This is a genomic window from Rhizobium fabae, from assembly GCF_003985135.1.
GTDB lineage: Bacteria > Pseudomonadota > Alphaproteobacteria > Rhizobiales > Rhizobiaceae > Rhizobium > Rhizobium pisi.
The window spans coordinates 367766-422624 of sequence record NZ_ML133645.1 but is presented as its reverse complement, the minus strand read 5'-3'; the positions used below and the strand labels follow the sequence as shown (position 1 = coordinate 422624).

Here is a 54859-nt window from a genome sequence, read left to right as displayed (position 1 = left end):
TCACAAGGAAGACCCGTTCACGCCGCTGGAGGAGACGCTCTCGGCACTCGACGCCGTCGTGCGCTCCGGCAAGGTGCGTTATATCGGCTTTTCCAACTGGTCGGCCTGGAAGGTGGCGGCAGCGCTCGAAATCCAGAAGGCGAACGGACTGGCGCCCTTCACGCACGGGCAGATGCATTATTCGCTGCTCGGCCGCGACGTCGAGCGCGACGTTCTTCCGATGATGCAGCGCTATGGCCTCGGGCTCACGGTCTGGAGCCCGCTCGCCTCCGGTTTTCTCTCCGGCAAATACACGCGCGAAACGCTCGGCGATCCCGAGAACCGATATTCCGGATTCGATATCCTGCCCTTCGACAAGGAACGGGGTTTTGCGCTGGTCGAGCGCATGCGGGTGATCGCCGCCGCGCACGGGGCGAGCGTCGCCCAGGTGGCAATCGCCTGGCTGCTGGCGAAGAAGACGGTCTCCAGCGTGCTGCTCGGTGCTTCGAAACCGCACCAATTGGCCGACAATCTCGGCGCAGCCGAGTTGGTGCTCGATGAAGGCGAACTTGCAGCGCTCGATGCGGCAACCGAGCCTGCGCCGGTCTATCCGAACTGGTTCATCGACAATCTCGTCGATCAGCAGCAGAAGACGGCTTTCGGCCGCTGAGCGGGGAGCAAAGCAATCTCTCCGTCGTGGCAATTCACGGCGGAGCTGGCCCTTCAGTCGAAAAGGCTGGAGACGGATTCTTCCTGGGCCGTACGGCTGATGGCTTCGCCGATCAGCGGCGCTGTCGTCACGATGCGGATATTGTGCGCCGAGAGCACGGCCGTCGTCGGCTGGATCGAGTCGGTGATGACGAGTTCGCGCAGCTTCGAGGACGTAACGCGGGTGACTGCGCCGCCCGAGAGAACGCCATGGGTGATGTAGGCGGTGACGCTGGAGGCGCCCTTGGCGAGCATCGCGTCGGCAGCGTTGCAGAGCGTGCCGCCGGAATCGACGATATCGTCGATCAGCAGGCAGTCCTTGCCTGCAATGTCGCCGATGATGTTCATGACTTCGGATTCACCTGGCCGATCGCGACGCTTATCGACGATGGCCAGCAGACAGTCCAGCCGTTTGGCAAGCGCGCGGGCGCGCACCACGCCGCCGACGTCAGGCGAGACGACCACGACGTTGCTGAGGTCGTAGTGGCTCTTGATGTCGCGCGTCAGCACCGGCAGGGCGAAGAGGTTGTCTGTGGGTATATCGAAGAAGCCCTGGATCTGACCTGCGTGGAGATCGAGCGTCATGACGCGATCGGCGCCGGCTTCGGTAATGAGGTTTGCGACCAGTTTGGCGGAGATCGGCGTGCGGCCGGAGGCACGGCGGTCCTGACGGGCATAACCGAAATAGGGGAGGACGGCGGTGATGCGGCGGGCTGACGAACGACGCATTGCGTCGATCATGATCAGCAGTTCCATCAGGTGGTCGTTCGCGGGAAAGGCGGTCGGCTGTACGAGGAAAACGTCCTCACCGCGGACATTTTCCTGGATTTCCACGAAGATTTCCTGATCGGCAAACCTTCGGACACTGGCTCTCCCCAAGGGAACATTGAGATAGTTGCAGATCGCTTCGGCGAGTTGCCGGTTCGAATTGCCTGCGAAAACCTTCATTTTGGTCCGCCTGTTATGCGCTGATAGCCGCGCTTATTAGTCAGCTTCCCCGTGAATGCAAGGGCAAAGGCGCCACAGAGGTCCATATTTGCAAAAAGTTTGTGGCTAACCGCCTTGAGTCTGCCGCCAGGACGAGAATTCCGCGATGGTCTTCGAGCCGATCTGCTGCATCACCGAAGCCGGAACGCCTGCCCAGGGATCGGCCGCGGCCGTCGGCACGCTTTCCTGCCCCTGGATGCGGTGCAGGCGGGCGCCGCCATTGTCGAGAATGTCCCAGACATAGACCACGGTGACCTTGCCGTCGTCGCTGAAGGCGGAGAGATAGCCTTTGAGGATGTAGTCGCTGCTCGCATCGTTCGAACTCTTGATGGAGAGGCCGTGCGCGCGCGCCTCGGCGCCGAGCTGGCGCGAGAGCGGCGTCACCGCCTGCACCGGCGCGCCGATGATCGGCAGGAAGCGCACGGTATTGCCGCGGGCGGAGGAGGGGCCGGCATTGAGAGCGGCGGTCTGTTGCGGCTGTTGCACTTCGGCCGGCTGCGCGGCAGCCTCGCCGCCAGCGGCCGGCGGCGGCAGCGACTGTCCCTCGATCGGGGTGGAGGCTGCGGGCGAGGAACCGTTCCTCGACAGGGCGTCGGCTTGTGCCTGCATCGTCGTCGGAGGAGCGCCGGAACCCGGCCGATAGGCCCGTTGCGATTGATCATAGGCCGGGTGGTAGCCGCCCTGCTGCGGGCTTCCGGCGAAGACCTGCTGGCGTGTGCCGGCCAGACGCTCGGCTTCGCTCTGCGTCACCGGGCTCGACGGCCTAGCGTCCGAGGAATCGCCGATATCGACCTGCGGCGTCAGCGCATCGGTGGTATTGCAGGCTGTCAGCAGAGCCGTGACGACCAGGAGCGTGGGCACAATCGCAGCTCGCGTCATCCCTTGTCCGTCCTTCCCACAATCGCGTCAGCCCCGCCCGAATTTATGCGGGCGGGGATGGTCTTCTGTCAATTCCGGATTCTCACCGGTCAATCCCGGCCTTTAGAGGCCGATGAAATCGAGGGAGTGGCGCGAAAGCGTACGCGGCGCATCCGGCGTCGTCAGATAGGTCTGGCCGAGCGTCATCGCGGTGCCCGTATCGGAATCGGCGATGATCATGTGCACGAAGAGCGACATATTAGGCTCGATCGGCTGCGGGTTGCCGACGTGGAACATCTGATGCTCCATCCAGGAGGGAGAGAAGCGGGCGCCGAGCGAATAGCCGCAGGCATTCAGCCGGTGGCGGGCAAGGCCGCGATCGTCCATGATCCGGGCGTGCATGTCGAAGACGTCGCCGAAAGTATGGCCGGGCTTCAGCACGGTCTCGATCGCCTCGATCGTCTCGCGGCAGGCGTTGTAGAGCTCGCGGTGGCGCTGCATCGGTTCGCCGATGACGATCGTGCGCATCATGGCGGCATGATAATGCGCGTAAGTGCCGGCCCATTCGAGCGTCAGCTGGTCGTTGGCGTCGAGCTTGCGGCGGCCGGCCTTGTAGCGGCAGAGCAGGGCGTCGGCGCTGGAGCCGATGATCATTTCGTTGGCGGGATAGTCGCCGCCGCCGGAAAAGATCGCGCCCTGCATGGCGGCGAGGATATCGGCCTCGTCGGCGCCGGGCTTCGTCAGCCGAATCGCGGCATCGAGCGCATCGTCGGCGAGAACGGCGGCGCGCTCGACATAGGCGACCTCCGTCGGGCTCTTGACGAGGCGCAGGCGGCTGACGAGATAGGAGGCGTCGACGATCTGGCCGAAGGTGGCCAGCTGCGCGTCGAGCAGGCGGGCGACGCGGCCCGTCATGCCGTGCGTATCATATTCGACGCCGATGCGGGTGCCGAGCAGATCCATCTCGACCAGGAGGTTCTTCAGGTCGAGGGTCGGATCGGCATTGATCCTGTCGACCCAGACGTTGATGTCCTCGAGGATCGAGGTGTGCTTGGCCTGGCGAAGATCGGCCGAGCGGGTGAGCAGCGCCATGGTGCCGTCGCTCTTGACGATCAGCGTCTGGAAGAAGCAATAGCCGAAGGTGTCGTAGCCTGTCAGCCAGTACATGCTTTCCTGAGCGAAGAGCAGCAGGGCGTCGAGTTTTTCTTCCTTCATCTTTTCGGTGAGGCGCGCAAGCCGGCTTGCGAACTCGGCCTTTTCGAAGTGCAGTGCCATTCTGCTCAATTCTCCCTGATTGATATCGCTGAAATCTGACGGCCGTAGTCCGGCTCCTTCAGATGTGTCGTCCTGCGGTAGGAAAAGAAACGCTCGCTGTCCGGATAGGTGCAGAGACCGAGGCTCTCGGCGCGCACGCCGGCCCGGGTCAGACGGTCGACGGTCAGCGCCGGCAGATCGAACATGGCGTGGCCTGATGTTGAGGAAGGCACGAAGAAACGCTGGTGATCCGGGTTTTCGGTGATGAAACGATCGACAAATTCCGGGCCGACCTCATAGCTTGCTTGGCTGATCGAGGGGCCGAGGCAGGCAATGATGCTGCCGCGGTCAGCACCCAGGGCTTCCATGGCGGCGACCGTGTTTTCGATGACGCCGGTCAGTGCGCCCTTCCAGCCGGCATGGGCAGCGCCGATAACGCGGTTGTCGGGATCGGCAAAAAGGATCGGGCCGCAATCGGCCGCGAGCACGCCGAGCGCAATGCCGGGTACTGCCGTCACCAACGCATCCGCATCCGGGCGGGCGCCGTCGTAATCGGCGCCGACCGTCACGACATCGGGCGAGTGGACCTGATGCACGGTTGCCAGCCGCTCGAGCGGCAGGCCGAACCAGGCGGCGACGCGGCGGCGGTTTTCGATGACGTTTTCACGCTCGTCGCTGGAGCTGAGGCCGACATTGAGGCCGCGATAGATGCCTTTGGAAACGCCCCCGGCGCGGGTGAAATAACCGTGGCGGATGGCGCCGTCCGCCACTTCGTTCAGCAGTGCGCTTTCGATCGGTGCTGGAGAGGCCACGTGCTGCATCTGCGATTCCCGAGTTTTCGAAGGGGTTGTCATGTTCCCAAGGGCATCGCCCGGGCGGCGCGCTTCAAGTTGCCGTTTCGCGCGGGATGTTGGCTCAGGCGCGTGCGCCATGTCAATCCACCGGACGAAAGGGCATGAGATCGACGGGGGGATAAGAGACGGCCATGACCTTGAACAGTTCGCCCATCCGGCCTTCACCGGCGCCGGCGAGCCTGTCGACCGCGGTCTGGATGACCTGCTGGGTCTGCGGCTCGCGGTCACGGCCGAGGGCGGCGGCGCGTTCCAGGATGCCGAGACCGGTCAGGAAGTCGCCCTGATGCAGGGCGCCGTTCAGATGGATGCCGGCCGAGAGCGCGGTTTCGGCGAGCTGCTGGAAATCGACATGGCTCGTCAGGTCGGCTTCGCCGGGATGGGCGAGCGGCGGGTCGAATTCGTGCATGCGCACGGCCTGCAGCGTATCGCCGAAGCCGGTGACGAGATGGCCGTAATCAATGGCGAGCGCCGTGCCGCCGAAGGCGCGCAGCCGATCGCAAATCGCCATCATCACCGCCTGGCGGGCCGGCGAAATCTCAAAGAGCGTGCCAAGTGGCAGGTTCTGCACCGGTTCCGGGAGAAGCGTGGGATCGAGGCCGGCGACGCCGGCGGCGAAGGTCAGCTCGCCATTGGCATCGAGCCCGACCATGCGCTCGCGGAAACCCGTCTGCGTGCGGACGAACTGGCGGATCGGGATCGCGTCGAACAGCTCGTTGGCGGCGATCAGCGTGAAGCCCGATGGCACTTCATCGAAACCGTTGTGCCAGGCGATCTTGTCACCGTAATCCTCGAGCGTATGGTTCTGGACATCGCGCAGGCGTTCGCTGGTTTCGACCAGATGCACGGTCATGGCGTCGAAAAGCGGCGGGGCGATGCGGGCGATGACGCGCAGCATATCACCCATCATCGTTCCGCGGCCGGGGCCGATCTCGACGAGGCGCACGCCCGCGGGCGTGCCGTGGCGCTGCCAGGCATGGACGAAGAAGACGCCGATCATCTCGCCGAAGATCTGGCTGACCTCAGGCGCAGTGACGAAATCGCCGGAGCGGCCGAATGGCTCGCGGGTGCGGTAATAGCCGTGTTCGGGATCGGCGAGGCAGAGCGAGAAATAATCGGTGACGCTGATCGGGCCGTTGGCCTGGATGATCGCCTTGATCTTTTCGCTTAATGCGGTGGTCATGTCGCGCGTCCTGCCGTTTCAGAGCTGCAGCGCAGCCTGACGGCGAGCCCTCAGCATCGCCCACAGGCCGAGCAGGATCATCGGAGAAGAAAGCACCATGCCCATGGTCAGCCAGTTCGTGCCGAGGAGGTAGCCGAGCTGGGCGTCGGGCTCGCGGAAGAATTCGACAAAGATGCGCGACAGCGCATAGCCGCAAACGAAGACGCCGGTGACGAAGCCGGGGCTTTTCAGCGCGCGCATGCCATAGACGAAAGCGGCCAACACCAGGAGCAGGACGATGCCTTCGAGGCCGGCCTCGTAAAGCTGGCTCGGATGGCGGGCGAAGGGGCCGCCGGTCGGAAAGACCACGGCCCAGGCCACGTCGGTCAGCCGGCCCCAGAGCTCGCCATTGATGAAATTGGCGATACGGCCGAAGAACAGGCCGACGGGAACGACTGTCGCGACGATGTCGAACAGGCTCCAGATCGGAATGGCATTGCGGCGGGCAAAGATGATCATGGCGATCGTCGTGCCGGTCAGGCCGCCGTGGAAGGACATGCCGCCGTTCCAGATCTCGATCGCGCGGATGGGGTTGTGCAGGACAGCGGCGAGGTCATAGAAGAAAATATAGCCGAGGCGGCCGCCGAGGACGACGCCGAGGGCCGCCCAGACGATGAAATCATCGAGCTGTGTGCGCGATATCGGCGAGGCATTGCCGGGCCAAAGACTGTCATTGGCGGCGATGCGGCGCGCGTAGGCCCAGCCGAGCAGGATGCCGGCGACATAAGCCAGACCGTACCAGTGAATCGCCAGCGGACCGATCGAAAAGGCGATCGGATCGATATCCGGAAAAGGCATGATGGCAAGGAGATTGGCTGCTGTCGGCAAGGTTTTCCCACCTGTTTTGTTGCGCGGAACATGCCGCCGCGATCCCGGACGGTCAAGTCCATTGTTCGTGATCGCTCTTTGGCGGTCGCCCACACGGCCCTATCCCGCGTAAAGCGCTTGCATCGCGGGTGGCGAAGCCCTACCTCAATTGCCGAGGCCCCAAAGGGCTGAATTCACCTCATGCCAAGGGAGAAAAACGCCATGACGACCGGAACGAACCGTATCATGGACGAATTCGCCAAGCTGATGACCGATGCGGCCGGTGCCGCCCAGGGCGTCCGCAAGGAGATTGAGACCGCCTTCAACGCCCAGGCCGAGCGTTGGCTGAATAGCATGGACATCGTCAAGCGCGAGGAGTTCGAAGCCGTGCGCGAGATGGCGATCAAGGCGCGCGACGAAAACGAGGCGCTTGCCGCCCGCATCGCGGCGCTCGAGGCAAAGCTTGCCGGCGAAAGCCACTAAACACGTCGCGTTCGTCAAGCGGCTGCTGATTTTTGCGGGACATGCCTTGAGTCCCGATACGACGCAAGATGCGGCATGGCCTTATTGCCACATGCCGCATCATTCATAAAAAATTCAGGTGAGTTTTTCCACCTGTGGACACTGCCAAAAAAGCCAATTCGCAGAGTCGCTTATTCTCCCTTCTGAATTGAGTTTCGAAGTGCTTTCCACAGTGGGTGGGCCCTATTTTCCGTTCTGGGGGCTGGCAGGTGGGCAGGGGCATTATACACTGATTTTAAATGATGATTCGAAGCGACTTGGTAAGCTCCGGGCAGGTTATCTGCGTTAAAGTCTGGCAGCGGTTCAACGATCATCCGAGTGGTGGTTCCGGTATTTGCGTGTGTCTTTCTTGTGTTTGTATCCCAAGTTAGGTCGCATTCGTCCGGTCAAGAAGGTGCTGCATGAACCTGATGGAATTGGAATTCGAGCGTCAGTCGAACCCGGTCGATATGATCGAGTACGTTGCCTCCAACAACGACTGGTCGTTCGAACGATCCGGCGAGGACGAGATCGCGATGACGGTCGAGGGCCGCTGGGCGGACTATCACGTCTCCTTCTCCTGGATGGAGGAATTCGAGGCGCTGCATCTTGGCTGCGCCTTCGACATCAAGGTTCCCGACATCAGGGTCAACGAGGTGGTAAGGCTGCTTTCGGCGATCAACGGGCAGGTGCTGATGGGGCATTTCGACCTCTGGCGCCAGGAAAATGTCGTCATCTTCCGCCAGTCGCTGCTGCTTGCCGGCGGCGCTGAGCCCACCAACCGCCAGGTGGAGGTGCTGCTTTCCAGCGCGCTTGACACTTGCGAGGCCTATTTCCAGGCATTCCAGTTCGTCGTCTGGTCCGGCATGGACGCGACGAAGGCGATGGAAGCCGTGCTCTTCGAAACGGTCGGCGAGGCATAAGATGCCGGCAAAGGCTTTCTCTTCGGAACATCCCGTCGTCCTGATCGGCGCCGGAAACATGGGCGGGGCGATGCTCTCCGGCTGGCTGAAAAGCGGCGTTCCGGGTTCGGCCGTCATCGTCGTCGATCCCGGCCCGTCTCCGGCGATGCTGGCGACGATTAGCGAGGCGGGGGCGACCCATCTCACCGTCCTTCCCTCGGATTTGAAGGCGAGCGTGCTGTTCCTTGCGGTCAAGCCGCAGGTGATGGAGACGGTGTTGCCGGCGGTGAAGAGCGCCGTCGGGCCGAAAACCGTCGTCGTCTCCGTCGCAGCCGGCAAGACCCTCGGCTTCCTCGAAAAACATCTCGGCAAAGCCGCCATGGTGCGCGCCATGCCGAATACGCCGGCCATGGTTGGACGCGGCGTCACTGGCGCCTTTGCCAATGCCGGCGTGAACGATCAGCAGCGCGAGCGCGTCCATTCCCTCCTGCGCGTCTCAGGCCCTGTGGAATGGGTGCCTGCAGAGGCCGATATCGATGCCGTGACGGCGCTTTCAGGCAGCGGTCCGGCCTATGTGTTTTATCTCGTCGAATGTATGGCAGAAGCAGGCCGTAAACTCGGTCTGCAGGCGGACCTCGCCATGCGTCTTGCGCGGGAAACCGTCGCGGGGGCTGGTGAACTCTTGCACCAGTCCCCCGACGAAGCTTCGCGGCTGCGACAGAATGTGACCTCTCCCGGCGGCACGACGGCGGCAGCGCTCGCCGTGCTGATGGCCGAGGACGGCATGCAGCCTCTGTTCGACGCGGCACTTGCGGCCGCGCGCAAGCGGGCCGAGGAACTGGCCGGCTAGAGCGCCACGCGTCCATAAAGACGCACTAAGGACGCTCCAACACTTTAAATTTGCGGAGATCTTATGAGCGAAGAGATCACCTACGCCGATTTCGAGCGCGTCGACATTCGTGTCGGCACGATCGTCGAGGCGAGCCCCTTTCCGGAAGCGCGCAAGCCGGCCTTCAAGCTGGTCATCGATTTCGGCCCCGAAATCGGCATGAAGAAATCCTCGGCGCAGATCACCGTGCATTATACGCCGGAAAGCCTGGTGGGCCGGCAAGTGCTCGCCGTCGTCAACTTTCCGCCGCGCCAGATCGGGCCGGTTCGCTCGGAAGTGCTGACGCTGGGATTCGAGGACGAGAACGGCGCGATCGTGCTTGCGGCGGTCGAACAGCCGGTGCCGAACGGCAGGAAGATGATGTGAGCGAAAGCTCACATCGTTTTGTCGGGCGTTTCGTTTGATGCGTCCGTGCCAGATGCTTATCGAGGCTTGATTTCCTGCAGAAACGGATTGCTCCGCCGCTCATCGCCGATCCGGCTGCCGGGGCCGTGGCCGCAGATGAAGCCGACGTCGTCTCCGAGTGGCAGCACCTTGTCACGGATCGAATCGAGCAACTGCTGATGATTGCCGCCGGGCAGGTCGGTGCGGCCGATTGAGCCGTTAAAGAGCACGTCGCCGAGATGAGCGAAATTCTGTGCCCGATTGAAATAGATGACGTGGCCGGGCGCATGGCCGGGCGCGTGATAGACCTCGAATTCGTGGGCGCCGAAGGAGACCTTGTCGCCGTCCTTCAGCCAGCGGTCGGGCAGAACGTTGCGCAATCCCGATATGCCGTATTTCTCGGCTTGGGTCTCGATCCGCTGGAGCAGCGGCAGGTCGTCCTGATGTGGACCGACCACATCGACGCCGAGCGCTTCCTTCAATTCCCTGGCGCCGCCGGCATGGTCGAGATGGCCATGTGTCAGCCAGATTTCCTTGATGGTGAGGCCGCTTTTCTCAATCGCCTGAAGGATGAGCGGCACGTCGCCACCCGGATCGACGACGACACCTTCACTCGTGTCGGGATCGAAGAAGACCGTGCAGTTCTGCTGGAACGGTGTGACCGGAATGATGCCGGCCTGGAGCATGCCCATAAGTGCCTCGCTTGGTATCTCTGATGCTCAGGATATAGTCCGAAACGGCGGCGAGGGCAGCCGGAATCTTCTGCTTCTCAAGCGTGTTTCACGGCAAAAAGACGGGCTGCAACAAGAGTTTATGAAGCCTTCCACCATCGCCACGGGTCGGAAAAATCAGGTTTTATCCAGCTTCTTCAACCATTTGCACAACGCATCCTCAGAGTGCCGTTTCCCCTCGGGCAGCGCAAGGGGAACATCGTGGAACGCCACGCGTTGACAGCCCATCGAAACCAAGGAGACGCTCATATGACCTTGAAGAGAAACATCCTGTTGGCTGGAGCCGTGCTCCTGGCGAGCAGCGGTCTGGCGCAGGCGGAGATGATGGCGACAACCATCAATGATCTCAACGTCCGCTCCGGCCCCGGCCCGCAATATCCAGCCGTCGGTCTTGCCACGCGTGGCTCGACCGCGGTGCTCGACGGCTGTATCGAAGGCAGCCGCTGGTGCCGCGTCGACGTCAACGGCATGCGCGGCTGGGTCTATGCCGATTATCTGCAGGTCGACCGCGGCGGCAGCCCGGTCATCGTCGAGCAGCACCGCGCCGAGATCGGCGTCCCCGTCGTGACCTACGAGACGACCGCAAGCGTCGTTCCGGCCGAGCCTCAACCGGCGCCGGGCGACGAATTGCTCGGCCCCGTCGGGTCGGTCGAAACCATTACGCCACCGGAGACGGTCCGCACCTATATCGAGACCAACCCGGCTGACACGGTGCGGCTCGGCGGCGATGTCGTCGTCGGCGCGGAAGTGCCTGCCGACGTGACCGTCCAGACGATTCCCGACTACGAGTACCGCTACACGAGGATCAACGACCGGCCGGTGCTGGTCGATCCCGGTACGCGCCGGATCGTCTACGTCTATCAATGACGCGATCGGCAGAAACTGAGGGCGAGGCGGACGTCAGGCCGCCTCGTTCCGGGCCACTTCTGCCTGCCTTAATCCCGTATCGGTTGATTTTTCTTAACGCTTTCCTCTGAAATATGATAAAATACTAATATGCCGAAGGTTCGGCATGGATCGGCGATCGGGGAGATCGCCACAGGAGGAAATCATGGAAGCGCTACTTCCGCTCGTCATCCAATTGATTGCAGGCGCCATCGGCGGCAACGCCGCAAGCGCCGCCTTGAAGCAGCAGGCGCTAAATATCGTCGCCCGCACGATCGCAGGCGCGATCGGCGGCATCGGTGGCGGCATGCTGCTCAGCATGGTCGGCGGCGAAGCGGCTATGACCGGCCTGATCGCCGACGGCATCGGCGGCCTCATCGGCGGCGGCATTCTCTCGACGCTCGCCGGCTTGGTCATGGCGCGGGCGCACAGGTAACAGGTCCGACAGGCTTTACCCACAGCGGACCGATTGCGTGAGGGTCCTATCCGGCGGCAACCGCCGCCGGAGAGACTTCCTTCAAGTCGTCGTTGGCGGGTGATGCGGTTCGGGAAGCAATCCGGGATCGGCGTGTGAATGACGCCATCCCTAACGAAGAAGATGTTGGCGCCTGTGGCTTCAGCGACCAGGTCGCGATCATCGAGCATCATCGAGCATCATCGCATCCGCGTAGCCCTTGGCTTCGGCGGTATTCGAGAATGTCGAGCCGGACTTCCGTTGATGCGGTTGGCCTGTGCCAAAACTGAAGCCATCCCCAAACTCCTCCGGCGCCCGCGCGCCATGCCTGTTGATTGTTGTCCCCATTACGTTTTATCCACAGACGCAAGGGGAAATCGCGTATTGCGTCGGAGTTCGGGCGGGCCTTGGTTTCCAGGCATATCTTCGCGAAGCTTTCCCGCAATGCGCGGAAAGAGAAAGGAAATGCCGAGTGCCACGACAGACCGGAGCGAAAGCAGGCAAGCCAGAGCCGCTGGCCACGCCGATGGAAGATACCGACATCATCGATTTCGAGATCATCGAGCTGTTCTTCTTCGCCTATCGCGACTTCGTTTCCGATCCTGACGCCATCCTCGAAAAGAGCGGCTTCGGCCGGGCGCATCACCGCGTCGTGCATTTCGTCAACCGCAATCCTGGCATGACGGTGGCCGATCTTCTCGATACGCTGAAGATCACCAAGCAAAGCCTTGCAAGGGTGCTGAAACAGCTGATCGATTCAGGCTATATTCGCCAGGTGGCCGGCCCCCAGGACCGGCGGCAGCGCAAGCTCTATCCAACGAAATCGGGGCGCGAGCTGGCGCTTGCGCTTGCAGAGCCGCAATCGCGCCGCATTGAACGGGCATTCGATGGTGCTTCTGCGGAGGCGCGAGAGGGCGTAAAGGCTTTCCTCAGGGGCATGCGGGACAGACAGAGGGCGGATTGAATGGCGGTCAAGACAGGTATTTCCGACGATGCGGCGCATCTGCTGGTGGTCGATGACGACTCTCGCATCCGGGCGCTGCTCAATCGTTATCTCGCCGAGAACGGCTTCCGCGTCACCGTCGCCGCCGACGGCGCCGAGGCGCAGCGCAAGCTCACCGGTCTCGATTTCGACCTGATCATCATGGACGTGATGATGCCCGGAGAATCCGGCATCGAAGTCACCCGCGGGCTTCGCGCCATCAAGAACGTGCCGATCATCATGCTGACGGCGCTGGCGGAATCGGGCAACCGCATCGAAGGCCTCGAGGCGGGCGCCGACGATTATCTCTCCAAGCCCTTCGATCCGCGCGAACTGGTGCTGCGCATCAACAACATCCTGCGACGCAATGCCGGCGGCGAGGGGCCGAAGATCGAGCAGGTCATGTTCGGCCCCTACACCTTCTCGCTCACCCGCAAGGAACTGAAGCGGGCGAGCGAGGTGATCCGCCTTACCGACCGCGAGCAGGAGATCATGCTGCTCTTTGCGCGGCGCGCCGGCGACACGATCCCCCGCCACGAACTGATCGGCAACGACACCGAAGTCGGCGAGCGGACGATCGACGTGCAGATCAACCGGCTGAGACGCAAGATCGAGGACGATCCGGCCAACCCCGTCTGGCTGCAGACCGTGCGCGGCATCGGATACAGGCTGAGCATCGACTAGAGCAATTCCGGCAAAGTGGCGGCTTTGCCCGGTATTGCGTGGAACAAAGACGTAGAATCAGGACCGGCGCTGATGGTGACAATGGACAGCTTGCGGCGGGAAGACCGCACTCCTGCGCAGGGCTGGCGCTGGATCGTCCGTTGGCTGCGCCGCCGGCTGCCCACCGGGCTCTATGCACGTTCACTGCTGATCATCATCATTCCGATGGTGCTCCTGCAATCGGTCGTCGCAGCCGTCTTCATGGAGCGCCACTGGCAGATGGTGACGGAGCGGCTGTCGCTTGCCGTCACCCGCGATATCGCCGCGATCATCGAGATCGTCGAGACCTATCCGCAGAATTCGGACTACAACGAGATCACCCGCATCGCGCGCGATCAGCTCAACTTGCAGATCTCGATCGAGCCGGATGGCGATCTGCCGCCGCCGCGCGTCAAACCGTTCTTCTCGATCCTCGACGGCATCCTCAGCGACGAGATCACCAACGAGATCCATCGGCCTTTCTGGATCGACACGGTCGGCAATTCGAACCTTGTCGAAATCCGTATCAAGCTCGAGAACAAGATCCTCAGGGTGCTGGCCAAGCGCAGCCAGACCTACGCTTCGAACACCCATATCTTCATCGTCTGGATGGTCGGCACCTCGCTGGTGCTGATCGGCATCTCCATCCTCTTCCTGCGCGGACAGATCCGGCCGATCCTGACGCTGGCGCGTGCGGCCGAAAGCTTCGGCAAGGGGCAGAAGGCCGACAATTTCTATCCGCGCGGCGCCGACGAGATCAGGCGCGCCGGCCTTGCCTTCATCCAGATGCGCGAGCGAATTGAGCGGCAGATCGAGCAGCGCACGGCCATGCTTTCCGGCGTCAGCCACGATCTGCGCACCATCCTCACACGCTTCAAGCTGCAATTGGCGCTCGCCGGCGACAATCCCGACCTGCACGGGTTGAACGACGACGTCAACGATATGCAGACGATGCTGGAGGCCTACATGGCGTTTGCGCGCGGCGAGGTCGAAGAGGATGTCGGCGAGCTGAAACTCAGCGAGATCTTCCAGAAGCTGGAATCCGATTTCGCCCTGCACGGCAAGACGTTCAACTATTCGATCGAAGGCGACGACGACATATCGGTCCGGCCGAACGCCTTCATGCGTCTCGTCACCAACCTGGCCTCGAATGCGCGGCGTTACGCCGACAGGCTCGACATCGAGGCCAAGCACAATGCCAAATGGCTGACCGTCATCTTCGACGACGACGGGCCGGGCATTCCGGAAAAGAACCGCGAAGACGTGTTCAAGCCGTTCTTCCGGCTGGATTCGGCGCGCAATCTCGATGCGTCTGGCACCGGGCTCGGCCTTGCGATCGCCCGCGACATCGCCCGCAGCCATGGCGGCAACGTCATGCTCGGCGACAGCCCGCTCGGCGGATTGAGGGCAACGATCCGAATTCCGGCCTAAACAGCTGCGACCGTCAGCTTGACGGCTTTACGCGCATCGAAATTCTCCAGGCGTTCGACGATCCAGCGCCAGAGGGCTGCGACCTGCATGAGGAGGTCGCGGCCGAGCGGCGTCAATTCATATTCGACGCGCGGCGGCACCTGCGGGTAGAGCGTGCGGATGACGAGGCCGTCGTTTTCGAGGGTGCGCAACGTCTGCGTCAGCACTTTCTGGCTGATGCCCTCGACGCGTTCCAGCAGGCGCGAGAAGCGCAAAGGGGCGCCGGCGTCAGAGAGCACGTGCAGGATGCGCAGCGGCCACTTCGCCGCCGCCCGCTCGATCAGGGCGCGCGCCCGAGCATCCTGTTCTTCCGTCATGTTGGAGCAGAATTCGAACATTTCGCTGGCCACGTCAGTTACCTCAAGGTGTGTATGGAAGGTCCGGGTACCTTCTTTCGATTGGAAACAATAGAACATACATGAGCCGGGAACCAAAGAAGGAGAGGTTTCCGATGTCCAAGGTCTGGTTGATTACGGGGAGTTCGCGCGGTCTCGGCCGGGCGCTGGCGGAGGCCGTCCTCGCCTCCGGCGACAATCTGGTGGCGACGGCGCGCGATCCTGCCCAGCTTGCCGATCTTTTCGAGCGATATGGCGGCCAGGTGCTGGCGCTGGCGCTCGACGTGACGGACGAGGCGGCGGCGGACGCGGCGGTCGAGGCTGGTGTGAAGAGGTTCGGGCGTATCGATGTGCTCGTCAACAATGCCGGCTACGGCAATGTCGGCTCGATCGAGGATACCAGCCTTGCCGATTTCCGTGCCCAGATCGAAACCAACCTGTTCGGCACTGTTATCATGACCAAGGCGGTCATCGCGCTGATGCGCGGGCAGGGGGCGGGGCACATCATCCAGTTCTCCTCTGTCGGCGGGCGCATCGGGCCTGCCGGACGTGGCGCCTATTCGGCGGCGAAATTCGGCGTCGAAGGTTTTTCCGAGGTGCTGTCGAAAGAGGTAGCACCTTTCGGAATCAAGGTGACGGTGATCGAACCCGGCGGCTTCAGGACGGATTTCGCCGGCGCCTCGACGGTGCTTGCGGAGGGGCGGGCTGAGTATGCGGAGACGGTCGGGGCGACGGTGCGCTTCCAGCGTGAATATGACGGCCGCCAGCCCGGCGATCCCGCCAAAGCGGCTGCGGTCGTCATCCATATTGCCGGTCTCGACGAGCCGCCGTTCCGGCTGCTGCTCGGCAGCGATGCGGTGCGCAATGTCGAGAAAGCCGATGCGGCGCGTATCCAGGCCGATCGGGAATGGCGCGCCGTCAGCGTCTCGACCGATTTCGAGCCGGATGGCGAAGCGGACCGGCTGCACAATTCCTCAAATCGAAGATCGATTTAGGCCGGTTGACGAGGCCAAAACAAAAAGCGCCGCTCGGAAGCGGCGCTTTGTATCAGGGATCGCTGAGCGATCAGCCGGCGGTGCAGAAATGGCTGCGGCCGTCACCGCCGATATAGGTGCCGCTGCGCGGGTCGAAGGAGCGGTAGCGGTAGGAGCAGTAACGCTCCCATTGCGGCGACCAGGGCTCGACCGCCGTGCGGACCGGCGCATAATACCGCGGCTGCTCGACGTATTGCGGCTGCTCGACATACTGCGGCTGCTCGACATAGACGCGGCGCGGCGCGCGGTAGACCGGGGCGGGCTCGTAATATCCGGGCTGATAGGGCGGGTCGATGTAGCGAGGCTCATCGTAGACAGGACCGTTGTTGGCATTGGCGATCGCCGAGCCGACGATCAAGCCCGTGGCGAGGCCGACTGCGCCGCCGACAAGGGCGTCGTTGCGGTCATGATGGCGCCAATGATGGTCGCCGGCCGATGCCTCGCCGATGGCGGAGAGGGTGAGCGCGGCAGCCGTTGCCGTCAGAAGAAGAGTTTTGGCGAGCCTGTTCATAAGCGTAAAGTCCTAATCCCCGGGAACCGAACGCCGGTTCCTTCTCGATGGTGTTAGTACTAAAGATTTATAGCTGAACGAAGGCTGAACGACAAAACCCGGCATTGCTGCCGGGCTTCAACTCGAAATTCGACAGCCTTGTTAAGGGCTCAGCCTGCAATCTGCAGATTGACGGCCTTGGGGCCCTTGCCGCGGCGATCCGGCTCCGTGTCGAAGCTTACCTTCTGATTTTCCGTCAGACCGGCCAGCCCGGAGGCCTGAACGGCAGAAATGTGAACGAAGATATCGGCGCCGCCCCGGTCCGGCTTAATGAAGCCGAAGCCTTTGTCGGTATTGAAGAACTTTACAGTGCCAGTCTCTGCCATGCCTCAGGTCCTTTTCTCTCTGCCCGCCATCCACACGGGCAGCATCATAGCATTGCCTCCTTGCGGGAGGTGTTGGCAGGCAATTCTTGAAATGTGAGAAAAAGGTCCCCTCTACCTCGGCCTGTTCCAGGCAGAACTTTCGCCTGCCTTTTCGGAACTGGCTGACCGGGATATTAGCGTTCCCGGCGCGCAAATACTTAAGGACTTCCCATGCTCGCAAAATGCCCGAACGAGCCGAGAGTGCTGCGTTTAAAGGCTTTTGGCAAGCAAAAGTTTTTTAACGGATCCTTTCGGGCGCACCTCCGCCGATGCCGAATTTTCGCAAAAACGCAAAATTTCCTCCTCGAATAGGGAATGATTAACGTTTTATATCGTCTGCAATGTAAGTTCCGAGCAGATTTTGCCAAAAATGCAACGTAAACGCGCTTTTGAGGTCCGCTAAAATTTTTTTCGAATCCGGCACTCACCCATATTTGGACGCGTGTTCAGCCGGCCGGTAGGCGCCGGCGGGTGAATCCCGGCACGAGCTCGACTACAAGCATAGCGATAAACATTAGCGCACAACCTGTATAGCCGGTGGTCGGCATCGTCTCGCCGAGCAGGAGGGCTGCAAGCGATGCGCCGAAGAGCGCTTCGGACGAGAGGAAGATCGCCGCCTGCGAAGGCGTGGTGTAACGCTGGGCGATCACCTGCAGCACGAAGGCCAGGCCGGAGGAGAAGATGCCGACATAGAGTATCTCAGGTGCCGCGTCCGATATGGCCGAAAGGCTGATCGGTTCGACAGCTGCGGCAATGGCCAGCGCGCAGGCTGCGGTGACGGCGAATTGCACGGCGGAGAGGGCAAGCGGCCTTCCGGTCTCGGAGACCGTGGTGCCGGCAAGGGTAATCTGGATCGCCCAGAAGACGGCGCAGACGACGGTCAGGAGATCGCCTACCGTCAACGCCGAGAGATGGCCGCCGGACAGAAGGTAGATGCCGCCGACAGCCATCAGCGCACCCGGCCAGATGATCCAATGTGGGGCACGGCGCAGGAAGAATACGGCAATGAGCGGCACGAACACGACATAGAGGCCGGTGATGAAGCTGGAATTCGTCACCGATGTCGTCTGCAGGCCCATCTGCTGCGTGGCTGCGCCGCTGAAAAGGGCAAGGCCGGTCAGGATATAGAGTTTTGCATGGCGCGCGCTTGTCTTCACCTTTGCTTTGCGAGCTTCGAAGACAACGAAAGGCAGCACGGCCAATGTGGCGACGGCAAAGCGCAAGGCGATGAACCAGAAGGGACCGATCGCCTTCATTGCCGTCGATTGCGCGACGAAGCCGCCGCCCCAGATGGCGGCTGCAAGCAACAGGAGGAGGTTCGCCTGAACGCGCGTCATGTCGTCCTCGATCGGGAAGGGAGATATGCCCGCGCGGTTAGCAGTTGCGTTTCCTCGAGGCAAGGGCGAAGACTTGACGCCTGACGACGGGGGCGGGGCATGCGACGCGAAGAAGAACGGGCCAACGATAGGACGGCAGGCTATTCCGGTGTGCCGCTCACCAGGAAGCTCGGCCTTGCGCGCGGGCAAGTGGCCGCTCTTCTCGGCATTCCCAAAACGATCGAAGACATCAATGGCTTCGATGGTTTTGCTTCGGTCGTCCACGCGCTTCCCGAAACGCCGCAGCGGGTCTTCGATTATGTGCATCTATTCACAACTGAGCGCGCGGCACTGGAAGCGGCAGCACCTGCGCTCTTCCGTGCCTTGAGGCCGGGCGGCATGGTCTGGATCTCTTGGCCGAAGAAGAGTTCACGCATGCCGACCAACATCACAGAGGACGTGCTCCGGGAAATCCTGCTGCCGACCGGTCTGGTCGACGTCAAAGTCTGCGCCGTCGACGAGGTCTGGTCCGGACTGAAATTCGTCATCCGCAAGGAATTGCGCGGCGCGTTGTGACCGCTCAACCGTTGTTGGCTTCAGCTCTGGAAATCCTGAGCAGCGCGCCGTTATCCTCGTCGGTCACCATCAGCAGCGCGCCGTCGGGCGCGACGATGACGTCGCGGATGCGGCCATACTCGCCCTCGAACAGGCGCTCCTCGGCGACGAAGGCACCGTTTTCGTCGCGCTGCATGCGCGAGAGCAGCTGAAATTTCAGCGCTGCGACGAGGAAATTGCCGTCCCATTCCGGGAACATGGCGCCGCGATAGACAACGAGTGCGCTGGGCGCGATCGAAGGGTCCCAATAATGCAACGGCTGCTCAAGCCCTTCCTTGGCGGTGCCTTCGCCAATCTCGGCGCCTGAATAGTCGCGGCCGTAGGTGATGATCGGCCAGCCGTAATTCTTCCCGGCTTCGGGCTGGTTGATCTCGTCGCCGCCACGCGCGCCGTGTTCGACGGTATAGAGCTTGCCATCCTTGGCATCGAAGGTGATGCCCTGCGGGTTGCGATGGCCTTTCGACCAGATTTCCGGCAGCGCCTTGCCGCCGTCCCTGAACGGATTGTCGGCCGGGATGCTGCCGTCGGCGTTGATGTGGATGATCGAGCCAGCATCGTCCTTCCAGTCCTGCGAGCGGTCGCGGTCGCCGCGATCGCCGACGCTGATGAACAGCGAGCCGTTGGGAGCGATCGCGATGCGCGAGCCGTACTGGATATTGCCCGAGGTGAAGCGCCGCATGATGAAGACGGGCGTGACGGCCTCGAGCCGCTTTTCGTCGGCGGAAAGCTTGGCGCTGAAGGCTTCGGTGCCGGAGCCCTGGCCGCTGGCGATGGCGGCGGTGAAATAGAGCTTACGAGATGTCGCAAAGTCCGGGGCGAGCGCCACGTCCATCAGGCCGCCCTGGCCGCGGGCGCTCACCTTGGGCACGCCGCCGATCGGATCGGAGACCTTGCCGTCGCGGACGATGCGCATGCGGCCGGGCCGCTCGGTGACGAGATAGGCGCCATCGGGCAACACCTCGACCGCCCAGGGATGTTCGAGGCCGTCGGCGAGTTTTTCGACGCGGACGGTTGGACCCTGCGTGTTGACGGTATCGGCCGCATCAGCGGATGTGGCGGCGAACACGATCAGCGCCGCGGCGAAATGGAAGGCAGATGTTCTCTTCATTGGCTTCCCCGTCGTTTCTCCATGCGGAACGTGGAGCGGGCAAGGGAAGGCTTCAACCCTCATTCGGCCTGCAATAACGGCTTTGTGTTTACCGGTTGAACGGAGCCTGTCGCCTGACTATCGACCAGTTCCGCTTCGACGATGTAGCGCAAGGGGCCGCGTTCGGTGGCGTTGAAGGGCCAGCAGGTGGTCAGCACCAGGTGGCGGCCGTCGGAGGCGGGATCGATGCCGCTGGCATCCCATGGGGCGATGCGGCCTTCGCCTGCCTTGAAGGTCAACACCTTGCCGTCGCGGCGCGTGACTTCGATCGCATCGCCCGGCCTTACATATTGCAGCCAGCGGAAATGCGTGTCGCGATGGGCGGCGATGACGGAGGTGCCTTCTTCGCCCGGCTGCGGCGTATTGGCGAGCCAGGCCGGACCGAAGGCAAGAGCTTCGCCGGAGGCGCCGGCGAGCACGATCGCCTCCTTGCCGAGGCGCGGCGCGCGCACCTTGGCTTCCGTGGTGAAATCCGCCCAGGGCCAGGGCTTTGTCTCTTCGCCACGCAGTTCGGCGGCGAAAGCGCGTTTCAGCAGGACCTGCGAGAGCTCCGCCTTCGCCTTCAGCAGGAAGCCGTCGCCGATCAGCGCCAGGCCGTAAAGGGCAAGGCCGGCGATGGCAAAGGCGATCGCCTGTTCGATCGGCGAAAGACGCCAGAGGAAGAAACCTTTCTTCGCCCGCTTCTTCGGCCTGTCGTAAGCCGTGGCGGCAGCCATGGCGAGTTCCAGATAGGTCGGAAGCGGCTCGAATTCGGCCGCTTCCTCATTCTGGCTTTCCGAGAGCCTAGAGACCATTGCGCTTGGCTCCGGCCGTGATCAGCCCCTTGAGGCGGCGGCGCCAGACGGCGAGCCCGCTTGCCGCCGTCAGCGCCAGCAGCAGCATGGTCAGCCCGCGCAGGATCTGCTCGTCGGCGCGCGTCGCCGTCTGCGGCAGGTTTACGGTCGAGCTCTTCTGAGCAACCAGTGTTGCGGCCTTTGCCGTCGGCGCTGCGGCCATCAGGTTTGCGATCTCCGGCGATGCGGCGAGTGCCGGTGTTCCCGCCGGCGTCGCCGAGCTATGGTCTTCTCCGCCGCCAAGAGGGGCAGCGTTTTCGCCGAAAACCTTATCGAAGTCCCAGCCCTCGGGCAGGTTGAGCGGCAGCTTCGCCGAACCAAGCGGCTGATCGGCCGGTCGCGAGGGGGTGACGTCGACAGCGACCAGGCTGGTGACGCGGGAGACGAGATGGTGGGCGAGCGCCACGGTCTCGATATCCTTGTCGAGCGCGGCCGGATCCTGGCGCTCATAGGCGCGGGCTTCGAAATCGTCGATCTTGCGCCGCGCCCAGAGCTTGGAGATGCCGTTGCCGTCGGCGGCATTGGCGATATCCATCTCGACGCGCCAGGGCTGATTGCCTGCCCTGCCGACGATCTGCAGCTTGCCGGCCGGCTTCTCCTGCGGCAGTTCCGCCGTCAGCACGACGGGCTCGCCGCTATAAAGGTCGGGCATCGGGTTCGGCGTGATATCTTCGGCTTCGATGCCTTCGAAGGTCGCGGCGATATCGGTCATGGCGGGGTTCTGCAGCTTGGTGAAGAGCTCGCCCATGCGGCTTGCCACCTGATCGGTCGAGCCGATCTCGGTGAAGGTGCCACGGCCGATCTCGGCAGCCTTGGTCATGAAATAGGTGTTCGGCGCCGAGCCGATGCCGACGGTAAAGACGCGGGCATCGCCGCGGTTTGCCGTGATTTCCTGGAAAAGCTGCTGTTCGTTGCCGATCGCGCCATCCGTCAGGAACACGATCTGGCGCAGCGCTCCGCTTGCGACCGGTCCCTGATTGCGCAACGCATCCTCAAGGGCGGGCAGCATTTCCGTGCCGCCGTCGGCGGTCAGGCCTCTGACATAGGCGATGGCTTTTTCCCGGTTGTCCGGTGTCGCGGCGACGAGGCCCTTGAAATAATCGGTCATCGTGTCGTCGAAACGGATGACGTTGAAGCGGTCGTCGGAGCCGAGCCTGGAAATGGCAAGCGCCAGGCTCTGCCTTGCCTGCTCGATCGACTGACCGGACATGGAGCCGGAATTGTCGATGACGAAGACCACCTCGCGTTTTGCCGGCGGCATGGCCGTATCCGGCGTCGATGGCGGCGTGACGAAGGCAAGCAGATAGGTCTTGCCATCAATCACTTCGCGGAAGAGGCCGGCGCTCGGCATCTTGCCCGGAGCGGCCTTCCAGGTGAGTTCGAAGTCCTTGTCTGCGGGAACGGCCTCGCCCTTCAGGCTGATCGTCCTCGCCTGGTCGCCGTCCTGCCGGATATCGACTTCGTGGAAGGACGATTTGACGTCGCCGAGCGGGAAGCCGGCTTTCAGATCGACGGTCAGGGAGAGCGGGTTGATCCTGGCGTTCTCGCGCGGATCGAGCACCGGGGCTTCGATCTTGTCGCGGTTTTCCACGGGGTCGCGCGGCGTGGCGAAACCGGCGCCGTTGTTGAACTCGACGGTCTGGACGATCGGCGCCGGATTGTAGCGCGGGGCGACGACCATCGGGAAGCGCAGTGAGAATTCGCCGCCCGACTGGCGGACAGTCTGCTGATATTCGATCTGCACGACGATGTCTTCGCCGGGGCCGATATTGGCGACCTGGTTGGTGAAGACGTTCGGCCGCTGCTGTTCGAGAAGCGCCGTCTTCTTGCCCTCGGCCTTGGCCCGTTCGTAGATCTCGCGAGCCTCCTGGCGCGGCTTGATCTGGCCTTCGATGAAGCGTTCGCCGATCTGCATCTTCAGCGCGTCGACGGCGGAATTGTCCGGCAGCGGGAAGACATAGGTGCCTTCGACCCAGCCTTGGCTCGGGTTCCGGAAGCGCTGCGTCACCTTCACCCTGGCGATCGGGCCGGAAACGTCGATTGCGACGTCGGTTTTCAGCCGTGGCGCCTCGACATAGAAGCCCGGCTCCTTCGACGGAAAGAGCAGCGAGCCGCTGTTGACGTCGTTCGGCCTGATGAGGGCCGCGAGCTGGCTGGATGGCTGCTGTGTCTCGGCCCAGGCGACGGAGGCAAGCCCCAGCATCGCGGCGATGCAGGCGACAAGAGCAGTGATGGTGACAAGACATGAAATGGAAATCCGGCGCATGCGCATGCGCCCGATGGCAAACTCATCTTCCAGAAACATTGGCCTACCCTCAATAACCAATTTTGGATGCCGAATGATGCGGCTTCGATCTCGGCGCGCTCGCGACGGAATTGCGGCAGCGCGCGGCATTTGTTGCGGCTTATTCGTGGCGATGGCCGAATCCGGCGATGCCTCTGATTTTAGGGGTAAAATTCCGACGGCTTCGGAAAGGGATTCAAGATCCGCACCTGGTGGTCGTGCCCTGTGGCGCGAGTCTGCCGTAAGGGGCGTGGCGTACCGGCGGGCCGTGCTGCGAACGGATCAATAAGAATCATGTCGCCATGACGCCTTTACGCTTGAAATGCCGTCATACATTGGACATAGAGCTAACCGCAGAACTCCGGTCCCGGCTTTCTGCCCGTTTCAACCATTAGGACCGATATCATGGCCTTCCTTGCCGATGCTCTTTCCCGTGTGAAGCCTTCAGCCACCATCGCCGTTTCCCAGAAAGCGCGCGAGCTGAAAGCAAAAGGACGCGACGTCATCGGCCTCGGCGCGGGTGAGCCGGATTTCGATACGCCCGACAATATCAAGAAGGCCGCCATCGACGCGATCAACCGCGGCGAAACGAAGTACACGCCGGTTTCCGGCATCCCTGAGCTGCGCAAGGCGATCGCCGCCAAGTTCAAGCGCGAGAACGGCCTCGACTATTCCTGGGAACAGACGATCGTCGGCACCGGCGGCAAGCAGATCCTGTTCAACGCCTTCATGGCGACGCTGAACCCCGGCGACGAAGTTGTCATCCCTGCGCCCTACTGGGTTTCCTACCCCGAGATGGTGGCGCTGTGCGGCGGCACGCCGGTTTTCGTTTCGGCCACCCAGGAGCATAACTTCAAGCTCCAGCCGGCCGATCTCGAAAAGGCGATCACGCCGAAGACCAAGTGGTTCGTCTTCAACTCGCCGTCCAACCCGACGGGTGCTGCCTATACGCACGCCGAGCTGAAGGCGCTGACCGACGTGCTGATGAAGCATCCGCATGTCTGGGTGCTGACGGATGATATGTACGAGCACCTGACCTACGGCGACTTCAAGTTCGCCACGCCCGTCGAAGTCGAGCCGCAGCTCTACGACCGCACGCTGACGATGAACGGCGTCTCCAAGGCCTATGCGATGACCGGCTGGCGTATCGGCTATGCGGCAGGCCCGCTCCAGCTCATCAAGGCGATGGACATGATCCAGGGACAGCAGACCTCGGGCGCGACGTCGATCGCCCAGTGGGCGGCTGTCGAAGCGCTGAACGGCACGCAGGACTTCATTCCTGAAAACAAGAAGATCTTCGAAGGTCGCCGCGATCTCGTCGTTTCCATGCTGAACCAGGCCAAGGGCATCGTCTGCCCGGTGCCGGAAGGCGCCTTCTACGTCTATCCGTCCTGCAAGGGCCTGATCGGCAAGACCGCGCCGTCGGGCAAGGTTATCGAGACGGACGAGGACTTCGTTTCCGAATTGCTGGAATCGGAAGGCGTCGCCGTCGTTCACGGCTCGGCCTTCGGCCTCGGCCCGAACTTCCGCATCTCCTATGCGACGTCGGAAGAGCTTCTCGAGGAAGCCTGCCGCCGCATCCAGCGCTTCTGCGGCGCCTGCAAGTAAGCGTGGGGTAACATCAATCGAAGGCCCGCCGGCGACGGCGGGCCTTTTTGTTTGCGCGGCGTTGACGATGTGGCTGCATGTGGCTACATTTGAGGCCATGAAGACCGTTTCGATGCGCGATGCGAAGAACCGCCTGACCGAGCTTGCCCGCGAGGTCGAGGCAGGCGAGACCGTCGTCGTCACGCGGAACGGCCGGCCGGTGTTCGATCTCGTGCCGCATCAGAAGCGTGGCGGTTTGAATCTGGAGGCCGGCGAAGCCTATCTTCGTTCCAAGGGTATAACGAGAACGGAGATGTATATCGCCGACGACTTCGACGATCCTTTGCCGGAAGATTTCCTTCTCAAGCCATTGCCGTGACCATGCGCGTACTGCTCGACACGCATATGGTCATCGCAATCGTTCAGCGAAAGCTGAAGGACCGTTTTCCTGACGTCCAGCGAGTGCTTTTGGACGCGGCGACCGAAGGCTTCGTTAGCGTCGCCAGCCTTTGGGAAATCGCGATCAAGACACGACTCGGCAAATTGCAGCCGGGACTGGCCCTGGAGATCATTCCACCCTACCTGCAGGGGACCGGGCTGACGATCCTTTCCATCGATATCCCGCACGTCATCACCGCCGCCGACCCGGAGCCCGAGACGCGCGATCCTTTCGATCGCCTGCTGTTGGCCCAGTGCAAGATCGAGGGATTGCAGCTTGCGACGGTCGACCGGCTGCTCGTCGATCATCCGCTTGCATTGCGGCTATAAGTTCACATCCCGATTCAACAGGCTGAGCATTCGATTCCGCTTTGCCTCGCAAGTCATTGAAATCCGATTCAAAACGTGACGAGGAGCAGCGGTTCGGCGGGTGATCTGCGGTTGCGGGCGGACGTCAAACCAACTAGATATCCGGCATCAAGTTTAAGTCGCCGCTTCGGGAGGCCGGGTTTTGCAGCAGAGTGCCGTTATCGTATGTTCGGATGTCAACATGTTGCCGGCCGCCTGCTGCACCCTGCTTTCCGTCAAGCGCAACCTCGCAGTCTCTCCCGTGGAGTTCCTGCTTCTCGGCATCGACCTTGAGCCGAAGGAGATCGCCGAGGTCGAAAACTTTGCACGGGTGCACGACATGGCGATCAAGGTGCTGCCTTACAATACGCCGGATGCGGCGCGGCAGACGCGGGGGCGCTGGTCCATGGCGACGCTGGCGCGACTTTATATGGATCTGCATGTGCCCGCTCATGTCGAGCGTCTGCTTTATCTCGACGCCGACGTGCTCGCTGTGGCGCCGCTTGACGAACTCTTCACAAGGGATCTGCAAGGAAAGGCGCTCGCCGCAGTCGACGATTACATCATGGCCTTTCCCGAAAAATCCGGCGCACGGCAGCGCAAGATCGGCATGCGCGAGGGCGGCCGTTACTTCAATGCCGGCGTGCTGCTGTTCGATTGGTCGGCCTGCCGGGCGAGGGAGCTTTTCGCCAGGACGCGGGAGACATTCGAAGAGCGGTCGCATCTTTTCCAGTATAACGACCAGGATGTGCTGAACGTCACTTTCGACGGCGACTGGCTGGTGCTCGATCTGCGCTTCAACACGCAGACGGGGCTCCTGCCTTTCGTCGGCCGCCCGGCAATCCTCCATTTCACCGGAAGACGGAAACCATGGCAGGCGACCGTTCCCTGGGTGCACCGCCGAATGGCCAGGCGTTACGTCGAGGATCTCCGCGATACGCCATGGGCCTCCTTCTGCAAGCAGCCGTCGATGACACGCCGCATCGGTGGTTTCTTCACGTATCTGGGAAAGCGGATCAGCGGGCGGACGCGGTTTGCCCAGACACGCGCCTATTTCGGCAACAGCTAGCGCAGCGGGCAGAGCGCATCATCCTTGGAAAGTGCATGTGAGCCGATATGGAAGCAATCCCCAGCAACACGCAGACCTTCAACTTCCTGACGCCGGATGCGTGGAAGGCGCTGCTGTCGCGCTATTCCCATATCGTGCTGGTGGCAAATAGCGAGGCGGTCGATTTCGAGCGGCTACGCAGCGAATTGCCGGAAACCGCGCTCTACGTCTTCTTCAACAAGGTCTACAAGGTGCTCGACGAACCGTTCGTCGGCAATGCCGTGCTGGTCGCCCGCAGCGGTGTGATGGGCGCCAATATCGTGCACAGGCGCGAAGTGACGGATGTCCTGCGTTTCTTTGGCGGCGACGATTTCCTGGGAATCGTCAACGTTCGCGTCGCCGCGGAGGAAAATTTCAGCGAGGAGAGCCACTTCGAAGGCGCCAAAACGCGTCACCTTGATCTGACGCAAATACTCGGCGATCTCTATCCGGTAGGCAGGATCGCGACGAGCGGCTTTGCGCTGGCATTGTGGCTCGCCGACCTGCAACTGCCGGGCAAGATCGTGCTTGCCGGTTTTTCGGCAAAGAGGAGCGAGAAGTGGAAGGTCTTCGACGTGCACGACTGGACGTTCGAGCAGATCTTCCTGCGTCTCTTTGCCAGGATGGGCACGATCTCGATGATGGGCGGCGTCGATGCCAGCCCTTATTCGGCGCTTGCCAAACGGTTTCCACACGTGCCGCCGGTCGAGATTGCGATGACGGCGGCCGAAGTCTTATCGGAGCGGCTCGACAATGCGAACGGCCAGATCGACAGGCTCATGTCCGTCACCAAATCCATCCGCGCCATCGAGAATTTCTTTCGGCGCTTCAAGCCGAAAACCCGAAAGCAGCGGTTCCTCGAAAAGTCCAAGGAATGACTGTCGCAGGCCCTCGCCGACAGGCGCGGGCTGCCAAGAATGCTGTTTCGAAGATCGGTTCAACTCTTTATAACGCTCACGACCGTGGGCCATCGAGGTAGAAAATGGAACAACAGACCGTCCGGATTTTCGTGGGATTCGATTCCAAGGAAGTCGTCGCCTATCACGTCCTCGCCCAGAGCATCATCGAGAAGTCGTCCATCCCGGTCGAGTTCTCGCCGATCGTGCTTTCCAATCTCGGCGGGCTCTTCACCCGCGAGCGCAATGCGCTGCAATCGACGGAGTTCTCCTTCTCGCGCTTCCTGACGCCCTATCTCAGCGGCTATCAGGGCTGGAGCATCTTCATGGATTGCGACATGCTGATGCGCACTGACATCGCCGAGCTTTGGGCTCTGCGCGACGATCGCTACGCCGCCATGTGCGTCAAGCACGACTACCAGCCGAAGATCGAGACGAAGTTCCTCGGCCAGACGCAGACCAAATATGAAAAGAAGAACTGGTCGAGCTTCATCCTGTTTAACAATGACAAATGCCGGGCGTTGACGCCTGACTTCGTCAATACGGCGACCGGTCTGCAACTGCATCAGTTCAAGTGGCTTGAAAATGACGACCTGATCGGCGAATTGCCGGTGACCTGGAACTATCTCGTTAACGAATACGACTATCGCGAAGACGCCAGGAACGTCCATTTCACCGATGGCGGACCGTATTTCGACGAATACAAGAACGACGACTATGCCGAAGAGTGGTTCGCCGCCCGCGAACGCATGCTCTTCGTCCAGCAGCGCGCCTAAGCAGCCTGCTCTTCCACTCCCTTCCCCGTTGGGAAGGGAAGCCCTCAAAGCCCCAGCGCCATCAGCATGACGAAGGTGGTGAAGAGGATGAAATGCGTCATGCCATCATGATGGCAAGGGCGGCGGCAATCAGCGCGCCGCCGCGCCGCATCTCCATTACCGCGTGTTCAAAGAGATAGGCGATCGTCGCAACGACACGTGCGGCGAGCAGAAGCTTTTCCTCTTTAAAGCGCGACGCGATCCTCAACCCCCAGCTCCGATCCCGATTTATGTCCTTTATCTAAGTCACTGATTTTGCGTGTGGAGCAAGTCACGGTCCGGTCCTATTTGCAGTCTTCGGCGTTTAATGGAATACTGCACGCCATCGGGGCCGGAAAGCAGATCGCGGCGTCCTCGAATTCTTGTAAAGCGGCCGCGATGATCCGGACCCTGTCCGGAAGCGTGCGAATGCGCAACAAGAAGATGAGGAGTCGGATGCATGATCAAGGTGGTCTACGAAGTCGTGCCGCATGACGGCGGCTGGGCCTACAGGCTGGGAGGCGTCTATTCCGAGGCATTCCCGACCCATGCCGAGGCGCTCGAAGCTGCGCGCATCGTTGCGGACGAACAGCAGGTCGGCGGCGATTCCGCCGAGATCAGTTGGCAGGACGAGAACGGCAAATGGCATGAGGAATATGCCGAAGGTGGCGACCGGCCGGAAACCGAAGTGGTGGACGGCCTGTGGCAGAATCGCGGGGCCGGGGCCTCACAAAGCGTCTGACGCCAAAGCGCGGCGCGATCTTTCAGCTTCGCCTGCCACGCTTCTGGTCGTCGGTTTTCCGCATGTCCCCGTGGCAAAACCGCTGCACGCTTTGCTCGATATGCTTTAGCCATTGCCCGCCAATGCTCGCGCGACGATCGCGTCGACGAATTCGCGCTTCTCCGCGGTGTAGCGATCGCCGTCCATCCGGAATTCAACTGCCAGCCTGCGCTTGAGCGCGGCATAATCGGCCGCCGCCTGCGGATGCGCGATGAGATAATCCCGGAAAGCCAGCCTGTTTCGATGCGTGCCGTTGCCGGCCGGGCAAAGGTAGACCCGTTCCGCCGGCTCGGCGCCTCTCGATAAAAACGCCCAGACCTCGTCGTCATAACGGTTGCCGCGCGGCTCGTAGTCTTGCGAGAGAAGCACATGTGTCGCCTCCTCGATGTGCCCGAGGCCGGGAAGAACGATGTCGATATCGATGAGCGGCTTGGCCGCCATTCCCGGTATGGAGGTGCTGCCGATGTGGTCGATGGAGCGCGCGTTCGGCAGCAAGGCTAGCAGCCTGGCGCGGATGTGCCGGAAGGCCTGCGGCCATTGCGGATCGTAGCTCACAAGTTCAACCGGCTTTTGCATCGTCATCTCCACCCCAGCGGGTGGGATTAGCGCATGATTCTTGCCGGATATCGATTCCGTTTTTTGCGTCAGGTGCCTGTGGAATAGCGATGGTAGTCCTGGAGACCCTTGACCAGCGCGTCGAAGGTGACGCGGCAGCGCGGGGAGGTTTTCAGGCTCTCATGCATCGCCACCCATGTGCCAAGGGGGATGTTGAACGCCTCGGGCAGGATATGAATGAGATCGGGGTTTTCCCGCGCAAGCCCGGTCTGGCAGATGCCGATGCCGACGCCGGCGCGGATGGCGGAAAGCTGGGCGAGATTGCTGTCGGAACGAAAGGCGAAATTGATGTCAGGCATGGAATAGCGGCTGATCATCAGGCGGATGTAGGCCGTTTGCCGGTCGAAGCCGATGAGGTGGTGCCTTGCAAGATCGGCAAGGGTCTCCGGCAAGCCATTGCGCTCGACATAGCGACGATGGGCGTGGAAGCCGAGCGGAAGATCGCCGATCCGACGCACGACGAGCGCATCCTGCCGGGGCTCAGCCATGCGCACGGCGATATCGGCTTCACGATTGAGAAGGTCCTCGATCGCATCGGACGCCGACAGTTCGATCTGGAGATCCGGATAGGTCTCCTGCAGCGGCCCGAGGATGCGCGGCAGGATCTCGACGCCGACGATCTCGCTGGCGCTGACCCTGACCGTGCCCGCCACGCTCTCGCGCTGGCCGGATGCCGTCCGCAAAAGTGCTGCTGTGGTTGCGGCGAGCGTTTCGGCATAGGGCTTCAGTGCCAGTGCGGTGTCGGTCGGCAGCAGGCCGTTCGGCGAGCGGGTGAAGAGTTCGACGCCAATTGCTTCTTCCAGCGCGTCGACATGGCGGCCTATGGTCGGCTGGGTCAATCCGAGTTCGCGGGCGGCGGCCGAAAGCGAACCTTGCTGCAGCACGGTCAGAAAACTGCGGTAGAAATCCCAACTCAACTCGCTCATATATTTTTGTATATCAGGCGCACTTATTTAGTCAATTTTGTTTATCTCGCACAGATGGCATCATGCCTTCATTCAATCGAAGGAGATGATCATGAGCAGTGACATGAATAAGACGGCACTCGTTCTCGGAGCCACCGGCGGTATCGGCGGGGCGGTTGCCCGCAAGCTTGTCGAGCGCGGTTGGCAAATCCGGGCGCTGAACCGCAATGCCGCCAAGGCATCGCGAAGCCAGCCGGCATTCGAATGGGTGCAGGGCGATGCCATGAATTCAGGTGACGTGCTGAAGGCGGCGGAGGGCGCCAGCCTGATCGTCCACGCCGTCAACCCGCCCGGCTATCGCGACTGGGAAAAGCTGGTGCTGCCGATGCTCGACAATACCATCGCGGCAGCCCGAAGCGTGGGTGCCCGCATCGTGCTGCCCGGCACAGTCTATAATTTCGGTCCCGATGTCCTCCCGATGCCGACGGAGGAAAGTGCCCAGTATCCGGTGACCAAGAAGGGGGCGATCCGCGTCGAGATGGAGAAGCGGTTGAAGGCAGCGTCGCAGTCCGGCGTCGGCGTCATCATTGTTCGCGCCGGCGATTTCTTCGGTCCAGGCACGACATCAAACAGTTGGTTCTCATCGGCCATGGTTACACCGGGCAAGCCGGTCGCCGCGATCAAGAACCCGGCACGACGCGGCATCGGTCATCAGTGGGCCTATCTGCCCGACGTGGCCGAAACCATGGTCCAGTTGATCGCGCGGGCCGATCGACTGCCGCCCTTCGCCGTCTATCATATGGAGGGCTTCTGGGATGCTGACGGCATGCAGATGGCCGAAGCGATCAAGCGCGTGGCCGGCGGCAAGGCCAAGATCGTCGGCTTCCCCTGGTGGATCGTGCCGCTTGCCGCGCCCTTTATGCCGATCATGCGGGAGATCAAGGAGATGCGCTATCTCTGGAAGGTGCCGCTCAGGATGCAAAACAGCAAGTTGACGGCCGAACTCGGCAAGGAGCCGCACACGCCGATCGACGAGGCGGTGAGGGCCTCGCTTGTGGCGCTCGGCTGCCTGCCGGAGCCGCATCAAGGCGCGGCATCGACTTTCATCGGGCATTCGCTGAAGGATGCGGGTTAGTTATCAAGCTCGGCAAGCGCGATCCGGGCCACCGTCAGGGCTTTCTCTGCCTGCTCGATGTTCGGGTCGCCAAGAAACCAAGCGGCGGAAAGGCCGGAATAGGCCGCGATCCATTGCAGCAGCCGCTTCGGCTCGAGCCCGGCCTCCGCCGAGACGACGGCGAGCTGGCGCCGGAAGCGAGCCGGATCGGTGATCGTCGGCAACTCCTCATTGGCGAAGATGTTGGCGAAATCGAAGCCGCGCTCGCCGTGGAGCCGCTTCGGATCGATCGCCAGCCAGCCACGCGCCTCGAAATCGAGGATGTTTTCGTGATGAATATCGCCGTGGAGGACGGCGAGGTCGCGCGGATCGGCAAGGAGGGCGTTGGCGATCGCCGAGCAGTCGGCAAGCGTGCCGCCGTGTTTGGCGGCGGCCGGTTCGAGATCGCGGAACCAGCGGCTGAGGGGCACGGGATCGGGAAGCGGTTTTTCACGCGGCGCATGCAGCCGTGCGGCAGTGCGGCACAGGATGCGGCTTGCTTCATCGTCCTCACCGTCCATCGCCATGGTAAGCAGCGAGCGTTTTCCCATCGCTCTTTCCAACAGCACGGCGTCGTCCTCACGGGCGTAGACATGGGCTGCGCCGTCACCATCCCACCATTGCATCAGCAGCGCGCCATATCGTTCGTCGATATCGGCAGCCACCTTCAACATGGCAGGCTTACCCTGCCAGAGGACCGGCAGCAGGTGGCTCGAATGGGTTATGATAGGCTCGCCGTCTGAGATGAGCGACCAGCGATGGAGATGGGAATCAAACATGGCGGCACACTACAAAGCTGCATCGAAAATGGAAATCCCGCCTTTCGGCGGGAATTCTCGGTTCGTATCCTGAAGGTTCAGGCAACCTTTTCGAGGGTGGGATAGTCGATATAGCCCTTGGCGGTGCCGCCGTAGAAGGTCGACTGGTCGGGCGTGTTGAGCGGCAGCTTCTTTGCCAGCCGTTCGGCGAGATCGGGATTGGCGATGAAGGGCTTGCCGAAGGCGACGAGATCGGCACGGCCGCTTTCGACGGCGTCGACCGCCAGATCGCGATCGTAGCCGTTGTTGACCATCCAACTGGCCTTGCCGCCGGCCTTTTCATAAGCTTGGCGCAGCGCCTTGTAGTCGAAGGAAGGGTTGTCGCCTTGTCGATAATCACGATCGCCGCCGGTCTGGCCTTCGATGACGTGGAGATAGGCGAGGTCGTATCGGGCCAGGCCTTCGACGACATGGGTGAAGGTCGCCTGCGGATTGGAATCATAGCTTTCGCCTGATGGTGTCACCGGCGAGATGCGGATTGCGGTGCGGCCCGCGCCGATTTCCTTCACGACCGCGTCGACGACTTCGAAGGTCAGGCGGGTGCGGTTTTCGATCGAGCCGCCATACTGGTCGGTGCGGTCGTTGACGCCGTCGCGGATGAACTGATCGAGCAGGTAGCCGTTGGCGCCGTGGATCTCGACACCGTCAAAGCCGGCATCGATCGCCGCACGGGCAGCCTTGCGGTAATCCTCGATGAGGCCGGGGATTTCGGCGGTTTCGAGCGCACGCGGCTCGGAGGTGTCGGCAAAGCTGCCGGTGCCGTCGGCGTTGACCAGATAGGTCTTGGCCTTGGCGACGCGGTTGGTCGAGGAGACCGGCTTGGCGTCGTTCGGCTGCAGCGTCGTGTGCGAGATACGGCCGACATGCCACATCTGCACGACGATCCTGCCGCCGCCAGCGTGAACGGCGTCGGTCACGCGCTTCCAGCCATCGAGAGCCTCTTTGGTGTAGAGGCCGGGCACGTTGGCGTAACCCTGGCCCTGATGGGTGATCGCGGTCGCTTCGGTGATGATCAGGCCGGCAGAGGCGCGCTGGCGGTAATATTCGACGTTGAGGTCGTTCGGAATCGCGCCCGGCGAGCGGTTGCGGGTGAGCGGCGCCATGACGATGCGGTTTCTGACTGTGATGTCGCCAACCTTGGCGGGGTCGAAAAGCTTGGCCATGATAGTCCTTTCTTTTGCGGGAGGATCACTCGGCAGGGGCAAGGGCGGCCCGGTCCCTGGCGGAGAGATAGGTGAGCGCCGTCGCGCCGAGGCCGATCAGGGCCATCAGGGCTGCAGCGAGCGGAACGCGGGTGAGATCGAAGCCGGCGTCGATGACCAGGCCACCCGCCCAGGCGCCCAGCGCATTGCCGGTGTTGAAGGCGCCGATGTTGATCGTCGAGACGAGGTTCGGGGCATCCTTGCCGAAGCCGACGACGCCGACCTGAAGCGCGGGCACGGCGGCAAAGCTTGCCAGTGCCCAGAGGAAGAGGGTGATTTCAGCCGGTATCAAGAAGCGGCTCGTATAGCTGAAGGCGATCGAGGTGACGGCGATCGCCACGAAGACGCCGGCAAGCGTCGCGCCGAGCCGCCAGTCGGCAAGCTTGCCGCCGACGAGGTTGCCGACGGTCAGCCCGAGGCCGATCAGGAACAGCGTCCAGGTGACGCCTTCCGGCGAAACGCCGGTCACATCGCGCAGGAGCGGTGCGATATAGGTGAAGAGGGTAAACATCGAGGCGGCGAAGAAGACGGTGGTGGAGAGCGCCAGCCACAGTCCGCCATTTCTGAGCGCGGCGATCTCGCGCAGGATGCTGCCGTTTTCCTGTTGCCTGACCTTCGGCAGGACGGCGATCAGGCCCGATATGGTGACGATGCCGATGATCGTGACGACACCGAAGGTGGCGCGCCAGCCATAGGCCTGGCCGATGGCGGTGCCGAGCGGCACGCCGAGGACATTGGCGAGCGTCAGTCCGGTGAACATCAGCGCGACGGCGCGGGCCTTGCGGTCTTCCGCGACGAGGCCGGCGGCGACGACCGAGCCGATGCCGAAGAAGGCGCCGTGGCAGAGCGCGGTGACGATGCGCGCAATCATCAGCACCCAGTAGTCGCTCGCGAGAGCGCAAAGCAGATTGCCGGCGATGAAGAAGGCCATTAGCGCGATCAGCGCGGTGCGGCGTTTCAGCTTCGCGGTCAAAACGGCCATCACGGGTGCGCCGATGGCGACTGCCAGCGCGTAACCAGTGACCAGCCAGCCGGCCTCAGGGATGGTCACCTGGAGATCGGCGGCGACCTCCGGCAGCAGGCCCATGATGACGAATTCGGCGGTGCCTATCGCAAAGGAGCTCAAGGCAAGAACGAGAAGGGAAAGCGGCATGTCATAGATCCTGTGTCAGCTGCTTCAGGAAAGCGGCGATCGTTTCTTCGTTGCGCTTGTAGAAAATCCACTGGCCGACGCGTTTGGTGGTGACGAGGCCGGCGCGGTGCAGCGTTCCCAAATGAGCAGAGACCGTCGACTGCGACAGGCCGCAGCGTTCGAACTGGCTGGCGCAGACACCCATTTCGAAAGGATGCTCCTGCGAGGGGAAGTGTTCTTCAGGATTTTTCAGCCAGCTCAGAATGTCCATCCGCGCGGGATGGGCGAGGGCTTTGATGATTTCGTCTTTATCCATCGTCATTCGCCGAACTATAAATCGTATTTAGCCGATATATGGATCGACAGATGTCGATATGCAAATCACGGAGATGTGAGGCGGCGGGTTTTGTTGAGTGAGCAAATTTTAGGCAAAAAAAGAGGGCCGCTGGAAAACCAGGGCCCTTATAATTGTGAAGGTCAAAAACCTCCAGAGGGGAACAGCTAATGCGGTGGTACTGGGAGAGAAACCACAAAATGCATCAGCTGGAATGGATATGGTGCTTCCTTGTGCAGGTTTCAATGCTTTTTTGTGCATGTCTGCTATGCGCCGCACAATTTTTTTGCGATGCGGCATTTATCGAGGAGGCAAGGCAAAAAAAGAGGGCCACTGGAAAACCAGGGCCCTTATAAGTGTGAAGGTCAAAAACCTCCAGAGGGGAACAGCTAATGCGGTGGAACTGGGAGGAAAAGCCACCATGTGCATCAGCTATGTGCGATATGGTCGTTTAATGGGCAAACAACAACCCTTTTTTGTGCATGCCAGTCATGCGCCTTCTGCATAGTTGCAATTTATTCCATAAAACCGGGATCAAAAGTTCCAGTTTCTGGCCTTGCTGACGATGAAATCGCGGAAAGCCTTCAACTTGGCGGCGTTCTTGATTTCGTCGGGATAGCAGAAATAAGTGTCGAAAGAGGGGACGTCGGCATTGATAGCCAGCTGAATCAGCCCCGGGTCGCGGCCGACGATGTAATCCGGCAGGCAGGCGACGCCGATGCCGAGCAGGCAGGCCCGCTTGATCGAGGTCTGGCTGTTGATCTGCAGATGCGGGATGCGCTTGTTGTCGGACGAGCGACCGGCGACCTCAAGCCAGTTGACGTCGAGCAGGTAGCTCGGTGCCGGCTCGCCGAAGGTGATGATGCGGTGATTGTCGAGATCCTCGATCTTCTGCGGCTCGCCGTGGCGGTTGATATAGGAAGGCGCCGCATAGACGTGCATGTGCACGGTGAAGAGCTTGCGCTGGATGAGATCGGACTGCTGAGGCTGGCGCAGGCGGATCGCGCAGTCGGCATGGCGCATGTTCACATCCACTTCCTCGTTGTCGAGGATGAGCTGGATCTGCACATCGGGATAGAGCTGCAGGAATTCCTGGATCTTGTCGGTCAGCCAGCCCTGGCCGAGGCCGACGGTCGTCGTGACGCGCAGCTTGCCGGACGGCGTCTCGGTCGTCTCGGTGAGCTGCATCTTCACGGTTTCGAGCTTCAGCAGCACGTCATGGGCAGTGCGGTAAAGCAGTTCGCCCTGTTCCGTCAGGATCAGGCCGCGCGCATGGCGGTGAAACAGCTTGGTGCCGACATCCTGCTCCAGCGCGCTTACCTGGCGGCTGATGGCGGATTGGGACAGATGCAGTTTATCCGCCGCATGCGTGAACGAACCCGCCTCGGCCGCTGCGTGAAAAATACGCAGCTTGTCCCAATCCAATGGCATTCCCCCGCCTCTCATGCCGGTCTTACTCCGCGGCCACGGCGACGGGCATGTGGCCCGTCAGGTATCGTTCGGCTTCAAGCGCTGCCATGCATCCCATGCCGGCGGCGGTGATTGCCTGGCGGAACGTATCGTCCGTGACGTCGCCGGCGGCATAGACCCCCTCCAGGCTGGTCGCGGTCGAATCGGGCGCCGTCCAGAGATAGCCATTGTCCTTCAGCTTCAATCTGTCCTTGAAAAGCTCGGTTGCCGGGGCATGGCCGATCGCGACGAAGACGCCGTCGATCGCCATTTCCGTGATGGCGCCCGTGCGGGTGTCGCGCAAGCGCGCGCCGGATACGGATTGCGGCATCGGGGGCTTGGCCGGCGTACCGGTGATTTCGGCCACCTCGGTGTTCCATAGCACCTTGACGTTTTCCTTGGAGAACAGACGTTCCTGCAGGATCTTCTCGGCCCGGAAGAAATCGCGACGATGCACCAGTGTGACCGATTTGGCGATATTGGAGAGATAGAGAGCCTCCTCGACGGCGCTGTTGCCGCCGCCGACCACGATCACGTCCTTGTTGCGATAGAAGAAACCGTCACAGGTGGCGCAGGCCGAAACACCAAAGCCCTGGAAATGCTGTTCGCTCTCGATGCCGAGCCACTTGGCTTTGGCGCCCGTGGCGATGATCAGCGTATCTGCCGTCCAGACTTGGCCGCTGTCGGTGCGGGCGACGAAGGGGCGCTGGTTCATGTCGACTTCGGTCACGAGGTCGTTGACGATCTCAGCGCCGACGTGTTTCGCCTGCTGCAGCATCTGCTCCATCAGCCAGGGACCCTGGATCGGATCGGCAAAGCCCGGATAATTCTCGACGTCGGTGGTAATCATCAACTGGCCGCCCTGTTCGAGACCGGCGATCAGAACCGGTTTCAGCATGGCGCGCGCGGCATAGACCGCGGCGGTATAGCCGGCGGGTCCGGAACCGATGATGAGCACCTTCGTGTGGCGGGCAGGCATGTCATTTCCTTTCGACTGGCAGGAGAGCGGCGGCTAGGTGGCGATTGCGGCCGTTTCGCGGTCCATGCGCCATTTATGAACGTCCAATGCTATTATTCAAGGGCAGCCTTGCATTACCAACAAGGCAAATCTTCCTGTTGTGCAAGAATCCGTCATCACAGTGAAACTTTCTTGCGTATTCCGCGGCTTTATATAGAAGCTCGCCGCGGAGAATTAAAGAAAGGCAATGATGTGGGGCGGACGGAACTCGACGTCATCGACATAAAGATCCTCCGGGAGCTGCAAGCCGACGGCCGCATGACCAACGTGGAGCTTGCCGACCGGGTCGGCATCTCGGCGCCGCCGTGCCTGCGCCGGGTGCGCAAGCTCGAGGAAGCGGGGGTCATCGAGGGCTATCATGCGATGCTGAACAGCCCGAAGCTCGGCTTCGACCTCGTCGCCTTCTGCATGGTCGGCCTCAAGCACCAGTCGGAAGGCAACCTCAAGGCCTTTGCCGCCGCCACCACCGAATGGCCGCTGGTGCGCCAAGCCTGGATGGTCTCGGGCGACAGCGATTTCCTGCTGCATTGCGTGGCGGAAAACCTCACGAGCTTCCAGGATTTCGTCATCGAGGTGCTGACGGCGAACGAGCACGTCGATACGGTGCGCACCATGCTGACGATCCGGCAGGTGAAAAAGCTGGGACTGGTAGAAGTCTGAACGGCTTCGGACCTTGATCGCCGCTACTTGCGCGAGGCATAGCCGCCGCGGTTGATGCCGTGGCGCTGGAGCTTGTCGTAGAAGGTCTTCCTGGGAATGCCGAGCGCCTCGATGGTGCGGCGCACGTCGCCGTCATTGGCCGACAGAGCGTCGCGAATGATCTCCGCCTCATAGCGTTCCAGCCGTTCGGGAAGCGTGCCGCCTGTCGCGAGTTGAGGAACTGTTGCCGTTCCCCCGCCTTCCACGCCGAGCACCACCCGTTCGGCATAGTGGGAAAGCTCGCGGACATTGCCCGGCCAGGCATGGGCGGCAAGATGGCGGCGAACATTTTCTGAAAGCTGCGGGACATCGCGGCGGAAGCGCTCGGCGGCGCGAGCGGCGAAATGGGAAAACAGCAGCGGAATATCGTCGCGGCGTTCTCTCAGCGGCGGAATGGAGATCGTCACGACGTTCAGCCGGTAATAGAGATCCTCGCGAAAATCGCCGCGCACATCGGGATCTCCGAGGTCGATCTTGGCAGCAGCGACGACGCGCAGATCGACCGGGCGCACCTCGTTGGTGCCGAGCGGCGTGATTTCACGCATTTCCAGCACCCTCAGCATCTTAACCTGCGTGGCGACGGGCATGCTCTCGATCTCGTCGAGGAAAAGCGTGCCGCCGCTTGCGTGTTCGATGCGGCCTGTACGGCGCTTCTGGGCACCGGTAAAGGCGCCGGCCTCGTGGCCGAAGAGCTCGCTTTCGATGACGGTTTCGGGGAGCGCCCCGCAGTTCAGCGCCACGAAATTACCCTTCCGGCGCCGGCTCCACTGGTGCAGGATCTGGGCGACGACTTCCTTGCCGCTGCCGGTTTCGCCGGCGACTAGCACGTCCACATCGGTATCAGCGATGTGGCGAAGAATGTTTCTCAGGTTTTCCATGACCGGCGTCTGGCCGATCAGGGGCAAGGTTTCCTGCGCATTTTCGGCCGCCCTGCGCAACATGCGATTTTCCAGAACGAGCCGTCGTTTTTCGCTCGCGCGGCGCACGCTTTGGACGAGCCGGTCGGCGGCGAAGGGTTTGGCGATGAAATCATAGGCGCCGTCCTGGATGGCCTGGACGGCCATGGGAATATCGCCGTGGCCGGTCATCAAAATCACCGGCAGGTCTGCATCCATGCCCTTGAGCGTGGCGAAGAACTGCAGCCCATCGATTTCGGGCATGCGGATATCGGTGACGACGGGGCCGGCAAAATCCGCAGGCAGGTCCGCCAGCGCGGCTTTCGCGCCGTCATAGGCTGAAACGGAAAAGCCGGCGAGTTCGAGCGTCTGGGCGGTGGCGCGGCGCAAATCCTTGTCGTCGTCGATCAGCGCAACGGGGCTTAGTGTGTCCATGATCTCAAGCCCTCCGGAGATGAACGATGAACCGGGTTCCCTTGTCGTCGCTGTCGACCTCCATCCGGCCGCCGTAATCGCCGACGATATCCTTGGAGATGACGAGCCCGAGCCCCAGGCCCTTTTCCTTTGATGTGTTGAACGGCGTGAACAGGCCTTTGCGGATATCAGGCGAAATGCCGGGGCCGTTGTCGGCGACCGTCAGGGTCACCGTCTCCGCATCGACCGAGGTCCGGACCTCGACGCGGCCGAGGTCGGCTTTCGGGGCGACAGCCTCCAGCGCATTCTGAAGCAGGTTGATGAGCACCTGTTCGAGGCGGATCCTGTTTCCCATGACCTGCAGGTCGGCAGGCGGCAGGTCGATATCAAGCGTGTCCATGCGCCCGGCAAAGCGGCTGCGGAGCAGCATCACGGCCCCCTCGATGACGTCCTTCAAGCCGGTCGGCTCGGCACTACCGCGGCCCTTGCGGGCAAAGGTCTTTAGTTCCTCGGTGATCGCGCCGATACGCTCCGTCAGCGTCGCGATATTCTCGAGGTTTTCGCCGGCGGGCGCGGTCTGGCCGCGGTCGAGGAAGGTGCGGGCGTTGTCCGCATAGGCGCGAATGGTCGCGACCGGCTGGTTGATCTCGTGGGCGACGCCGGCGGCCACCTGACCGAGGATCGCCAGGCGGTTCGCCTGCACCAGATCCTGCTGCACCGCCTGCAGCTTCTGCTCCGTGCTCCTGTGACCGACGATTTCGGCTTGCAGCCGGTCGCGCGCCTGGCTGAGATCGAGCGTCCGCTCGGTCACGCGCCGTTCCAGTTCCTCGCGCGCCTGCTGCTCCCTTGATATCCTGAGGGTGACCGCCTGTCGCCGGCGCAGCAGGAAGGCGGCTGCGGCGAGCAGCGGCAGGAGTGTGAGGAGCGCCAGCATGCGGGCTTCGCGAATTCCGGCATCGACGGCGGGGCCGAGCGCCACCAGGTGCTGCAAACGCCATCCCGTCTCGGGAACCGGCGTGCCGACATCGAGAAACCTGGTCTTTCCGGCGCCGCCCGGCATGACGATCTCGACGACGTCGAGCCTGTCGCCGAGGTTTCGGACGGTATCGAGCGGCAGAGGCTGAAGCGGCGCATCGCCGAACTGCAGACTTTCGCGGATCGCGGTCAACCGGTCCCCGGCGATCCGGCCGATCGTCATGAACCGCCATGACGGAATGCTGGTGATAAGGACGATGCCGCGATCGTCGACGACATAGGAAGGGGCGTCGGTGGCGTTCCAATCCGCCTCGACGTCGTCGAATTCCACCTTGACCACGACGACGCCGAGGAGGCCGTTGCTGCCGGATATTCGCTCCGAGATATAAAGGCCGGGTTTCTTGCTGACGGTGCCGAGGGCGAAATGCTCGGCCTGTCCTTGGGCGACGGCGCCCTGAAAATATTCCCGGAAGCGATAGTCATTGCCGACGAAACTGGTCGGCTCGCGCCAGTTGCTGGCCGAAACGGCCATGCCGTCCTTGTCGATAACATAGATGACGGCGGCTTTCGTGCCCGCCGCCAGCATTTCCAGCTTCTGGCTGAGCCGCTCGAAGGCGCCGGCATCGCCTCCGGCGAGTGCTGTGGCGAGTGCGTTGTCCTGTGACAGCACGAAGGGAAGGGCCCGGTATTTTTCAAGGACGGTGCGCAGCAGCGCGGCATTCAGCCTTGCATCCATGCGGGCCTGTTCCTCGAGGGCGGCCTCTGCCCGGCGCCGGCCGATCTCGCCGCTCGCCCAGAGGCTTGCCACGACGGCAAGGAGCGCGACGACCGCATAGGCCCACCACATCCGACGGATGCGATGGTGCAGGGGCAGGGCGGGCCACAGCGACGATACGGATAAGGACATGGGGGAATTTGTGCACTTTTCTGCACTGGATGCAAATGGATTTGTGCGGATTTCCGCATTTCCTAACGATGCATTGATAGGTGCGAAAATTTTTATTTAATCAAATCAAGTTGTTATGGCGGTGCTGCGAAACTGGCACGGCGGTTGCGAAGGAGGTGGTAACAACGGCTGAGCTGTTGGAGTGAAGCGAACGGCTCGGGAGGCCGGAGTTCGTTCCGGACGAGCCTTTAGGAGGACATCATGATCGCAGCACCATTGCATGCAGTCGCAGACAGCAAGGGCAAGAAGCCCTTTTACGCGCATCTTTACGTTCAGGTTCTCGTGGCAATCGCCGCGGGTATCGTTCTCGGCCATTTTTATCCCGACCTCGGCACGCAGCTGAAGCCGCTCGGCGATGCCTTCATCAAGCTCGTCAAGATGGTGATCGCGCCGGTCATCTTCCTGACGGTCGCAACCGGCATCGCCGGCATGAGCGACCTGAAGAAAGTCGGCCGCGTCGCAGGCAAGGCGATGCTGTACTTCCTGACCTTCTCGACGCTGGCTCTCATCATCGGCATGATCGTCGCCAATGTCGTCCAGCCCGGCGCCGGCATGAACATCGATCCGGCTTCGCTCGACCCGAAGACCGTCGCCACCTTTGCCGAGAAGGCGCATGAACAGAGCATCGTCGGCTTCCTCAGCAATATCATCCCGACGACGATCGTCGGCGCCTTTGCCGATGGCGACATTCTGCAGGTGCTTTTCTTCTCGGTGCTCTTCGGCATCGCGCTCGCCATGGTCGGCGAAAAGGGCGAGCAGGTCGTCAATTTCCTCAATGCCCTGACGGCTCCGGTCTTCAAGCTCGTCGCCATCCTGATGAAGGCCGCCCCGATCGGCGCCTTCGGCGCCATGGCCTTCACCATCGGCAAATACGGCATCGGATCGATCGCCAACCTCGCCATGCTGATCGGCACCTTCTATCTCACCTCGTTGCTCTTTGTCCTCGTCGTGCTCGGCGCCGTTGCCCGCTATAACGGCTTCTCGATCCTGGCGCTGCTGCGTTACATCAAGGAAGAGCTGCTGCTGGTCCTCGGAACCTCGTCTTCGGAGGCAGCACTTCCGGGACTGATGAACAAGATGGAAAAGGCCGGCTGCAAGCGCTCGGTGGTCGGTCTCGTCATCCCCACAGGCTATTCCTTCAACCTCGACGGCACCAATATCTACATGACGCTGGCGGCCCTGTTCATTGCCCAGGCAACCGGCATCCATCTCTCCTGGGGTGACCAGATCCTGCTGCTTCTCGTGGCGATGCTGAGCTCCAAGGGTGCCGCCGGTATCACCGGCGCCGGCTTCATCACGCTTGCCGCGACGCTCTCCGTCGTGCCCTCCGTGCCGGTCGCCGGCATGGCGCTCATCCTCGGCATCGACCGCTTCATGTCGGAATGCCGGGCGCTGACGAACCTCGTCGGCAATGCGGTCGCGACAATCGTCGTGGCGCGCTGGGAAAAGGAACTCGACACCGTGCAGCTTGCCGCGGCGCTGGGCGGCCAGATTGACGAGACGTCGGCTGCCGGGCTCCAGCCCGCCGAATAATCAGCCCGTTTGTTGGCAATCCCGAGAGCGGCCCGTTATCCGACGGGCCGTTTTCTTTTCCGCTCAGCCGCGGTTGTCGCCGAGAAGGCGATCGTAGACAGCGCCGATTGCGTTTGCTTCCTTCTCCAGCGCGAAATTCGCCCTGACATGGCGTAGCGCATTCTCGCCATGCGCAATCGCCAGAGCGGGATCTGCGATGTAGGGGGCGATCGCCCGCGTCAGCGCTTCGCCGTCACCGGCAGCTACCACCGAGCCGGTCTCGCCTTCGGCGACGAGCTCGGCATAGGCGCCGGCATCTGATGCCACCACGGCAGTTCGCGAGGCCATGGCTTCGAGCGGCGTCAGGCCGAAGCCCTCGTTGCGGGAAGGGGCGATGTAAAGCGTCAGGCGGCGATACCAGACCTTGATATCGGGCACTTCGCCGAGGAAGAGGATACGGTCGCTGAGGCCCGCTGCGGCGACATCCGCCTTGAGCTTGTCGCCGAAAGCGGTGTGTTCCGCCGTCACCCGGCCGGAGACGACGGCCGTCCACTCGGCGTGTTGCGGCAGCAGTTCGATCATCGCCTTGACGAAGAGGTCGGTGCCCTTTTGATGGCGTACGCGGCCGAAACAGCCGACGAGATAGCGGCCGGGCAGGCCGGTGGCGGCAATGCCGTCCTCGGCCGTCTCAGGCGGGTGGAACAGGGAAAGGTCGACGCCGTGCTGGATGACCGTATGGGGCACCTCAAGGAAGGAACCCGACCGGTCGCTGGTCGCAATCACCGCGTCCATGCGACGGATCAGCCATTTCGTATAGGCGGTGTGGCGGCGCTGCGCGGCGGAGGTGAAGAGCAGCTTGACCGGCATGCGCAAGACATGGCGAAGCAGGATGCCGACGGCCATCTCGTTGTTGCGGCGGGCGTGCCAGACGCGGTGGCGACGGCCTACCGGCGGGCGCCAGAGGCCAAGGAGTTGCGGCCACTTCAGGTGCGCCAGGCCTTCCGGCAGGCCTGGGCCGAGGGTTGCGATCCGGATGCCGAGCCGGATTTGGCACGGGATGAGCTGGACGATGGTCGACGTGACGCCGGAGAGCCGGCGCTTGAAATTGGGCGCGATGATCTCGACGTCACGCATATCAGGCAAGGAATGGATCTCGTGTCTGGCGGGCGATCAGCCCCAGGAAACCTGGAGGATTTCGTAGGCCTTGGAGCCGCCGGGCGCATTGACCTCGATGGAATCGCCGACTTCCTTGCCGATCAGCGCACGCGCGATCGGGGAGGAGATGGAGATGCGGCCGGCCTTCACATCGGCTTCCTGGTCGCCGACGATCTGGTAGGTCTTTTCTTCCTCGGTATCCTCGTCGACGAGCTTCACCTTGGCGCCGAACTTGATCTTGTGGCCCGACATCTTGGTGAGATCGATGACCTCAGCGCGCGCCGTCAGGTCTTCCAGCTCGCTGATGCGGCCTTCATTGTGGCTCTGGGCTTCCTTGGCAGCGTGGTATTCGGCGTTTTCGGAAAGGTCGCCATGGGCACGGGCTTCGGCGATCGCCTCGATGATTCGGGGGCGCTCCTCCTGCTGACGCCAGCGCAGCTCTTCCTGCAGCTTGACGAAACCACCCTGTGTCATCGGTACCTTTTCAACCATTTTTCTGTCCTTCAGTCTTCGTGTCTGCGCAGTCAGGCACACACAAAAGAAAACAGGTCCCGAAGGGGAGCTTCGGAACCGTGCCACAATCCTAGTCGAACGCTTATAGCAGATCGCCAAGGCCGATTTCCAGAAAATTCGCATAAATGAAACGCAACCCACTGCAACATCTGGTGGTGCGCCTCAAAAATGGGCAAGGGGAGAGCAATGGCGGTCCAAGAGGACGCGTGCCCTTCGTGAGCGTGCATCCATCCTATCTGCTGCGCAATCCGGACGAGCGGCCGAAGGTGGAGGAGATGGCTCGGTTTCGCGAGGATATGCTGAAGATTCAGCTAGATATGACCGAGTTCGGACAAACCGATTCCGACGAAGGTCGCGCCACCGCCCGTCGAGCAGTGGCGCCGCCATGTTTCATGCGAAATAGCTTTGCAGCGGACGCACTTCGAGATTGCCTGCCTTCAGCGCCTTGATCGCCTGGGCGGCGGCTTCGGCGCCGGCCATCGTCGTGTAGTAGGGCACCTTCTGCATCAGCGTCGCACGACGCAGCGACTTGGAGTCCGAGATCGCCTTGTTGCCGTCGGTGGTGTTGATGACAAGCTGGACCTGGCGGTTGCGGATCGCGTCCTCGATGTGCGGGCGGCCTTCCAGAACCTTGTTGATCTTGGTGGCGGTGATGCCGTTTTCGCCGAGGAAGCGGGCGGTGCCGCCTGTCGCCAGCACCTTGAAGCCCTGTTCGACGAGGATGCGGATAGCCGGCAGCACGCGTGCCTTGTCCTCGTCGCGCACGGAAACGAAGACCGTTCCGTCCCGCGGCAGCTCGACGCCGGCGCCGAGCTGCGACTTGGCAAAAGCCAGCGCAAAATCGGTGTCGAGGCCGATGACTTCGCCGGTCGAGCGCATTTCCGGGCCGAGCAGCGTGTCGACGCCGGGGAAACGGGCGAAGGGGAAGACGGCTTCCTTGACGGCAATGTGCTTCAGCTTGCGCGGATCGGGCTTTTCGCCATAGGCGGCGAAGGTCGCGTCGAGTTTCTCGCCAGCCATGACGCGGGCGGCGATCTTGGCGATCGGTGCGCCGATGGTCTTGGCCACAAAAGGCACGGTGCGCGAGGCGCGCGGATTGACCTCGAGAACGTAGATGGTGCCGTCCTTGATAGCGAACTGGACGTTCATCAGGCCGCCGACATTGAGCGCCTTGGCCATGGCTTTCGCCTGACGTTCCAGCTCGTCGAGCAGCTCGACGGGCAGCGAGCGCGGCGGCAGCGAGCAGGCGCTGTCGCCCGAATGGATGCCGGCTTCCTCGATATGCTCCATGATGCCGGCGACATAGACGTCGGTGCCGTCGGAGAGGCAGTCGACATCGACTTCGATGGCATGAGAGAGATAGCTGTCGAAGAGCAGCGGGTTCTTGCCGAGCAGGGTGTTGATCTGGCCGGTCTTGTCGTTCGGATAACGCTGCTTGATATCCTCCGGCACCAGTTCCGGAACGGTGTCGAGCAGGTAGGTCTGCAGTTGGCCTTCCGAATGCAGGATCTGCATGGCGCGGCCGCCGAGCACGTAGGAGGGGCGCACGACCAGCGGGAAGCCGATTTCGGCGGCGACCAGGCGGGCCTGCTCGACCGAATAGGCGATGCCGTTGTTCGGCTGGTTGAGGTCGAGCTTCATCAGAAGCTTCTGGAAGCGGTCGCGGTCTTCGGCAAGGTCGATCATATCAGGCGCGGTGCCGAGGATCGGAATGCCGTTCTTTTCGAGCGCCTCGGCGAGCTTCAGCGGCGTCTGGCCGCCGAACTGGACGATGACGCCGACCACTTCGCCCTCTTCCTGCTCGGCGCGCAGGATCTCGATCACGTCCTCGGCCGTCAGCGGCTCGAAATAGAGGCGATCCGACGTGTCGTAGTCGGTCGAGACGGTTTCCGGATTGCAGTTGATCATGATCGCTTCATAGCCGGCATCCTTCAGCGCGAAGGCGGCGTGGCAGCAGCAATAGTCGAACTCGATGCCCTGGCCGATGCGGTTCGGACCACCGCCGAGGATGACGACCTTCTTGCGATCGGAAACCTGGGCTTCAGATCGGGCGGAGCCGACGAAGGGCGTCTCGTAGGTCGAATACATATAGGCGGTCGGCGAAGCGAATTCGGCCGCACAGGTGTCGATGCGCTTGAAGACCGGGCGGACGTTCAGGCCGTTGCGGAGTTCGGCCACTTCCTTCGGGCGCTTGCCGGTCAGCGTCGCCAGACGCGCGTCGGAGAAGCCCATCGCCTTCAGCATGCGCAGGTTCGCGGCATCGTCGGGCAGGCCGTGCTCGCGGATGCGGGCTTCCATGTCGACGATGTTTTTCAGCTCGGCGATGAACCAGGGATCGATCTTGCAGCCTTCGTGCACTTCTTCGATGCTGAGGCCCTGGCGCAGCGCCTGGGCGACCATGCGCAGGCGGTCCGGCGTCGGCGTGCCGATAGCGGCGCGGATGGCGTTCTGGCTGGATTCGCCTTCCTCGAAATCAGGAATTTCGATTTCGTCGAGGCCGGTCAGGCCGGTTTCGAGGCCGCGTAGCGCCTTCTGCAGCGATTCGGCAAAGGTACGGCCGATCGCCATGACTTCGCCGACCGATTTCATCGCGGTCGTCAGCACCGGCGAGGCGCCGGGGAATTTCTCGAAGGCAAAACGCGGGATCTTGGTGACGACATAGTCGATCGACGGCTCGAAGGAGGCCGGCGTGGCTCCGCCGGTAATGTCGTTTTCCAGCTCGTCGAGGGTGTAGCCGATGGCCAGCTTGGCGGCGATCTTGGCGATCGGGAAACCGGTGGCCTTGGAAGCGAGCGCGGAGGAGCGCGAGACGCGCGGGTTCATTTCGATGACGACGAGGCGGCCGTCTTCCGGATTGACGGCGAACTGGACGTTCGAGCCGCCGGTCTCGACGCCGATCTCGCGCAGCACCGCGATCGAGGCGTTGCGCATGATCTGGTATTCCTTGTCGGTCAGCGTCAGCGCCGGGGCGACGGTGATCGAATCGCCGGTGTGGACGCCCATCGGATCGATGTTCTCGATCGAGCAGATGATGATGCAGTTGTCCGCCTTGTCGCGGACGACTTCCATCTCATACTCCTTCCAGCCGAGCACCGATTCTTCGATCAGCACTTCCGTCGTCGGGGACGCATCGAGGCCGCCGCCGACGATCTCGAAGAATTCCGAACGGTTGTAGGCAATGCCGCCGCCGGTGCCGCCAAGGGTGAAGGAGGGACGGATGATGGCGGGCAGGCCGACATGGTCGAGCGCCTGGGCGGCGATCGCCACGGCATGGTTCATGTAGCGCTGCTTGCGGTCGCTTTCGCCGAGGTTCCACTGGTTTTCCAGCTCGTCCAGCGCCTTGTCGAGATCTGCGCCGGAAAGGCTTTCGCGCAGCTTGGTGCGCTCGGCCTCGTGGGTCTTGCGGTCGAGATCCTTGATATCGGTGGCGTTCGCCAGCATCGAGCGCGGCGTTTCCAGGCCGATACGAGCCATGGCCTCGCGGAACAGCGCACGGTCCTCGGCCATGTCGATGGCGGCGGGCTTTGCGCCGATCATTTCGACATTGTAGCGATCGAGCACGCCCATACGCTTCAGCGAAAGCGCGGTGTTCAAAGCCGTCTGGCCGCCCATGGTCGGCAGCAGCGCATCCGGGCGCTCCTTGGCAATGATCTTGGCGACGACCTCGGGGGTGATCGGTTCGACATAGGTGGCGTCGGCAAGGCCAGGATCGGTCATGATCGTCGCCGGGTTGGAGTTGACGAGGATGACCCGGTAGCCTTCCTCCTTCAGCGCCTTGCAGGCCTGGGTGCCGGAATAGTCGAATTCGCAGGCCTGGCCAATGACGATCGGTCCCGCGCCGATGATGAGGATCGATTTGATGTCTTGGCGCTTCGGCATGGCGATATCCGTTTCTAGCTGCGCAAAAAGCCGGCCAGGGTGGGAGGTCACCGGGTCGGGTCGCGCATTGAGGTCTTTTCAGGCTAGAAGCGGCTTATAGGCAAATGTTTTTGCAAACGGAACCCCATAAATCACGGAATCGACAGGAATCCCGATACGACGCGAAAGGCTATTTCCAGTCGGGCGCGACGAGCACCCTGATTTCGCCGTCGCGCGCCCGATTGATGATCGCCTCCGGCGCTTCGGAAAGACCGATGCGCCTTGAGATCAGCGGCTCGACCTTGATCCTGCCGGAGGCGATGAGATCGGCGGCGCGGCCATGGGTAAAGGGGTTGACGAAGGAGCCTGTCAGCCTGACTTCGCGAAAAAGCAGGTCGAAAGGCTCGATTTCGATCATGGCACCCTGCGCCATGACGCCGAGGATGACAGCGGTGCCGCCGCGCCGGGCAAGGCGTGGCGCCTGCTGCATGGTCTCGGCCACGCCGGCACATTCGAAGACGACATCGGCGCCACCGGGCAGAAGCCCGTCTTCGCCGGCGATGCGGGCAATGATATCGCCGTCGCCGGGGGCGGCCGTCGCCGTGGCTCCGAGGCTTTCGGCCAGCCGGCGCTTTTCGGCGCTCCGCGTCACCAGCAGGATACGGGTCGCACCGGCAAGCCTTGCCAGTTGAACGGTGAGAAGGCCGATGACGCCGCCGCCGAGCACGATCGCCGACGAGCCGGCTTGCAGCCCGCCGAGATCGACGCCGTGAATGCAGCAAGCGAGCGGCTCGCAGAAGGCGCCGTGAAACGGATCGAGATCACTAGGCAGCGCGAAGGCCTGGCTTTGCGGCATGGAGACATAATCGGCGAAACCGCCGTCGCGATGGATGCCGATCGCCTGCAGGTTCCGGCAGAGATTGACGCGGCCGCGCCGGCATTCCTCGCAGCCGCCGCAGGCGATATTCGGGTCACCGGTCACGCGCATGCCGGGATGGAAATCGATGACGTCAGCTCCGACCGCCTCGATGATCCCTGCGAATTCGTGGCCGAGCGTTACCGGGGACTTCGAGGGAAATTCGCCATGAAAGATATGGCGGTCCGTGCCACAGATGCCGCAGGCTTCGACGCGGACCAGCAGTTCGCCCGGGCCGGGCGCCGGCCTTTCGACCTCGCACAGCTGCAGTTTTCCTGTCGCTTCCAGGCGTACGGCCTTCATCGGCATTTCCTCCCGCATTCTCCTCTTGGTTCAGGAAGAGCGAAATCGGGAGTCCCGTCAAGCGCTTGGCGGCGCTTCCTTACGTGAAGCGGCGGCGAACCTCTTCGGCATAGCTGCGGCTGACGGGGATTTCCGTACCGTCGCGGGTGAGAATCGTGAGCCTGCCATTGTCACGTCTGATGCCTTCGACATGAGCATCGGCCACCCAGTGCGAGCGATGGACGCGAAGGCCTGATGTCGCCGCGGTTTCCTTCAGCGCATCGGCGAAACGCAGGAGCACCAGTTCGTGCCCGCGGCTCGTCACCACCTCGGTATAATGATCGCGAACGGAAAGGCGCAGCAGCGGGCCGCGATTCCCAGGCTTCAGACGGTCGAGGATCGAGGCGCCGGGGTTGTTTTCCTCGGGTGCGGCCGCTTCCGCGATTCTTTCGCTCATTGCCATGTAAGTCAAAAGGCAGAAGAGGGCGCAGAGCGGCACTGAGAAAAGCGCGCGCAGCAGGCCGCTTTCCAGCGTGGTCGTTTCGCCGGTGAAGGCATAGTCGACAAGGCCGATGGCAAAACCTATCGGTAGGGCGGCGGCAAGCGCGCCCGTCATCATGCGGGTGAACATCGAAGCAATCATCTCGCGCAGCAGCCTTTCGGCTACTACCGCGCAGAGAATGGCGATCGTCCAGGCAAGGGCATGCAGGCTCAGCCAATAGGCAAGACGTTCGCCGAAGGCCATGCTTTCCATCGTGCCGTAGGGGCCGGTGACGGCGAAGATCAGAACGATCGCGGCAAAGGTTCCCCAGAAGCGCCGGGAATGGAGAAAGACCTGCAATTCGCGAAGCGTGGATTGCAAGAAGGGGTGATTCACGAAGTTTTCCTGCCGTTCGCGCGGTTCAGATTGAGGACATGGAAGTCTTGGCTGAAAGAGGGATCGAATTCAACCGGATGCCGCCCATGACCCTCGAACCGCTTCTTAATGCCCCGTTCGCCGTCCAGATCCATGTCGCCACCGTTACCCCGGCCGCACTTCTCGGCACCTATATCCTGCTCAACCCGAAGGGCACGCCGCGGCACCGGCTGCTCGGCAAGCTCTGGATGGCGCTGATGGTGGTGACGGCGACGTCGAGTTTCTTCATTCACCAGATCAATCTCTTCTACGGATTCAGCCCGATCCATCTTCTGTCGATCGCGACACTGTTCGGCAGCTGGAATGCTGTCGCTGCCGCCCGCCGTGGCGATATCCGCCGGCACAGGCGCATCATCACGGGTCTCTATTTCAGCGGGATCGTGCTGGCCGGCCTCTTCACTTTCCTGCCCGGCCGGATCATGCACAGGGTCGCTTTTACCGGCGCGGAATGGCCGGCCGCCTTCGTCGCGGCGCTGATCGGCGCGATCCTGGTTGCGATCGTGCTGCGCAGCAGGCGCGGGGATCCGATAGCCCGATGAAGTTGCTGGAATTCCATCCGCCGGCGGATATATAGATTGCTTGAGTGCAAGCACGGGAATTGCCGGGGAGAGCGAAGATGGAATGGAGAGGCCGGCGTCAGTCCGACAATGTCGAGGATCGCCGCGGCGATCCGACGAGCGGAGGCAGTCCCTTCGGCCGCGGCGGCGGCTTCAATTTTCCCTCCGGCGGCGGCGTTCGCCGGGCCGGCGGGGGCTTAAGCATCGGCACGATCATCTTCCTCGTCGTCATCTATCTGATCTTCAAGGCGATGGGCATCGACCTGATGCAGGTGCTCGATACCGGCGGCACGTCGAGCAGCCCGGGCTACGAGCAGACCCAGTCGGGCACGCGCACGCCCGCCAATGACGAGATGACCGCCTTCGTGCGCACCGTTCTCGCTGAGACCGAGGATACCTGGCACGGCATCTTCCAGGCGCAGGGCAAGGAGTATGAAGAGCCGCGCCTCGTTCTCTTCTCCGGCCAGACGGAGTCGGCCTGCGGCTTTGCCTCTGCCGCAACCGGGCCGTTCTATTGCCCGGGGGATCACAAGGTCTATCTCGATACCGCCTTCTTCCAGGAGCTTTCCGACCGGTTCGGCGCATCCGGCGATTTCGCCGAGGCCTATGTCGTCTCTCACGAGGTCGGCCATCACGTGCAGAACCTGCTCGGCATCTTGCCGAAGTTCAATCAGGCTCGTCAACGCATGAGCGAGGAAGAGGCCAACAAGATGTCGGTGCGCGTCGAGCTGCAGGCCGATTGCTTCGCCGGCATCTGGGGCAAATATACCCAGCAGAAGGGTATTTTAGAGGCCGGCGACCTTGAAGAGGCGCTGAACGCCGCCCAGCAGATCGGCGACGACACGCTGCAGAAGCGCTCGCAGGGTTACGTCGTGCCGGAAAGCTTCAATCACGGCACGTCGGCGCAGCGGGTCAGGTGGTTCAAACGTGGGTTCGACAGCGGGCAGTTGACGGCCTGCGATACGTTCTCCGGGCCGGTTTGAGGGGATAGCGGCTTCTCCGGCGTTGGGGGTGATTGCCCTTCGCTTGCGCTCAGCGCATTCGCTCCTGTCGTCGCTCACCCCTTCAATCTGTCCTGAAGCTACTTCTCACTGTCCATATGTTGCAGCATATGTTCGGGGTAACGCCCACCTGCGGCCGCATCCTTCGGCACGGCGCGTTCGATGGCAGCAAAATCGTCTGGTGACAAGTCGACCGCGCGGGAGCCGAGCGCCTCGCTCAGCCGGCCGCGGCGGCGGGCGCCGATGAGCGGGATGATGTCCTTGCCCTTAGCTGCGACCCAAGCGATGGCGATCTGGGCGACGGAGACGCTCTTTGCCTCGGCAATTTCGCGCAGCTTTTCCACCAGAGCGAGGTTCTGCTCGACATTGCCCTCCTGAAAGCGCGGGCTATGGGTGCGGAAATCGCCGGCGGCGGCGGCCTGGTCCTTCTGCCAATGGCCGCTGATCAGGCCGCGCGAGAGAACGCCATAGGCGGTGATCGAGATGCCGAGTTCGCGTGTCGTCGGCAGGATGCGGTCCTCGATGCCGCGTGAGATCAGCGAATATTCGATCTGCAGATCGACGATCGGGGCAACGGCGGCGGCGCGGCGGATCGTTTCGGCGCCGACTTCCGACAGGCCGATATGCCTGACATAGCCAGCCTGGACCATATCGGCGATGGCGCCGACCGTATCCTCGATCGGCACGTTGGGGTCGAGGCGAGCCGGCCGGTAGATGTCGATATGATCAACGCCGAGCCGCTGCAGCGTATATGCGAGGAAGTTCTTCACCGCGGCCGGACGGCCATCGATGCCACCCCAGCCGCCGACGGGATCGCGGAGCGCGCCGAATTTGACGCTGATGACGGCATTCTCACGCCTGCGGCCCTTCAATGCCTCGCCGATCAGCATCTCGTTATGGCCCATGCCGTAGAAGTCGCCGGTGTCGAGCAGGTTGATGCCGGCATCGAGCGCGGCATGGATCGTCGCGATGCTCTCGGCGCGGTCGGCAGGGCCGTACATGCCCGACATGCCCATGCAGCCGAGCCCGATGGCTGAGACTTCAGGTCCGGTCTTTCCCAAGCGATAGGTCTGCATTGTCTTCTCCATCATTTGCGTGCGGCGCGATGAGCATCCGCGCCGGAGCGGCGCTGTCGATGCCGTTCTACCGTTTTCGCATTCGGGCGATAATCGGATGGCATCGCACAGGCTGTGCGGGAGAATGCACAATGAGTGTACTCCCCCGAGTGATCTGGATGCCTTTGCGACGATTGCAAGGGAACGCTTCGCCCGGCGATTCGCGGAGAGGCTTCCGATTTCCTGAGGCTGAAATGACGGCGCGCGGCCTACGGTTGAGGCATCTCATAAATTTCCCGTTCGGCAATATTGAGGACTTTGAATGTTCACGGATTGTTTCGGTTTCTTTTCTGAGCTATGTCACTTTGGCGGCGACGAAATCGTCTTCCAGAAAACAACCGCTGTAGAGATGCCTCATGTTGGATCCAAAATTCGTTCGCCGCGGCCTTTTCCTGGTTTTCATCATCCTCTTCCTCGACATTATCGGCATCGCCATCATCATGCCGGTTCTGCCTGCCTATCTCGAGCAACTGACCGGCGGCAGCGTCAGCGATGCGGCGGTCGACGGCGGCTGGCTGATGCTCGTCTATGCCGGCATGCAGTTCCTGTTTGCGCCGCTGCTCGGAAACCTGTCGGATCGTTTCGGCCGACGGCCGGTGCTTCTGCTTTCGGTGCTGACCTTCGCGATCGACAATTTCATCTGCGGTATCGCCACCAGCTTCTGGATGCTGTTCGTCGGCCGCGTTCTTGCCGGCATCAGCGGCGGCAGCTTTGCCACCTGCTCGGCCTATATCGCCGACATCAGCACGGAGGAGAACCGGGCGAAGAATTTCGGGCTGATCGGCATCGCCTTCGGCGTCGGCTTCACCATCGGCCCCGTGGTCGGCGGGTTTCTCGGCGAGTTCGGGCCGCGCGTGCCGTTCCTCGGCGCGGCTGCGCTGTCGCTCCTCAACTTCATCGCCGCCTGCTTCCTGCTGCCGGAAACGCTGGAGGCGAAGAACCGCCGCCGGTTCGAGTGGAAGCGCGCCAATCCGCTCGGCGCGCTGCGGCAGATGCGCCATTATCCCGGCATCGGCTGGGTCAGCCTCGTCATGTTCCTGTTCTTCCTGGCGCATGCCGTCTATCCCTCGGTCTGGTCGTTCGTCTCGACCTATCGTTACGGCTGGAGCGAAGGGCAGATCGGTCTGTCGCTTGGCATCTACGGCATCGGCGCCGCGCTCGTCATGGGGTTGGTTCTGCCGCGCGTCGTGCCTCGGCTCGGCGAATGGAAGACGGCACTTCTCGGCCTTTGTTTTTCGGCTGCGGGGCTTACCGGCTATGCCTTTGCCTGGGAGGGCTGGGTCGTTTACGTCGTCATCGTTGCGACCGTCATGGAAAACGTCGCCGACCCGCCTCTGCGCAGCATCGCCGCCGGCAAGGTGCCGCCTTCGGCGCAGGGCGAGCTGCAAGGCGCACTGACCAGCCTCAGCAGCATCACGACCATCGTCGGGCCGCTAATCTTCACGCAGATGTTCGGCTATTTCACGCGCCCCGATGCGCCGGTCACCTTCGCCGGCGCTCCC

General features: G+C 62.2%; 58 protein-coding genes and 1 pseudogene (2 of these 59 cut by a window edge). 27 read left to right on the top strand and 32 right to left on the bottom strand.

Going from position 1 to position 54859, the window contains the following annotated elements:
* Positions 1-649: the 3' portion of an aldo/keto reductase gene (locus EFB14_RS02190; RefSeq protein WP_126822302.1), read on the top strand. Its footprint begins 380 nt before the window's first position; 649 of the gene's 1029 nt are visible here — the last part of the coding sequence; its start codon lies beyond the left edge, outside the window; the stop codon is at positions 647-649.
* Positions 650-702: 53 nt separating this feature from the next.
* Here EFB14_RS02190 and EFB14_RS02185 read toward each other — a convergent pair whose 3' ends face one another.
* The 6 genes from EFB14_RS02185 to lgt form a co-directional block, all read right to left on the bottom strand.
* Positions 703-1635: a ribose-phosphate pyrophosphokinase gene (locus EFB14_RS02185; protein ID WP_126822300.1), complete on the bottom strand. Its 933-nt coding sequence runs from the start codon at positions 1633-1635 to the stop codon at positions 703-705.
* A gap of 105 nt (positions 1636-1740) precedes the next feature.
* On the bottom strand, positions 1741-2553 hold the full coding sequence (locus EFB14_RS02180) for a hypothetical protein (RefSeq protein ID WP_126822298.1): 813 nt from the start codon (positions 2551-2553) through the stop codon (positions 1741-1743).
* Between the two features lie 102 nt (positions 2554-2655).
* The gene (locus EFB14_RS02175) at positions 2656-3807 is read right to left on the bottom strand and encodes a M24 family metallopeptidase (RefSeq protein WP_126822296.1); all 1152 of its coding nucleotides are present in this window, start codon (positions 3805-3807) and stop codon (positions 2656-2658) included.
* 5 nt (positions 3808-3812) lie between these two features.
* Positions 3813-4607, bottom strand: coding sequence for a peptidoglycan editing factor PgeF (gene pgeF / locus EFB14_RS02170; protein ID WP_126822294.1), 795 nt, complete (start codon positions 4605-4607; stop codon positions 3813-3815).
* Positions 4608-4719: 112 nt separating this feature from the next.
* Complete coding sequence (locus EFB14_RS02165; protein WP_126822292.1) at positions 4720-5820, bottom strand: class I SAM-dependent methyltransferase; 1101 nt, start codon at positions 5818-5820, stop codon at positions 4720-4722.
* An 18-nt stretch (positions 5821-5838) separates the two neighbouring features.
* Complete coding sequence (gene lgt, locus EFB14_RS02160; RefSeq protein ID WP_126822290.1) at positions 5839-6687, bottom strand: prolipoprotein diacylglyceryl transferase; 849 nt, start codon at positions 6685-6687, stop codon at positions 5839-5841.
* A gap of 201 nt (positions 6688-6888) precedes the next feature.
* Here lgt and EFB14_RS02155 point away from each other — a divergent pair, with 201 nt between their 5' ends.
* The 4 genes from EFB14_RS02155 (at position 6889) to EFB14_RS02140 (ending at position 9324) form a co-directional block, all read left to right on the top strand.
* Positions 6889-7149: an accessory factor UbiK family protein gene (locus tag EFB14_RS02155; protein ID WP_126822288.1), complete on the top strand. Its 261-nt coding sequence runs from the start codon at positions 6889-6891 to the stop codon at positions 7147-7149.
* A gap of 440 nt (positions 7150-7589) precedes the next feature.
* Positions 7590-8090 (top strand): type III secretion system chaperone family protein, encoded by a 501-nt coding sequence (locus EFB14_RS02150; RefSeq protein WP_125847279.1) that lies wholly within the window; start codon positions 7590-7592, stop codon positions 8088-8090.
* 1 nt (position 8091) lies between these two features.
* Positions 8092-8919, top strand: coding sequence for a pyrroline-5-carboxylate reductase (gene proC / locus EFB14_RS02145; RefSeq protein ID WP_126822286.1), 828 nt, complete (start codon positions 8092-8094; stop codon positions 8917-8919).
* 63 nt (positions 8920-8982) lie between these two features.
* Complete coding sequence (locus tag EFB14_RS02140; RefSeq protein ID WP_126822284.1) at positions 8983-9324, top strand: tRNA-binding protein; 342 nt, start codon at positions 8983-8985, stop codon at positions 9322-9324.
* Between the two features lie 56 nt (positions 9325-9380).
* Here EFB14_RS02140 and EFB14_RS02135 read toward each other — a convergent pair whose 3' ends face one another.
* Positions 9381-10034: an MBL fold metallo-hydrolase gene (locus EFB14_RS02135; RefSeq protein ID WP_125847272.1), complete on the bottom strand. Its 654-nt coding sequence runs from the start codon at positions 10032-10034 to the stop codon at positions 9381-9383.
* Positions 10035-10322: 288 nt separating this feature from the next.
* Here EFB14_RS02135 and EFB14_RS02130 point away from each other — a divergent pair, with 288 nt between their 5' ends.
* Entirely contained in the window at positions 10323-10940 is a 618-nt protein-coding gene (locus EFB14_RS02130; protein ID WP_126822282.1) for a DUF1236 domain-containing protein, read from the top strand.
* Between the two features lie 184 nt (positions 10941-11124).
* Positions 11125-11394, top strand: coding sequence for a hypothetical protein (locus tag EFB14_RS02125; RefSeq protein ID WP_125847266.1), 270 nt, complete (start codon positions 11125-11127; stop codon positions 11392-11394).
* A gap of 92 nt (positions 11395-11486) precedes the next feature.
* On the opposite strand, the pseudogene EFB14_RS33855 reads toward EFB14_RS02125, so the two are convergent.
* Positions 11487-11649: pseudogene (locus tag EFB14_RS33855) on the bottom strand (branched-chain amino acid aminotransferase); the annotation flags it as partial.
* Between the two features lie 235 nt (positions 11650-11884).
* Here EFB14_RS33855 and EFB14_RS02115 point away from each other — a divergent pair.
* The 3 genes from EFB14_RS02115 (at position 11885) to EFB14_RS02105 (ending at position 14527) form a co-directional block, all read left to right on the top strand.
* Positions 11885-12376: a MarR family winged helix-turn-helix transcriptional regulator gene (locus EFB14_RS02115; RefSeq protein ID WP_126822280.1), complete on the top strand. Its 492-nt coding sequence runs from the start codon at positions 11885-11887 to the stop codon at positions 12374-12376.
* Positions 12377-13078: a response regulator gene (locus tag EFB14_RS02110; protein WP_125847260.1), complete on the top strand. Its 702-nt coding sequence runs from the start codon at positions 12377-12379 to the stop codon at positions 13076-13078.
* Positions 13079-13150: 72 nt separating this feature from the next.
* Positions 13151-14527 (top strand): ATP-binding protein, encoded by a 1377-nt coding sequence (locus EFB14_RS02105; RefSeq protein WP_125847258.1) that lies wholly within the window; start codon positions 13151-13153, stop codon positions 14525-14527.
* Here EFB14_RS02105 and EFB14_RS02100 read toward each other — a convergent pair.
* Entirely contained in the window at positions 14524-14982 is a 459-nt protein-coding gene (locus EFB14_RS02100) for a winged helix-turn-helix transcriptional regulator (protein ID WP_183604839.1), read from the bottom strand. The genes EFB14_RS02105 and EFB14_RS02100 overlap by 4 nt on opposite strands.
* Before the next feature lie 35 nt (positions 14983-15017).
* Here EFB14_RS02100 and EFB14_RS02095 point away from each other — a divergent pair, with 35 nt between their 5' ends.
* Entirely contained in the window at positions 15018-15896 is an 879-nt protein-coding gene (locus EFB14_RS02095; RefSeq protein WP_126822278.1) for an oxidoreductase, read from the top strand.
* 70 nt (positions 15897-15966) lie between these two features.
* On the opposite strand, the gene EFB14_RS02090 is transcribed toward EFB14_RS02095, so the two are convergent.
* The 3 genes from EFB14_RS02090 to EFB14_RS02080 form a co-directional block, all read right to left on the bottom strand.
* Positions 15967-16446, bottom strand: a complete 480-nt coding sequence (locus tag EFB14_RS02090; RefSeq protein ID WP_126822276.1) for a BA14K family protein — start codon at positions 16444-16446, stop codon at positions 15967-15969.
* A 149-nt stretch (positions 16447-16595) separates the two neighbouring features.
* Positions 16596-16811, bottom strand: coding sequence for a cold-shock protein (locus EFB14_RS02085; protein ID WP_003561293.1), 216 nt, complete (start codon positions 16809-16811; stop codon positions 16596-16598).
* A 485-nt stretch (positions 16812-17296) separates the two neighbouring features.
* Positions 17297-18187, bottom strand: a complete 891-nt coding sequence (locus EFB14_RS02080; RefSeq protein WP_126822274.1) for a DMT family transporter — start codon at positions 18185-18187, stop codon at positions 17297-17299.
* Positions 18188-18286: 99 nt separating this feature from the next.
* Here EFB14_RS02080 and EFB14_RS02075 point away from each other — a divergent pair, with 99 nt between their 5' ends.
* Positions 18287-18742 carry a DUF3052 domain-containing protein gene (locus tag EFB14_RS02075; RefSeq protein WP_126822272.1) on the top strand — a complete coding sequence of 152 codons (456 nt, stop codon included), beginning with the start codon at positions 18287-18289 and terminating at the stop codon, positions 18740-18742.
* A 4-nt stretch (positions 18743-18746) separates the two neighbouring features.
* Here the strand turns inward: EFB14_RS02075 and EFB14_RS02070 are convergent, their stop codons facing one another.
* Genes EFB14_RS02070 through EFB14_RS02060 form a run of 3 tightly spaced genes read right to left on the bottom strand, consistent with a single transcriptional unit; the run spans position 18747 to position 23066 of the window.
* Entirely contained in the window at positions 18747-19889 is a 1143-nt protein-coding gene (locus EFB14_RS02070) for a PQQ-dependent sugar dehydrogenase (RefSeq protein ID WP_126822270.1), read from the bottom strand.
* A 59-nt stretch (positions 19890-19948) separates the two neighbouring features.
* Entirely contained in the window at positions 19949-20722 is a 774-nt protein-coding gene (locus EFB14_RS02065) for a class GN sortase (RefSeq protein ID WP_126822268.1), read from the bottom strand.
* Positions 20712-23066, bottom strand: coding sequence for a marine proteobacterial sortase target protein (locus tag EFB14_RS02060; RefSeq protein ID WP_126822266.1), 2355 nt, complete (start codon positions 23064-23066; stop codon positions 20712-20714). The genes EFB14_RS02065 and EFB14_RS02060 overlap by 11 nt, the downstream gene beginning before the upstream one ends.
* A 384-nt stretch (positions 23067-23450) precedes the next feature.
* Between EFB14_RS02060 and EFB14_RS02055 the strand changes: the two genes are divergently transcribed.
* The 6 genes from EFB14_RS02055 (at position 23451) to EFB14_RS02030 (ending at position 28177) form a co-directional block, all read left to right on the top strand.
* The gene (locus tag EFB14_RS02055) at positions 23451-24653 is read left to right on the top strand and encodes a pyridoxal phosphate-dependent aminotransferase (RefSeq protein ID WP_125843439.1); all 1203 of its coding nucleotides are present in this window, start codon (positions 23451-23453) and stop codon (positions 24651-24653) included.
* Between the two features lie 97 nt (positions 24654-24750).
* Positions 24751-25011, top strand: a complete 261-nt coding sequence (locus EFB14_RS02050) for a type II toxin-antitoxin system Phd/YefM family antitoxin (RefSeq protein WP_126822264.1) — start codon at positions 24751-24753, stop codon at positions 25009-25011.
* Between the two features lie 2 nt (positions 25012-25013).
* Positions 25014-25400 (top strand): type II toxin-antitoxin system VapC family toxin, encoded by a 387-nt coding sequence (locus EFB14_RS02045; protein ID WP_126822611.1) that lies wholly within the window; start codon positions 25014-25016, stop codon positions 25398-25400.
* Positions 25401-25581: 181 nt separating this feature from the next.
* Entirely contained in the window at positions 25582-26487 is a 906-nt protein-coding gene (locus EFB14_RS02040) for a glycosyltransferase family 8 protein (protein ID WP_126822262.1), read from the top strand.
* A 47-nt stretch (positions 26488-26534) separates the two neighbouring features.
* Positions 26535-27383 carry a 3-deoxy-manno-octulosonate cytidylyltransferase gene (locus tag EFB14_RS02035; RefSeq protein WP_126822260.1) on the top strand — a complete coding sequence of 283 codons (849 nt, stop codon included), beginning with the start codon at positions 26535-26537 and terminating at the stop codon, positions 27381-27383.
* A gap of 104 nt (positions 27384-27487) precedes the next feature.
* Complete coding sequence (locus EFB14_RS02030; protein ID WP_126822258.1) at positions 27488-28177, top strand: glycosyltransferase family protein; 690 nt, start codon at positions 27488-27490, stop codon at positions 28175-28177.
* A gap of 97 nt (positions 28178-28274) precedes the next feature.
* Here the strand turns inward: EFB14_RS02030 and EFB14_RS02025 are convergent, their stop codons facing one another.
* Positions 28275-28424, bottom strand: coding sequence for a hypothetical protein (locus tag EFB14_RS02025; RefSeq protein ID WP_245438193.1), 150 nt, complete (start codon positions 28422-28424; stop codon positions 28275-28277).
* Positions 28425-28655: 231 nt separating this feature from the next.
* On the opposite strand from EFB14_RS02025, the gene EFB14_RS02020 reads away from it, so the two are divergent.
* Positions 28656-28937 carry a DUF2188 domain-containing protein gene (locus EFB14_RS02020; RefSeq protein ID WP_126822256.1) on the top strand — a complete coding sequence of 94 codons (282 nt, stop codon included), beginning with the start codon at positions 28656-28658 and terminating at the stop codon, positions 28935-28937.
* A gap of 105 nt (positions 28938-29042) precedes the next feature.
* Here EFB14_RS02020 and EFB14_RS02015 read toward each other — a convergent pair whose 3' ends face one another.
* Together EFB14_RS02015 and EFB14_RS02010 are read right to left on the bottom strand one after the other, a co-directional pair.
* Positions 29043-29558 carry a GrpB family protein gene (locus EFB14_RS02015; RefSeq protein ID WP_126822254.1) on the bottom strand — a complete coding sequence of 172 codons (516 nt, stop codon included), beginning with the start codon at positions 29556-29558 and terminating at the stop codon, positions 29043-29045.
* Between the two features lie 62 nt (positions 29559-29620).
* A complete protein-coding gene (locus EFB14_RS02010; RefSeq protein WP_126822252.1) occupies positions 29621-30517 on the bottom strand; it encodes a LysR family transcriptional regulator in 897 nt (298 codons plus the stop codon).
* A 91-nt stretch (positions 30518-30608) separates the two neighbouring features.
* Here EFB14_RS02010 and EFB14_RS02005 point away from each other — a divergent pair, with 91 nt between their 5' ends.
* Positions 30609-31631: an NAD(P)H-binding protein gene (locus EFB14_RS02005; protein ID WP_126822250.1), complete on the top strand. Its 1023-nt coding sequence runs from the start codon at positions 30609-30611 to the stop codon at positions 31629-31631.
* On the opposite strand, the gene EFB14_RS02000 is transcribed toward EFB14_RS02005, so the two are convergent.
* From EFB14_RS02000 to EFB14_RS01985, 4 genes are all read right to left on the bottom strand, one after another.
* Positions 31628-32428: an aminoglycoside phosphotransferase family protein gene (locus tag EFB14_RS02000; RefSeq protein WP_126822248.1), complete on the bottom strand. Its 801-nt coding sequence runs from the start codon at positions 32426-32428 to the stop codon at positions 31628-31630. The two genes, EFB14_RS02005 and EFB14_RS02000, sit on opposite strands and share 4 nt — an antisense overlap.
* Before the next feature lie 77 nt (positions 32429-32505).
* Positions 32506-33630, bottom strand: coding sequence for an alkene reductase (locus EFB14_RS01995; protein ID WP_126822247.1), 1125 nt, complete (start codon positions 33628-33630; stop codon positions 32506-32508).
* A gap of 25 nt (positions 33631-33655) precedes the next feature.
* Complete coding sequence (locus tag EFB14_RS01990; protein WP_126822245.1) at positions 33656-34822, bottom strand: MFS transporter; 1167 nt, start codon at positions 34820-34822, stop codon at positions 33656-33658.
* A gap of 1 nt (position 34823) precedes the next feature.
* Positions 34824-35117 (bottom strand): ArsR/SmtB family transcription factor, encoded by a 294-nt coding sequence (locus EFB14_RS01985; RefSeq protein WP_125843450.1) that lies wholly within the window; start codon positions 35115-35117, stop codon positions 34824-34826.
* A 154-nt stretch (positions 35118-35271) separates the two neighbouring features.
* On the opposite strand from EFB14_RS01985, the gene EFB14_RS01980 reads away from it, so the two are divergent.
* Positions 35272-35643, top strand: coding sequence for a hypothetical protein (locus EFB14_RS01980; protein ID WP_125843451.1), 372 nt, complete (start codon positions 35272-35274; stop codon positions 35641-35643).
* A gap of 26 nt (positions 35644-35669) precedes the next feature.
* Here the strand turns inward: EFB14_RS01980 and EFB14_RS01975 are convergent, their stop codons facing one another.
* Together EFB14_RS01975 and trxB are read right to left on the bottom strand one after the other, a co-directional pair.
* Positions 35670-36566: a LysR family transcriptional regulator VtlR gene (locus tag EFB14_RS01975; protein ID WP_004671024.1), complete on the bottom strand. Its 897-nt coding sequence runs from the start codon at positions 36564-36566 to the stop codon at positions 35670-35672.
* Between the two features lie 22 nt (positions 36567-36588).
* On the bottom strand, positions 36589-37563 hold the full coding sequence (gene trxB / locus EFB14_RS01970; protein WP_125843452.1) for a thioredoxin-disulfide reductase: 975 nt from the start codon (positions 37561-37563) through the stop codon (positions 36589-36591).
* Positions 37564-37794: 231 nt separating this feature from the next.
* Between trxB and EFB14_RS01965 the strand changes: the two genes are divergently transcribed.
* Entirely contained in the window at positions 37795-38262 is a 468-nt protein-coding gene (locus EFB14_RS01965; RefSeq protein ID WP_125843453.1) for an Lrp/AsnC family transcriptional regulator, read from the top strand.
* A gap of 23 nt (positions 38263-38285) precedes the next feature.
* Here the strand turns inward: EFB14_RS01965 and EFB14_RS01960 are convergent, their stop codons facing one another.
* Together EFB14_RS01960 and EFB14_RS01955 are read right to left on the bottom strand one after the other, a co-directional pair.
* Positions 38286-39632, bottom strand: coding sequence for a sigma-54-dependent transcriptional regulator (locus tag EFB14_RS01960; RefSeq protein WP_126822243.1), 1347 nt, complete (start codon positions 39630-39632; stop codon positions 38286-38288).
* A gap of 4 nt (positions 39633-39636) precedes the next feature.
* On the bottom strand, positions 39637-41493 hold the full coding sequence (locus tag EFB14_RS01955) for a sensor histidine kinase (RefSeq protein WP_126822241.1): 1857 nt from the start codon (positions 41491-41493) through the stop codon (positions 39637-39639).
* Positions 41494-41733: 240 nt separating this feature from the next.
* Here EFB14_RS01955 and EFB14_RS01950 point away from each other — a divergent pair, with 240 nt between their 5' ends.
* Entirely contained in the window at positions 41734-43065 is a 1332-nt protein-coding gene (locus EFB14_RS01950) for a dicarboxylate/amino acid:cation symporter (RefSeq protein WP_126822239.1), read from the top strand.
* Positions 43066-43128: 63 nt separating this feature from the next.
* Here the strand turns inward: EFB14_RS01950 and EFB14_RS01945 are convergent, their stop codons facing one another.
* Positions 43129-44187: a glycosyltransferase family 4 protein gene (locus EFB14_RS01945; protein ID WP_126822237.1), complete on the bottom strand. Its 1059-nt coding sequence runs from the start codon at positions 44185-44187 to the stop codon at positions 43129-43131.
* A 27-nt stretch (positions 44188-44214) separates the two neighbouring features.
* Positions 44215-44691, bottom strand: coding sequence for a transcription elongation factor GreA (gene greA / locus EFB14_RS01940; RefSeq protein WP_010028762.1), 477 nt, complete (start codon positions 44689-44691; stop codon positions 44215-44217).
* Positions 44692-44837: 146 nt separating this feature from the next.
* Between greA and EFB14_RS01935 the strand changes: the two genes are divergently transcribed.
* Complete coding sequence (locus EFB14_RS01935) at positions 44838-45161, top strand: hypothetical protein (RefSeq protein WP_126822235.1); 324 nt, start codon at positions 44838-44840, stop codon at positions 45159-45161.
* Here EFB14_RS01935 and carB read toward each other — a convergent pair.
* The 3 genes from carB to EFB14_RS01920 form a co-directional block, all read right to left on the bottom strand.
* Positions 45103-48591 (bottom strand): carbamoyl-phosphate synthase large subunit, encoded by a 3489-nt coding sequence (gene carB, locus EFB14_RS01930; protein WP_126822233.1) that lies wholly within the window; start codon positions 48589-48591, stop codon positions 45103-45105. The genes EFB14_RS01935 and carB overlap by 59 nt on opposite strands.
* Before the next feature lie 169 nt (positions 48592-48760).
* Positions 48761-49789 (bottom strand): zinc-dependent alcohol dehydrogenase family protein, encoded by a 1029-nt coding sequence (locus tag EFB14_RS01925; protein WP_126822231.1) that lies wholly within the window; start codon positions 49787-49789, stop codon positions 48761-48763.
* A gap of 79 nt (positions 49790-49868) precedes the next feature.
* Complete coding sequence (locus EFB14_RS01920; protein WP_126822229.1) at positions 49869-50645, bottom strand: LytTR family DNA-binding domain-containing protein; 777 nt, start codon at positions 50643-50645, stop codon at positions 49869-49871.
* Positions 50646-50692: 47 nt separating this feature from the next.
* On the opposite strand from EFB14_RS01920, the gene EFB14_RS01915 reads away from it, so the two are divergent.
* Both EFB14_RS01915 and ypfJ read left to right on the top strand, forming a co-directional pair.
* Positions 50693-51223, top strand: a complete 531-nt coding sequence (locus EFB14_RS01915; RefSeq protein WP_126822227.1) for a DUF2306 domain-containing protein — start codon at positions 50693-50695, stop codon at positions 51221-51223.
* A gap of 77 nt (positions 51224-51300) precedes the next feature.
* Positions 51301-52224 (top strand): KPN_02809 family neutral zinc metallopeptidase, encoded by a 924-nt coding sequence (ypfJ, locus tag EFB14_RS01910; RefSeq protein ID WP_126822225.1) that lies wholly within the window; start codon positions 51301-51303, stop codon positions 52222-52224.
* A 98-nt stretch (positions 52225-52322) separates the two neighbouring features.
* On the opposite strand, the gene EFB14_RS01905 is transcribed toward ypfJ, so the two are convergent.
* Positions 52323-53318, bottom strand: a complete 996-nt coding sequence (locus tag EFB14_RS01905) for an aldo/keto reductase (RefSeq protein ID WP_126822223.1) — start codon at positions 53316-53318, stop codon at positions 52323-52325.
* Positions 53319-53713: 395 nt separating this feature from the next.
* On the opposite strand from EFB14_RS01905, the gene EFB14_RS01900 reads away from it, so the two are divergent.
* On the top strand, positions 53714-54859 hold the 5' portion of the coding sequence (locus EFB14_RS01900) for a TCR/Tet family MFS transporter (protein ID WP_126822221.1). It continues 99 nt past the right edge of the window; the window shows 1146 of its 1245 coding nt (coding positions 1-1146); it begins with the start codon at positions 53714-53716; the stop codon falls past the right edge of the window.

Excerpts from the sequence above, each read along its gene's own strand:
- EFB14_RS01975 (WP_004671024.1), bottom strand. The coding sequence starts at position 36,566 with ATGCCATTGGATTGGGACAAGCTGCGTATTTTTCACGCAGCGGCCGAG.
- EFB14_RS02150 (WP_125847279.1), top strand. The coding sequence starts at position 7,590 with ATGAACCTGATGGAATTGGAATTCGAGCGTCAGTCGAACCCGGTCGAT.
- EFB14_RS01950 (WP_126822239.1), top strand. The coding sequence starts at position 41,734 with ATGATCGCAGCACCATTGCATGCAGTCGCAGACAGCAAGGGCAAGAAG.
- proC (WP_126822286.1), top strand. The coding sequence starts at position 8,092 with ATGCCGGCAAAGGCTTTCTCTTCGGAACATCCCGTCGTCCTGATCGGC.
- EFB14_RS02075 (WP_126822272.1), top strand. The coding sequence starts at position 18,287 with ATGCGACGCGAAGAAGAACGGGCCAACGATAGGACGGCAGGCTATTCC.
- EFB14_RS02100 (WP_183604839.1), bottom strand. The coding sequence starts at position 14,982 with ATGTTCTATTGTTTCCAATCGAAAGAAGGTACCCGGACCTTCCATACA.
- EFB14_RS02045 (WP_126822611.1), top strand. The coding sequence starts at position 25,014 with ATGCGCGTACTGCTCGACACGCATATGGTCATCGCAATCGTTCAGCGA.
- EFB14_RS02010 (WP_126822252.1), bottom strand. The coding sequence starts at position 30,517 with ATGAGCGAGTTGAGTTGGGATTTCTACCGCAGTTTTCTGACCGTGCTG.
- EFB14_RS02095 (WP_126822278.1), top strand. The coding sequence starts at position 15,018 with ATGTCCAAGGTCTGGTTGATTACGGGGAGTTCGCGCGGTCTCGGCCGG.
- EFB14_RS01925 (WP_126822231.1), bottom strand. The coding sequence starts at position 49,789 with ATGAAGGCCGTACGCCTGGAAGCGACAGGAAAACTGCAGCTGTGCGAG.
- EFB14_RS02185 (WP_126822300.1), bottom strand. The coding sequence starts at position 1,635 with ATGAAGGTTTTCGCAGGCAATTCGAACCGGCAACTCGCCGAAGCGATC.
- EFB14_RS02005 (WP_126822250.1), top strand. The coding sequence starts at position 30,609 with ATGAGCAGTGACATGAATAAGACGGCACTCGTTCTCGGAGCCACCGGC.
- EFB14_RS02035 (WP_126822260.1), top strand. The coding sequence starts at position 26,535 with ATGGAAGCAATCCCCAGCAACACGCAGACCTTCAACTTCCTGACGCCG.
- ypfJ (WP_126822225.1), top strand. The coding sequence starts at position 51,301 with ATGGAATGGAGAGGCCGGCGTCAGTCCGACAATGTCGAGGATCGCCGC.
- EFB14_RS02140 (WP_126822284.1), top strand. The coding sequence starts at position 8,983 with ATGAGCGAAGAGATCACCTACGCCGATTTCGAGCGCGTCGACATTCGT.
- EFB14_RS02090 (WP_126822276.1), bottom strand. The coding sequence starts at position 16,446 with ATGAACAGGCTCGCCAAAACTCTTCTTCTGACGGCAACGGCTGCCGCG.
- EFB14_RS02050 (WP_126822264.1), top strand. The coding sequence starts at position 24,751 with ATGAAGACCGTTTCGATGCGCGATGCGAAGAACCGCCTGACCGAGCTT.
- EFB14_RS02125 (WP_125847266.1), top strand. The coding sequence starts at position 11,125 with ATGGAAGCGCTACTTCCGCTCGTCATCCAATTGATTGCAGGCGCCATC.
- pgeF (WP_126822294.1), bottom strand. The coding sequence starts at position 4,607 with ATGCAGCACGTGGCCTCTCCAGCACCGATCGAAAGCGCACTGCTGAAC.
- EFB14_RS02085 (WP_003561293.1), bottom strand. The coding sequence starts at position 16,811 with ATGGCAGAGACTGGCACTGTAAAGTTCTTCAATACCGACAAAGGCTTC.
- trxB (WP_125843452.1), bottom strand. The coding sequence starts at position 37,563 with ATGCCTGCCCGCCACACGAAGGTGCTCATCATCGGTTCCGGACCCGCC.
- greA (WP_010028762.1), bottom strand. The coding sequence starts at position 44,691 with ATGGTTGAAAAGGTACCGATGACACAGGGTGGTTTCGTCAAGCTGCAG.
- carB (WP_126822233.1), bottom strand. The coding sequence starts at position 48,591 with ATGCCGAAGCGCCAAGACATCAAATCGATCCTCATCATCGGCGCGGGA.
- EFB14_RS02165 (WP_126822292.1), bottom strand. The coding sequence starts at position 5,820 with ATGACCACCGCATTAAGCGAAAAGATCAAGGCGATCATCCAGGCCAAC.
- EFB14_RS01905 (WP_126822223.1), bottom strand. The coding sequence starts at position 53,318 with ATGCAGACCTATCGCTTGGGAAAGACCGGACCTGAAGTCTCAGCCATC.
- EFB14_RS02060 (WP_126822266.1), bottom strand. The coding sequence starts at position 23,066 with ATGTTTCTGGAAGATGAGTTTGCCATCGGGCGCATGCGCATGCGCCGG.
- EFB14_RS01985 (WP_125843450.1), bottom strand. The coding sequence starts at position 35,117 with ATGGATAAAGACGAAATCATCAAAGCCCTCGCCCATCCCGCGCGGATG.
- EFB14_RS02000 (WP_126822248.1), bottom strand. The coding sequence starts at position 32,428 with ATGTTTGATTCCCATCTCCATCGCTGGTCGCTCATCTCAGACGGCGAG.
- EFB14_RS01990 (WP_126822245.1), bottom strand. The coding sequence starts at position 34,822 with ATGCCGCTTTCCCTTCTCGTTCTTGCCTTGAGCTCCTTTGCGATAGGC.
- EFB14_RS02070 (WP_126822270.1), bottom strand. The coding sequence starts at position 19,889 with ATGAAGAGAACATCTGCCTTCCATTTCGCCGCGGCGCTGATCGTGTTC.
- EFB14_RS01955 (WP_126822241.1), bottom strand. The coding sequence starts at position 41,493 with ATGTCCTTATCCGTATCGTCGCTGTGGCCCGCCCTGCCCCTGCACCAT.
- EFB14_RS02030 (WP_126822258.1), top strand. The coding sequence starts at position 27,488 with ATGGAACAACAGACCGTCCGGATTTTCGTGGGATTCGATTCCAAGGAA.
- EFB14_RS02105 (WP_125847258.1), top strand. The coding sequence starts at position 13,151 with ATGGTGACAATGGACAGCTTGCGGCGGGAAGACCGCACTCCTGCGCAG.
- EFB14_RS01960 (WP_126822243.1), bottom strand. The coding sequence starts at position 39,632 with ATGGACACACTAAGCCCCGTTGCGCTGATCGACGACGACAAGGATTTG.
- EFB14_RS02180 (WP_126822298.1), bottom strand. The coding sequence starts at position 2,553 with ATGACGCGAGCTGCGATTGTGCCCACGCTCCTGGTCGTCACGGCTCTG.
- EFB14_RS02135 (WP_125847272.1), bottom strand. The coding sequence starts at position 10,034 with ATGGGCATGCTCCAGGCCGGCATCATTCCGGTCACACCGTTCCAGCAG.
- EFB14_RS01935 (WP_126822235.1), top strand. The coding sequence starts at position 44,838 with ATGAAACGCAACCCACTGCAACATCTGGTGGTGCGCCTCAAAAATGGG.
- EFB14_RS02110 (WP_125847260.1), top strand. The coding sequence starts at position 12,377 with ATGGCGGTCAAGACAGGTATTTCCGACGATGCGGCGCATCTGCTGGTG.
- EFB14_RS02065 (WP_126822268.1), bottom strand. The coding sequence starts at position 20,722 with ATGGTCTCTAGGCTCTCGGAAAGCCAGAATGAGGAAGCGGCCGAATTC.
- EFB14_RS02055 (WP_125843439.1), top strand. The coding sequence starts at position 23,451 with ATGGCCTTCCTTGCCGATGCTCTTTCCCGTGTGAAGCCTTCAGCCACC.
- EFB14_RS02175 (WP_126822296.1), bottom strand. The coding sequence starts at position 3,807 with ATGGCACTGCACTTCGAAAAGGCCGAGTTCGCAAGCCGGCTTGCGCGC.
- EFB14_RS02130 (WP_126822282.1), top strand. The coding sequence starts at position 10,323 with ATGACCTTGAAGAGAAACATCCTGTTGGCTGGAGCCGTGCTCCTGGCG.
- EFB14_RS01995 (WP_126822247.1), bottom strand. The coding sequence starts at position 33,630 with ATGGCCAAGCTTTTCGACCCCGCCAAGGTTGGCGACATCACAGTCAGA.
- EFB14_RS02080 (WP_126822274.1), bottom strand. The coding sequence starts at position 18,187 with ATGACGCGCGTTCAGGCGAACCTCCTCCTGTTGCTTGCAGCCGCCATC.
- EFB14_RS02155 (WP_126822288.1), top strand. The coding sequence starts at position 6,889 with ATGACGACCGGAACGAACCGTATCATGGACGAATTCGCCAAGCTGATG.
- EFB14_RS02020 (WP_126822256.1), top strand. The coding sequence starts at position 28,656 with ATGATCAAGGTGGTCTACGAAGTCGTGCCGCATGACGGCGGCTGGGCC.
- EFB14_RS02015 (WP_126822254.1), bottom strand. The coding sequence starts at position 29,558 with ATGACGATGCAAAAGCCGGTTGAACTTGTGAGCTACGATCCGCAATGG.